This is a genomic window from Nonomuraea endophytica (assembly GCF_014203235.1).
In the GTDB taxonomy this organism is placed as follows: domain Bacteria; phylum Actinomycetota; class Actinomycetes; order Streptosporangiales; family Streptosporangiaceae; genus Nonomuraea; species Nonomuraea endophytica.
In genome coordinates, this window is record NZ_JACHIN010000003.1 from 1 (window position 1) to 56,075 (window position 56,075).

Below are 56,075 nucleotides of genomic sequence, written 5' to 3' on the forward strand. Positions count from 1 at the left end.
TCCACGCGTCGAGCGAGCGGGGCGATGACCCGGCGGCACCTCGGGTGCATCAGCAGCCTCACGGCTACCGACAAGAGGATGGTGCACCAGTGAGCTTTTCCACCCACATCCTGAACGCCGCGACGGGCCGCCCCGCCGCGGGAGTCCCCGTACGGCTGGAGCGGGACGGCGAGGTCGTGGCCGAGGGCCGCACCGACGACGACGGCCGGATCAAGGGCTGGAACCCCGGCCGGGGCGTGCACCGCGTCGTCTTCGACACCGGCGCGCTGACCTCCTTCTACCCCGAGGTGGTCATCACGTTCGCGGTCGACGACCCGGACCAGCACTACCACGTGCCGCTGCTGCTCAGCCCGTTCGCGTACTCCACCTATCGAGGGAGCTAGATGCCTGTCATTCTCGGGCCCAACCGCTACGGAAAGGCGGAGACCAGGGTCGTCCGGGTCGTGCGGGACGGCGGTGTCCATCACATCAAGGACATCAACGTCAGCTCGGCCCTGTCCGGCGACATGGCCGATGTCCACCTGACCGGCAGCAACGAGGCCGTTCTCCCCACTGACACGCAGAAGAACACCGCCTTCGCCTTCGCCAGGAAGCACGGCATCGGCCAGATCGAGGACTTCGCCCTCCTGCTGGCCAGGCACTACGTCGGCAGCCAGCCCACGATCGGCCACGCCCGCGTGGAGATCGAGGAGTACGGCTGGCGGCGCATCCCCGTCTCCGGCGGCCCGTCCGAGCCCCGGCACTCCTTCGTCCGAGACGGTCAGGAGGTGCGCACCTGCGTGGTCCACCACGACGAGGACGGCCGCACCACCGTCGTGTCCGGCCTGAAGGACCTCGTGGTGCTCAACTCGACCGGCTCGGAGTTCCACGGCTACATCGAGGACGAGTACACGACGCTGAAGCCCACCACCGACCGCATCCTCGCGACCGCGGTCTCCGCCCAGTGGCGCCACAGCGGCGAGTCCCACGACTTCGGCGCCTCCTACGACTTCGGCACTTCCTACGACGAGGTACGGCGCTGCCTGCTCGAAGCCTTCGCCGGCACCCACAGCCTCTCCCTCCAGCAGACCCTGTACGCCATGGGCAGGCGGGTGCTCGACACCCGCGAGGAGGTCTGCGAGATCAGGTTCGCGATGCCGAACAAGCACCACTTCCTCGTGGACCTGGCGCCGTTCGGGCTCGACAACGACAACGAGGTCTACTACGCGGCCGACCGGCCCTACGGGCTGATCGAGGGCGCCGTCCTGCGGGACGACGCGCCCGATGCCGCCTTCGCCTGGGAGTGACTGACTGATGGAGTTCTTGCGGCCCACGACGTGGGCGGAGGCGCTGGCCGCCAAGGCGGACCAGCCGGAGGCCGTGCCCATCCAGGGCGGCACCGACGTGATGGTGGAGATCAACTTCGACGTGCACAGGCCGCCGGCGCTGCTCGACCTCAACCAGGTGGGCGAGCTGGCCACCTGGTCGCGGGAGGGCGACACCTACCGGGTTGGGGCGGGCCTGCCGTACGTGACGATCATTGAGGAGCTGGGCGGGGTGCTGCCGGGGCTGGCGCAGGCGTCGCGGACGGTCGGCTCGCCGCAGATCCGCAACCGCGGGACCGTCGGCGGCAACCTCGGCGCGGCCTCGCCCGCGGGCGACAGCCATCCGCCGCTGCTGGCGGCCGGGGCGGTCGTCGAGGTGGAGTCGCGGGCGCGCGGGGTGCGGATGATCCCGGCGCACGAGTTCTACCTGGGCGTCAAGCGCAGCGCGCTGGAGCCGGACGAGCTGATCAGGGCGGTCCGGGTCGAGGCGGCGCGCGGGCCGCAGTACTTCTCCAAGGTCGGCACCCGCAACGCCATGGTCATCGCGGTCTGCTCGTTCTCGGTCGCGCTGCACCCCGGCGAGCGCCGGGTCGGGACCGGGATCGGCTCGGCCGCCCCCACCCCGCGCCGCGCCCTTGAGGCCGAGGAGTTCCTGGCCGGCGAGCTCGACTGGGACGCCCGCCTCGACTCCGCGGTGCTCAAGCGCTTCGGCGAGCTGTGCTCCCGGGCCGCCTCGCCGATCGACGACGTGCGCGGCACCGCCGACTACCGCAGGCACGCCATCGCCGTGATGGCCCGCCGCACGCTCACCTGGGCGTGGAACGACTACCGGAAAGTGAGGGCCGCCTGATGAGGGTCTCCTTCACCGTCAACGGCCGCGACGAGTCCGTCGACGACGTGTGGGCCGGAGAGAGCCTGCTCTACGTGCTGCGCGAGCGGGTCGGGCTGCCCGGCTCCAAGAACGCCTGCGAGCAGGGCGAGTGCGGATCCTGCACCGTCTACCTGGACGGCACGCCGGTCTGCTCCTGCCTGGTCGCCGCTGGCCAGGCCGAGGGCCGCCAGGTCCGCACCGTCGAGGGCCTGGCCGACGGCGACCGTCTCGACCCGGTGCAGGAGGCGTTCGTCGAGTGCGGCGCCGTGCAGTGCGGTTTCTGCACGCCGGGGCTGATCGTGCAGGCGCACGACCTCATCGAACGCGTGCCCGACCCGTCCGACGCGGAGATCCGCGAGGCGCTCGCGGGCAACCTGTGCCGATGCACGGGCTACGAGAAGATCCTCGACGCGGTACGGCTGGCCGCGTCCCGAAAGGCCGTCACCCCATGATCATCGAGAACGTGTACATCGCGCCGGTCGTCGGCACGGAGATCCCGTCCGGATACGTCCGGATCGAGGGGGACCGGATCGCGGAGGTCGGCTCCGGCCCCGCCCCTGCCAACCCCGGCGAGACCCGGATCGACGGCACCGGCTGCCTGGCCACGCCCGGCCTGGTCAACACCCACCACCACCTCTACCAGTGGGCCTCGCAGGGCCTGGCCCAGGACGCCACCCTGTTCGAGTGGCTGGTCGCCAGCTACCAGGTGTGGGCCGCCATGGACGCCGAGGTCGTCAAGGGCGCCGCCGCCGCCGGGCTCGGCTACCTGGCGCTGTCGGGCTGCACGCTCTCCAGCGACCACCACTACGTCTTCCCGAAGGGCCGCGGCGACCTGTTCGCCGCCGAGATCGAGGCCGCCAGGGAGCTCGGCATCCGCTTCCATCCCGCCCGCGGCTCCATGGACCGCGGCCAGTCGCAGGGCGGCCTGCCGCCGGACGTGGTGGTCGAGGACCGCGACACCGTCCTGGCCGCCACCTCCGAGGCCATCGACGCCTACCACGACCCGTCGTTCTCCTCGAAGCTGCGGATCGCGGTCGCGCCCTGCTCGCCGTTCTCGGTCACCGCCGAGCTGATGACCGACGCCGCCGAGCTGGCCAGGGCCAAGGGCGTACGCCTGCACACGCACCTGGCCGAGACGCTCGACGAGGACGAGCACTGCGTCGAGGCGTTCGGCGTGCGCCCGGTCGACTACATGGAGAAGCTCGGCTGGCTCGGCCCCGACGTGTGGTTCGCCCACACCGTGCACCTGAGCGACGCCGACATCGACAAGTTCGCCGCGACCGGCACCGGCGCCGCCCACTGTCCCTCCTCCAACGGCCGCCTCGGCGCCGGGATCGCCCGCGTCTCCGAGATGCTGCGGCGCGGGGCCAACGTGGGACTCGGCGTCGACGGCAACGCCTCATCCGAGCTGACCACGCTGTCCGGCGAGATGCGCCAGGCGCTGCTGTTCCAGCGCGCCGCGCACGGGCCCACCGCGCTCACCGCCCGCCAGGCGCTGGAGATGGCCACCATGGGCGGCGCGCGCAACCTCGGCCGGGCCGGCGAGCTCGGCTCGCTGGAAGCGGGCAAGCTCGCCGACATCGCGCTCTGGCGCGTGGACAGCGCCTTCGCCAGCGCCGTCGAGGACCCCGTCTGCCAGCTCGTGTTCGCCACCCGGCAGCCGCCGCTGGCCCGCCTGCTCGTCGGCGGCGAGATCGTCGTCGAGAACGACGAGCTGAAGACCGTCGACCAGGACGCGTCGGGACGCGCGGGCGCCGAGGCGCACCGGCGGCTGATGCGGCTGGCGCGGGAGCGGGGATTCTCCGTCGCCAAGGAGGTACACACGTGACACTCCCGCTGCGCGCGCCGCACGACATCGCCGCCCCCGGCATCGGGGGAGTGGGCGAGAGCACGTTGCGGCCCGACGGGACGCTCAAGGTCAAGGGCGAGTTCGCCTACGCCTCCGACCTGTGGGCGGAGGGAATGCTGTGGGGCGCGACGCTCCGCAGCCCCCATCCTCGGGCCCGCATCGTCTCGATCGACACCGCCCCGGCCCTCGCCCATCCGGGGGTGCGCGCCGTACTCACGCACGAGGACGTGCCCGGCCGCAAGCACTACGGGCTCGACCTCACCTGGGACCAGCCCGTGCTGGCCATCGGCGAGGTACGCCACCAGGGCGAGGCGATCGCGCTCGTCGCCGCCGACCACCCGGAGACCGCCCGCCGCGCGCTCGACAAGATCGCGATCGAGTGGGAGATCCTGGAGCCGCTGACCGACGCCAGGCGGGCCGCCTTCGACCCTTCCTACCCGCAGGTGCAGGACCGGCCGAACCCGGCGCGCCACCAGCCGGTCAGGGTCGGCGACGTCGAGGCGGTGCGCGCCGGCGCCGAGGTCGTGGTCACCGGCACCTACGAGGTCGGCATCCAGGACCAGGCCTTCCTCGGCCCCGAATCCGGCCTCGCGGTGCCCGCGGAGGACGGCGGCATCGAGCTGTATGTCGCCACCCAGTGGATGCACAACGACCTCAAGCAGATCGGCCCCTGCCTCGGCCTGCCCGAGGAGCGCATCCGCATGACGCTGTCCGGGGTCGGCGGCGCGTTCGGCGGGCGCGAGGACCTGTCCATGCAGATCCACGCCGCCATGCTCGCGCTGCACACCGGCGCGCCGGTCAAGATGATGTACAACCGGCACGAGTCGTTCTTCGGCCACGTGCACCGGCATCCGGCCCAGATGCGCTACGAGTACGGCGCGTCCAGGGACGGCAAGATCCTCTACGCCGACGTGGAGATCGTCCTGGACGGCGGCGCGTACACCTCGGCCACGCTCAACGTCGTGGGCAACGCCGCTTCGCTCGGCGTCGGCCCCTACGAGATCCCGAACGTCAAGATCGACGCTTATGGCGTCTACACCAACAACCCGCCCTGCGGGGCGATGCGGGGGTTCGGCGCGGTTCAGGCGTGTTTCGCCTACGAGTCCATGATGGACAAGCTGGGTGACGCCTGCGGGATCGACCCGGTGACCATCAGGCGAACAAACGCCGCCTCCCAAGGGTCCGCGCTGGCCACCGGGCAGATCATCCACGCGCCGCTGCCCATGAAGGACATGCTCGCCCAGGCCCGCGACCTGCCCATGCCCGCGCCGCTCGACAGCTCCGACATCCGCAACCTGCCCGGCGGCGCCTCCCAGACCACCCACGGAGAAGGAGTACGGCGCGGCGTCGGCTACGGCGTCGGCCTCAAGAACATCTGTTTCTCCGAGGGCTACGACGACTACTCCACCGCCCGGGTGCGCCTGGAGGTCATCGGCGGGGTCGCGACCGCGCTGGTGCACACCGCCGCCGCCGAGGTCGGCCAGGGGCTGGTGACCATCGAGGCCCAGATCGCTCGCACCGAGCTGGGAATCGAGAACGTGGTCATCCATCCGGCCGACAACCAGGTGGGCAGCGCGGGGTCGTCGTCGGCGTCGCGGCAGTCGTACATGACGGGTGGTTCGGTCCAGGCGGCTTGCTGGGCCGTACGCGATCGCCTCTTCACGCTCGTGGACGGGCTGTACGACGATTTGTCGCTCGCCGGGGGAAAAATCATCTCAGCCTCGCGGGGAGTGATCGCGAGCATCGAGGACGTCCTGGGCGACCGGGTCATCGAGGAGACCCGCGAGTACCACCACCACCCCACCACCGGCATGGACCCGGTCACCGGCCAGGGCGACACCCACACCCAGGTCGCGCTCTGCGTCCACCGGGCCGTCGTCGACGTCGACGTCGAGCTCGGCCTGGTGAAGGTGGTCGAACTGGCCGCCGTCCAGGACGTCGGCAAGATCCTCAACCGCCTCTCCCTGGAAGGCCAGATCCACGGCGGCACCGCCCAGGGCCTCGGCCTCGCCGTGATGGAGGAGATCGTGGTCAGCGACGGCAAGGTACGCAACCCGTCCTTCACCGACTACCTCATCCCCACCATCCTCGACATGCCGCCCATGCGGCTGGAAATCCTCGAGAACGCCGACCCGCGCGCCCCATACGGGCTGCGTGGCGCCGGAGAGCCACCCACGCTCTCCTCCACCCCGGCCATCGTCGCGGCCATCCGCGACGCCACGGGGCTCGCACTCCACCGAGTGCCTGTGCGTCCGGAGCACATCACGGGATGAACCACTCCGGGTGAGTTGATCAACAGGGGCAGCCCGCACCCCCCATGTCAGCGGGACAGACTCCACAACCGCACCCAGCGGCAGCGCAGCCGCAGGTCGACCACGCCCGAGGAGGGCCCCGACCATGACCCAACTCCAGACAAAACCCCCAACCGGAGCGCTAGACCGGTTCTTCGACCTGTCGGGCAGGGGGAGCACCGTCGGCAGGGAGGTGCGCGGCGGCATCACCACGTTCGTGGCCGTCGCCTACATCATCCTGCTCATCCCGATCATCCTCAGCGGCGCCAAGGACGTCACCGGAGCCCAGCTCACCATCCCGCAGCTGACCACCGCCGTCGCCCTGTCGGCCGCGCTCACCACGATCCTCATGGGCCTGGTGGGCAACGCCCCGTTCGCGCTGGCCTCCGGGCTCGGGGTGGCGCCGGTGGTGGCCTTCCAGGCGGCGCCGTTCATGACCTGGGACCAGGCCATGGGCCTGGTCGTGCTCGAAGGCGTCGTGATCGTCGTCTTCGCCCTCACCGGCATCAGGCAGCTCATCATGGACGCCATCCCCACCGGCCTGAAACACGCCATCGGGGTCGGCATCGGCATGTTCATCGCGCTCATCGGCCTCGTGGACGCCGGATTCGTCGGCAGGGGAGAGGGCACGCCCATCACCCTCGGCACCGGCGGCCACCTGCAGGGCTGGCCCGTGGTCGTCTTCTGCGCCGGGCTGCTGCTCATGCTCGGCTTGTACGTGCGCCGCGTGCCGGGAGCCATCCTCATCAGCATCGTCGCCGCGACCGTGCTGGCCATCGTCATCAACGCCGCCGTCGACGGCCTCAAGTGGGGCGTCGTCACCCCGGCCATGCCCAAGGACATCGTCGCCACCCCCGACTTCGGGCTGCTCGGCTCCATCGACCTGTTCGGCGGATTCGGGCAGGCCGGCATCCTGACCGCCACCGTGGTGCTGTTCACGCTGGTGCTGTCGGGCTTCTTCGACGCGATGGGCACGATCATCGGCGTCGGCGAGGAGGCCGGGCTGTCCGACGACAAGGGGCAGATCAAGGGCATCGGCAAGATCCTCACCATCGACGGCTTCGGCGCCATCATCGGCGGCGCCACCGGAGCCTCGGCCAACACGGTCGTCGTGGAGTCGGCGGCGGGAGTCGGGGAGGGCGCTCGCACCGGCCTCGCCAGTCTCGTCACCGGCGGGTTGTTCGCGGGGGCCATGTTCCTGACCCCGCTGGCCGCCGTCGTGCCCGCCCAGGCGGCGGCGCCCGCGCTGGTGCTGGTCGGCGCGCTCATGATGACGGCCGCCCGCAAGATCTCCTGGGACGACCTGGAGCTGGCCGTTCCGGCCTTCCTCACGATCTCCCTGATGCCGTTCACCTACTCGATCACCAACGGGGTGGGGGCGGGGATCGTCGCCTACACCGTGATCAAGGCGGCGCGCGGCAGGTTCTCCGAGATCCACTGGCTGCTGTGGCTGATCACGGCCATCTTCGTGGCCTACTTCGGGATCTCGTTCATCGAGGGGCTGTTCGGCTAGGCCCCTTCTGCCCAGGGGGAACGTCTTGGGGCGTTCCCCCGCCTACAGCTCAAGGAGACACCATGCGTGATCTCGTCGACGACCTCCTGGCCTGGAGCGGGGAGGGCCGGCGGTTCGCGGTCGCCTCCGTCGTCGGGGTCAGCGGCAGCGCGCCCCGCGAGCCGGGCGCCGCGCTGGCCGTGGCGGAGGACGGCACCGCCGTCGGCAGCGTCTCCGGCGGCTGCGTGGAAGGCGCGGTGTACGAGCTGTGCCTGCGCTCCCTCGAAGAGGACCGGCCCCTGCTCCAGACGTTCGGCTACAGCGACGACGAGGGGTTCGCTGTCGGGCTGACCTGCGGCGGCATCATCGAGATCCTCGTCTGGCCGAACACCGCCGAGCCAGCCTTCCGCTCTTACCTGGAGGCGCTGGCCGCCGACAAGCCGGTCGCCCTGGCCCGGATCCTGCCTCCGGCCAGTGGCGACCCCTCCTCGCTGACCCTTGAGGCGAGCGGAGAAGCCACCGGCACGTTCGGCGACCCGGGCGTCGACCGCCTGGTGACAGCCGAGGCGGCGGCCATGCTGGACACCGGCGTGACCGGCGTCAGAGAGGTGGGATGTGATGGCCTGCGGATGTTCGTGCAGACCTACGCGCCCCCGCCCCGGTTGCTGGTCTTCGGCGCCATCGACTTCGCCGCCGCCCTCACCCGCGCCGGCCGCTTCCTCGGCTACCACGTGACCGTCTGCGACGCCCGCCCGGTCTTCGCCACCCGCAGGCGCTTCCCCGACGCCCACGAGGTGGTCGTCGACTGGCCGCACCGCTACCTGGAGCGCGCCCCCGTGGACGCCCGCACCGCCATCGCGGTCCTGACCCACGACCCGAAGTTCGACATCCCCCTGCTGGAACGGGCCCTGCGCACCGAAGCAGGGTACGTGGGCGCGATGGGCTCGCGCCGTACCCACGACGAGAGGTCGCGCCGCCTGCGCGAGGCGGGCCTGACGGAGGCGGAACTGTCGCGGCTGCGCTCCCCGATCGGCCTCGACCTCGGCGCCCGCACCCCTGAGGAGGTCGCCGTCTCCATCGCCGCCGAACTCGTGGCCACCCGCCGCGGCGGCACCTGCCACCCGCTGGCCTCCACCTCCGGCCCCATCCACGCCCTCACCCGCTAGGCGCGCCTGCGCTCCCGGTAGGCGCGGACCTTCGCGATGCTCCCGCACCCCCGTGAGTCCGAACCCCCCGGGCTCATCACGCACCAGCGGCGGCTGCCGTTGCGGCTGTGGTCGTAGAAGACCCACGAGCAGTCGGGACAGGCCTTGAGCCGCGCCCACTGACCGGCCCGCACCGCCTCGGCCACCACCGCCAGCACCCGGCCCGCCGCCGTGCCGTCCTCGGGGGTCAGCACGACCGGCGGGCTCTCGGGGTCGGACGAGAGCCCGGCCCGCAGCGGGTGCCGCTCCAGCCACGACGCCAGTACGGCCGGCCGCTCGACTCCCAGAGCCGCCCGCAACGCCGCCCTGAGCTCCGCCATCTCACCGAGGTCGGCCGGATCGGCCAGCGTCTCGGGCAGCCTGTCCTCGGCCACTCGCGTGTCGTTGGGCACCCACCACGTGTTGAGGAACGTCCGCACCTGCTCCAGCGCGCCCGGCGCCACACTGTCCGTCATGTAACCAGTTTACTCGATAGCCGGTAACTGTTACCGTCTATAAGTATGACCGGTAAACAGTATCTGGCCGTACTGCGTTCACCGGGGGTCGGTGTCTGGTTCGCCGTCCTGGTCTGCCAGCGGTTCCCGGTGGCCGCCGCGCCGCTCGCGCTGGTCTTCCTCGGACACGCCGTCACCGGCTCCTACGCCGTCGGCGCCCTCCTGGGCGGCGGCCACGCGCTCGCCGAGGCGGTCGCGGCGGGCCCCCTGGGCAGGCGCTTCGACCGCCGCCCCGCCCGCTCGGAGACCGCCCTGGTCCTGGGCGTGGAGGCCGCCGCCTTCGCCCTGCTGGCCCTGCTCGCCACCGCCTCTCCCCGCGCGGAGTGGTGGACGCCCGCGGGCATGCTCGCCCTGGCCGGGCTCGGCGGCGCGATCTCCGCGGGCGCGCACGGCGGCCTGCGCGCCCTCCTGGTACGGCTGGCGCCACCCGAACGCCGCGTACCAGCGCTCAGCCTCGAATCGGCGGCCAGCACGACCGTCTGGACCGTCGCCCCCGCGGTGGTGGCGCTCCTGGCGGTCGTGGACGCCCGCCTCCCGATCCTGTTGATGGCCGCCGTGGCGGCGGCGGGCGCGCTGGCCGGACGCCGCCTGCTCGACCCGCCCAGGACCGCCACCGCCCACCGCGCCCGCCTGTGGCGGATCAGCTGGCCCGCGATGGCGTACGACGGGGCGATGATGTTCGCCTTCGGCGCCGTCAGCCTGGCCCTGCCGGTCCTCCTGGCCACGCACGGCGCCGGCGCCGCCCTGTCGGGCCCGGTCCTGACCGCGTACACGCTGGCCGGCATCGGCGGCGGCCTCCTGTACGGCGCCCGCCGCTGGCCGGGCACCCCGCTGGCCCAGGCGGCGCTGCTGTCGGCCGGGATCGGCCTGGCGCTGGGCGCGGCCGCGCTGGTCCCGGTGCTCGGCCTGGTCGTGGCCCTGTTCGCGGTCGCCGGCCTCCTGCAGACGCCCGCGCTGACCGCCCGCGCGGTGTCGTTGCAGGACCGGCTGCCGGAGTCGCAGTGGGCCGTGGGCTTCTCCGGCATGTACGCGGCGGGCGGGCTCGGCTACGGCGCCGCCGGCATGACCGTGGCCTGGCTCGTGGAGCGCGTCGGCGCCCAGCCGGCCATCGGCCTGTGCGTGGCCCTGAGCACGCTGGTCGCCCTGGGCTCCTCAGCGGCCGAACGCCGCCAGCTCACCACCGACGCGGCGCTGGCCTGACACGTCACGGCGGAGCGGTCCGCCGTGTCTCACGCCAGGTTGCCGTGCAGGCGGATCCTGGCCAGGCCGCCGTCCGGGTAGATGTCGGCCCGCACGTGGGTGACGGGCCCGGCCTCCTCGACGCGGAAGCGGTGCGGGGTGTCCGGCTGCAGGCGGGTGCGGGGGAGCAGGTCGAACCAGTCGCCGTCGCCGTCCCTGCCCCGCAGCCGGATCGCGCCCGGCGCGTTGAACAGCAGGTTCGTCGTGTCGAGCTCGGCAAGCCTGATGACGCCCCGCCCGGCCAGGCGCACCTCGATCCAGTCGTTGCCCTCGTCGCGCCGCCGCGCCGTCTCCCAGCCCTCCGCCTGGTGCCTGGCCAGGCCGGGGGCGATGGCGTTGTGCGGCGCGGAGTAGAACTCGTTCGAGCACCCGGTCACCACCGCGCCGTTGGCCAGCGCGGCCAGGTCGAGGCTCAGCCCGTCATACAGCGACAGGTCAGGGCGTACCTCGCCGTGCACGCGCAGCCGGGCGATCCCCCCGTCCGGGTACATGTTCAGCCGCACGTGGGTGTAGCGCCCCTCGTCGCGCACCTCGAAGTGATGCTCGGCGTCACCCTTCAGGTCGACGCGCGGCAGGATCTCCACCCACGCGGCCGACGCCAGCTCCTCCGGCGACGGGGAACCGGCCACCTCGCACGCCTCCACCGAGGCGTGCGGCGGGAAGTTCCCCTTGAACCACGCCGTGTCGATCACCACGCCGCGCACCGTGCCGGGCAGCCCCAGCCTGATGATCGCCCAGTCGTGGCCGGGCGTGCGGCGGCGGCGGGTCTCCCAGCCGTCGTACACCTGTCCCTTGTTGCCGAACGTCTCCGCCTGGAAGGCCGGTCTGCCCGGCCGGACGAGCGCCTCCTTCTCGGCGAACGACTCGTCGCTGGCGGCGATGACGGCGCCGCCGTACCCACGCAGGGCGAGGTCCGGAAGTCTGGTGAAGGCGGCCATTCAGTGTGCTCCCAACTGCAGAAAGGCTCCGTACGGCGGCGCCGTCGCCTCGACGCGCCGGCCGCGGAGCCAGGTGGTGCGGACCACGCCCCGCAGGGCGCGCCCGTGGTAAGGGGTGACGGGGTTCTTGTGGTGGAGTGCCCGGGCGTCGACCTGGTGACCGGCCTCGGGGTCGAAGGCGACCAGGTCGGCGTCGTACCCGGCGCGGATGGCGCCCTTGCCGGGGACGCGGGCCAGCCGGGCGGGGTTCGCCGACATCCAGCGGGTGACGTCGGCCAGGCCGTACCCGCGCGCGTAGCCCTCGGTCCAGACGGCGCTCAGCCCGAGCTGCAGCGAGGCGATGCCGCCCCACGCGGCGGCGAAGTCGGGCACCTTCAGGTCGGCGGGCGACGGCGAGTGGTCGGAGACGACGCAGGTCAGCACGCCGTCGGCGAGTCCCTGCCAGAGCAGGTCGCGGTTGGCGGCCGAGCGGATGGGCGGGCAGCACTTGAACGCGGTCGCGCCCTCGGGCACCTGCTCGGCGGCGATGGTCAGGTAGTGCGGGCAGGTCTCGGCGCTGATCGGCAGGCCCTCGGCCTGGGCGGCGCGCAGCGGCTCCAGGCAGTCGGCGCTGGAGACGTGCAGGACGTGCGTGCGGGCGCCGGTCTCGCGGGTCAGCCTGATCACCTGCTCGACGGCGCTGCGCTCGGCCGAGCCGGGGCGCGAGTCCAGGAACTCGGGGTAGCTCGGGCCGACCGGCTCGGCCAGCAGCGCTGGGTCCTCGGCGTGCACGATCATCAGGCCGTCGAAGGCGGCGATCTCGGCCAGCGCGAGGCGTACCTCGTCGGGCGACAGCGGCGGGAACTCCTCCACGCCCGACGGCGACAGGAAGCACTTGAAGCCGAACACGCCCAGCTCGTGCAGCGGCCGCAGCTCCTTGACGTTGCCGGGCACCGCGCCGCCCCAGAATCCGACGTCCACGAAGCACTGCCCGTCGGCGGCGGCCCGCTTGGCGGCGAGCGCGGCCGGCGTCACCGTGGGCGGCAGCGAATTGAGCGGCATGTCCACGATCGTGGTGACGCCGCCCGCCGCGGCCGCCCGCGTCGCCGAGGCGAACCCCTCCCAGTGGGTGCGGCCCGGCTCGTTGACGTGCACGTGGGTGTCGACCAGGCCGGGCAGCAGCGCCACCTCGCCGAGGTCGAGCTCGGCGGCCGCGGGCGTGCGCGCCTCGTGCGGGCGCACCGCCGCGATCTTCCCATCCCGTACGGCCACCGCCGCCGCGCGCACCCCCTCCGGGGTCACCACACGCCGCGACCGGATCACCAGGTCGTCCATCTCACCTCCAGTCGGCGGCGATGCGCGCCGCCAGCCGTTCGAGCAGCGGGCCGGCTTCGGCCATGCAGCGGTCCAGGTCGGGCTCGATGTCGCTGAGCGCGTAGGCGGCGCGGATCCCGGCGGCGTCGAGCTGCTCGTCGGTGAGCGTGCGCCGCCCGCAGACGGCCACGACGGGCACGCCCGCCTTGGCGGCGGCCCTGGCGACGCCCACGGGGGCCTTGCCGCGCAGCGACTGCTCGTCGAGCGAGCCCTCGCCGGTGACGACGAGGCGGGCGCCGCGCACCTGCTCGCCGAAGCCGAGCAGGTCGAGCAGGTACTCGATGCCCGGCTGGATGTCGGCCTTGAGGAAGGCGAGGGCGGCGAACCCGACCCCGCCCGCGGCCCCAGCGCCGGGCGCACCCGCGACGCCGATAGGTCTGGGGATGCCGTCATGCTCGACCGCACCGACGAGCCCATGAGTGGCCGCCGCGCGGGCCGCCAGCCGGGCCAGCCCGGCCTCCAGCACCTGCACGTCCTCGGGCGAGGCGCCCTTCTGCGGCCCGTAGACGGCGGCGGCGCCGTGCGGGCCGAGGAGCGGGTTGTCGACATCACTGGCGACCACCACCTCAACCCCGGAAAGGTCGACAAAAGCGGACACGTCGATCTTCGCCAGGTTCCGCAACGCCGCCCCGCCCTCGGGCAGCTCCGCCCCAGCTTCGTCCAGGAACCGGGCGCCCAGCGCCCGCGCCATCCCGGCCCCGCCGTCGGTGGAGGCGCTGCCGCCGATGCCCAGCACGATGCGCGTCGCGCCCCGCTTGACCGCGTCCGCGATCAGCTCGCCGGTGCCGTAGCTGGTGGCGCCGAGCGCGTCCGGCGCGCCGGGCAGCCTGCGCAGCCCGGACGCCTCGGCCATCTCGACCACGGCGACCGGCGCCTTCCAGGCGTACGCGGCCTGGACGGGCTCGCCCGTGGGGCCGGTGACGGTCAGCGGCACGCGCTCGAAACCGCAGGCCACGGCGGCATCGACGGTCCCGTCGCCGCCGTCGGCCACAGGCAGCTCGACCGTCGCGACACCCAGGCCGGCGCTGACCCGGGAGGCCACTTCGGCCGCCGTGAGCGACCCCTTGAACTTGTCGGGGGCAACAAGCACGTGCTCCACCACTACGAACTCCTCGCGAGCTGTTACAGAATGGCCGGACGCGCCTTCCTGCCCGGTGCGAGCGGGCAGGAAGGCGTGCCTATCATCACACCTGCTCCGGAAGGGGTTCGAACTCCCGCACCGCGTCGATGGACGACAGGCTGTGCGGGGTGTTGGCCTCGCGCTCGATCATGATCTCGACCAGCACGGGCCGCGAGGTCCGCTCGGCCTCCTTCGCCGCCCACTCCAGCGAGGAACGGATCTGGGCCGGGTCGAAGACGCGCGTGCCCGCGCAGCCGTACGCCTCCATGATCTTGACGTTGTCCGAGCCGAACTCGTCGTAGTGGATGTTCACCTCGTAGTTCATGTCGTAGCCGATCGACGCCTGCCGGATCAGCCCCAGGTACTCGTTGTTGAGCATCACCAGCACGAACGGCACGTTGTACTGCGCCGCCACCGCCAGCTCCTCGACCAGGAACTGGAAGCCGTAGTCGCCCACGACGCCCACGACCGTGGCCTCGGGCTGTGTTGATTCGAGTGCCTTCTTGACGCCGATCGCCGCCGGGATCTCCCAGCCGAGCGGCCCCGCCTGCCCGCACACCTGGTAGCGCCGCGGCTTGCCGGCCTTCTGGTGCTGGCCGCCCCAGATCTGGTAGAGGCCGATCGCGGTGACGAAGTAGGTCTCGTCGTCGAAGTACTCGTTGATCTCCTTGTAGACGCGCGGTGCCTTGATCGGCACGTCGTCGAAGTCCTCGCGGCGGGTGAGCGTGCGCTTGAGCTCCCGCACGCGCGCCACCCACGCTCCCGGCGTACGGCTCACGCCGCGCTCACGCGCGAGCGCGATGACCGCCCGCAGGAACAGCCGGGTGTCGGAGACGATGCCCAGGTCGGGACCGAAGACCCGGCCGATCTGGGTGGGCTCGATGTCCACGTGGATGAACGTCCGCGACCCCCGGTAGACGTCGAGGGCGCCGGTGTGCCGGTCGCCGAACCGGGCGCCGAGCGCCAGCACCAGGTCCGACTCCAGGAAGGAGGCGTTGCCGTACCGCTGGGAGGTCTGGATGCCGGTCATGCCGCAGTAGAGCGGGTGGTCCTCGTCGATGGAGCCCTTGCCCATGAGCGTGGCCTGCACCGGGATCTGCAGCAGCTCGGCCAGTTCGGCCAGTTCGGGCGAGGCGTCGGCCAGGATGACGCCGCCGCCGGACAGGATGATCGGCCGCTCGGCGGCCAGCAGCATGTCCAGGGCGCGCTCGACCCGCGGCAGGTGCGGGTGCACCGGGCTGACGGGCAGCGGGGCGTCGATGGCCGGGTCGTACTCGATCTCCTGCTTGGCCACGTCCACCGGGATGTCGATCAGGACCGGCCCCGGACGGCCCGATCGGGCGATGCGGAAGGCCTCGCGGAAGATCCAGGGGACCTGCGCGGCCTCCTTGATCTGCACGGCCCACTTGGTGACGGGTTTGGCGATCTCCACGATGTCGACCGCCTGGAACGCCTCCTGGTGCAGCTTGGTCGAGGCGGCCTGGCCCGTGACGCAGATCATCGGGATCGAGTCGGCGATCGCGGTGTACAGCCCGGTGATCATGTTGGTGCCTGCCGGGCCGGAGGTGCCGATGGCGACGCCGACCCGGCCGTTGGTACGCGCCCAGCCGTCGGCCATGTGCGTGGCGCCCTCCTCGTGCCTGACGATGAGGTGCTCGATGCCGCCGAGCCGTTCCATGGCCTTGTACAGGGGCAGGATCGCCGCGCCCGGACAGCCGAAGGCGACGTCGACGCCCTCCGACCGCAGGACGTGGACGACGGCCTCCATCGCTGGCATCTTCATCGGCTGAGCCCTTCGACGACCTTGAGCAGGGCTGAGTGGTCGAGGCCGCCGTGCCCCTGTGCCCGCGCGGCGGCGATGAGCTGCGCGGTCAGCGCGCCCATCGGGATGGCCACCTCGGCGCCGCGGGCGGCGTCGAGGATGATGCCCATGTCCTTGTGGTGCAGGTCGATGCGGAAACCCGGACGGAAGTCGCGGGCCAGCATCGAGGCGCGCTTGAGCTCCAGGATGCGGCTGCCGGCCAGGCCGCCGGCGAGCACGTCCAGGCCCGCCGTGGCGTCCACGCCCGCCGCCTCCATCAGCACGATCGCCTCGGCGACCAGCGCGAAGGTGCCGCCGACGACGAGCTGGTTGGCGGCCTTCACGTACTGGCCTGCCCCCGGGCCGCCGACCAGCTTGTACGTCTTGCCGACGGCCTCGAAGACCGGTCTTGCGGCCTCGAAGTCGTCCGCCGAGCCGCCCACCATGATCGACAGGACCGCGTCGACCGCGCCCTTCTCGCCGCCGGAGACCGGGGCGTCGAGGCTGCGCTTCCACTGCTGGGCGACCTTTTGCGAGGTCTGCGGGGTGATGGTGGAGAAGTCGATGTACAGGGCGTCCGGCCGGGCGTTCGCCGAAATGTCCGGGAAGACCGCCTCGACCTGCGGGTCGGCGGGCAGCATCGTGATCACCACGTCCGCCCCGCGCACCGCCTCGGCCACGCCGCCCGCGAGGGCGCCCCCGAACTCCACGGGGTTGAGGTCGTAGCCGGTCACCTCGTGTCCCGCCTTGACCAGATGCCCGGCCATGGGCCTGCCCATGATCCCGAGCCCGATGAAACCGATCTTCACTAGCTGAACTCCTTGATCCAGTCGAAGTCGAGGCCGGGGTCCTTGTACTCCAGGCCCACCCAGCCGTCGTAGCCGTCCAGAAGGCGCTTGAGCGGGATCTCCCCGGTCCCCGGACGGCCCCGGCCCGGCGCGTCGGCGATCTGGACGTGGCCGACCAGCGGATGTGCGAGAGCCGCGGTCAGGTCCTCGCCCATGCGGGCCAGGTGGTACAGGTCGCACAGGAAGCGCACGTTCGGCTCCCCGACGTTCTCGATCACGTCGATCGCGCCCTTCACCGACACCAGCGGATAGGACGGCGACTCGTAGCTGTTGAGCGCCTCGACCAGCACCACCGCGCCGATCTTCGCCGCCTTGCGCGCGGCCAGCGCCAGGTTCTCCAGCGCCAGCACGTCCTGCTGCCGCTCCTGGCCGGCGACGCGGTTGCCGTACAGGGCGTTGAGCGCCGTGCACCCCAGCCGCTCCGCGATGCCGATCGCGACGTCGAGGTTGTCGCGCAGCCGCGCCCGGTCCGCGGGCCGGGAGAACAGCCCGCGCCCGCCCTCGGCGATGTCGTCGGCGAAGTTAAGCCCGACCAGCCGCACTCCCGCGTCCTCGACCGCGGCGACGAACGCGTCCACCTCGTGGTCATCAGGTACGGCGGCCGCGAACGGCCACCAGAACTCCACCCCGTCGAACCCGGCGGCCTTGGCCGCGGCCGGCCTCTCCAGCAGCGGGAGGCCGGTGAACAGGATGGAGCAGTTGACGTCGAACCTCACGCTCTCTCCTTGTAGGTCGTCCAGGAACCGAAGTCGGTGATGTCGGCCAGCTCGGCGTGCGAGGTGTTCGGCCGGCGCAGCAACATCGCCAGCGCCGACCTGCCGTCGGCCAGCTCGATCACCCCCAGCTCCAGCTCCGGCGGCTCGGCCGGCAGGACCTGGTCACGCAGCCGGTCCAGGTCCAGGTCGTACAACTCGCCGTCGATCTCGGCGCCGCCGTGCGAGACCGGGTACAGCGCGGGGCAGCGGCCGCCGACGGAGTAGAAGCGGTACTTGGCCGCCGTACGGGTCTCGGCCACGAGCGGCGCGTCGCCGAGCAGGTGGTGCAGCGGTCCGCCCCGCATGGCGCCGCCGTTCAGGAACATCAGGGTCATGCAGGCTCCTTCGCTGTGGACGGGGCCCGTAGGTCTGCCCGGTGGCGGGCAGCGCGGTGCCTGAGTGCCGTTTCAGTACACCCAGCGGCCTCCTGGCTGGTCTAGCCGCCAGACGTCCGAAGCTGGCGGGTGTGGCAGGCGATCAGCTTGTGCGTTGTGCCAAGCCCGGGCGGCTGAAGAGCACGTTGTGTGCGAGGGTGGGCCTCGGCATAGGACGGAGGCGGTCGTGGAGCGGATCACGGCGGAGCAGCGGCGGGCCCGGCTGGGCGCACGGCACGCGCTGGCGCGCAAGGCGGCCGGCGTCGAGGAGGTCGTGGAGTCGGTCGTGGCCCTGCACGCGACCGACCCGGCGACGGTGTTCCTGTCGGCCGGCGCCCGCCTCGGCCTGCCCACGGTCGCCGCGGTGGAGAAGGCCCTCTACACCGACCGGACCCTCGTGCGGATGACCGGCATGCGGCGCACCGTCTTCGTCGTGCCCGAGGCGCTCGTGCCCGTCGTGCACCACTCCTCGGCCGTGGCCATCGCCGCCAGGGAGCGCAGGGTGCTGGTCAAGCACTTCGCCGAGGGCGGGCCGTACGACGAGGAGTGGATCGCCACCACGGAGGCCGCGGTGGTCACGGCGCTGGGCGAGCTCGGCGAGGCCGCCGCCACCGAGCTCGGCGCCGTCGTGCCCGAACTGCGGCGGCAGATCGTGTACGGCCCCGGCACCCCCCAGGAGACCCGCCAGGGCGTGGCCACGCGCCTGCTGACGCTGATGGCCATGGACGGCACGCTGGTCCGGCGCGGCCGCCCGGCGGGCTCCTGGATCAGCGGCCAGCACAGATGGGCACTGGCCGGCCCGATGCCCGACCTGCCGGTGGCCGAGGCCCAGTCCGCGCTCGTGGAGCGGTGGCTGCGGGCCTTCGGGCCGGGCACCGAGGCCGACGTCAAGTGGTGGACCGGCTGGACGCTGGGCGACACCCGCCGCGCGCTGAAGGCGCTGGACGCGGTGCAGGTCGAGCTCGACGAGGGCATCGGCTACGTCCTCCCCGACGACCCCGCAACCCCGTCACCCGAGCCGTGGGCCGCCCTGCTCCCCGCGCTGGACCCGACCCCGATGGGCTGGCAGGGACGCGACTGGTACCTCCCCCAGGAGCACCGCGCCGACCTGTTCGACCGTAGCGGCAACGTGGGCCCGACCGTCTGGTGGAACGGCCGGGTGGTGGGCGGCTGGGCGACCAGGGCGGATGGCGAGGTCGTCTGGCGCCTGCTGTCCGACGTGGGTTCAGAGGCCCGCGCCGCCATCGAGTCGGAGGCGGCCGGCCTGGCCACCTGGCTGGCCGGCGCCAAGGTCACCCCCCGCTTCCGCACCCCGTTGGAACGCGCGCTCACCGCCTAATTTATCGGGACTTAGCACCACTGGCCCTACAAAGATCCTCGGCGTGAGGGACACCTCCACGCGCCGCCGGACGTCGAAGGGATCATTGTGGGGAAACGACTGACCGCGGGACTGGCCGGTGCCGTACTCGCGCTGGGCCTGGCCCAGCCCGCCACCGCCCGGGTCGATCCCGGCACGGGCGACGTACGGCGGGCCGTCGCCCAACTGGCCGGCACGAGCGGGGTGCTGGGGGCGATCGGAGAGCTGTACGTCGACGGCAGGCGCGTGGGCCACGGCAGCGCCGGGTCGCGGCTGCTCGGCGGCAAGGGCGGGAAGATCCCGACGGACGCGCGCTACCGGGTCGGCTCCCAGACCAAGGGCATGACCGCCACCGTGATCCTCCAGCTCGTCAAGGAGGGCAAGCTCGGCCTGGACGACAAGCTCGCCGACGTCCTGCCCGTCGTGGCCGGCAAGGACCTGGTCGAACGGGCCGCCGACATCACCGTCCGGCAGCTGATCAGGCACACCTCCGGCGTACCTGAGTGGTTCAGGCCGGATCTCGTCGACGTCTTCGACTTCACCACCTACTACCGCCCGGCCGACCTGCTCAAGCTCTCGCGTACGCAGCCCCGCACCGGCGAGCCGGGGGAGAAGTTCGCCTACTCCAGCGCCAACTACACGCTGCTCACCATGATCATCGAGCGGATCACGGGCCGGAGCCTGGCCGCCGAGTTCGAGCGGCGGCTGTTCCGGCCGCTGGGGATGAGCGCGACGTACCTGCCGATCCGGCCCCCGCAGGCCATCAAGGGCCCGCACGGCCACGGCTACGCGCCCACCCCCGGCGGCGAACTCCGCGACATGGACCGGCTCAACGCCAGTTGGGGACACGGCGCCGGCGGCGTCATCTCCACGGCCCGCGACATGAGCACCTACCGGCGGGCCTTCCTCCAGGGCAGGCTGCTGCCCGCCGACCTCCAGCGGGTGATCACCGACCCGCCGGAGGGCGCGCCCCCGCCGCCGTCACCGCCGTGCGGCGGGCAGATCGTGCAGACCAACGGCGGCGCCCCCGGCTTCACCTCGGCGACCATCAGCACCCGCGACGGGCGCAAGCACTTCGCGATCTCCACCACGCTGGACGCCGAGCAGAACCTGAACGTGATCAGGGCCATCTCCAAGGCCGCCGAGTCCGTCCTGTGCCCGAACGGCCCGAACGGCCCGGACACCCCGGCGAGCCCGCAGAGCGCGGGAACAGACGGGTAGCGGGGGAGCGGTCTTGGAGCGGTCAGCGCGGGGCGAAGACGGCGATCTCGCCCCGCGCGACCGGCAGCCGCTTCATCCGCAGAGCACCTTCACCCGGCCGCCAGTCCACCACCATCGACGCGTAGTCCGACTCGGCCGGATACACCTTGTCCGTCATCACATAATCGCCGGTCAGCACCAGCCGCCCGTCCGGGGTCCACGCCATGGACGCGGTCTTGATCGAGGCGGGCGCCGGCATCGACGGCAGCCGCGTCCAGCGGAGCGTCCCGACCTCCAGCACCCACACGTCCAGGTACTGCCGAGGCCCGGGAAACGCCGGATCCCCGAACCGGACGGCCAGCAGCCGCCCGGCGGCGTCGGGAACCGCCACCACCGAACGCCCTTCGGTGGCCGGAGACGTCACCGGGGTGGTCCGCCGGGTGGCGGGATCCAGCAAGGCCAGCGACTCCTTCCCTCCGGTCCCGACAGACCGCACCAGCGCCAGCCGCCGTGTGGCCCCCAGCGCCTGCCACCCCGGCTCCCCCCGGGACACGCTCAAGGGCCGCCCGCCGTCGCGGGAGAGCACGGCCATGGTCCCGTCGTTCCGGTTGGCCAGCAGCCCGAGCACCGAGTCGGCGAACGGCGCCTCATCACACCCGACGGGAAACCCCGGCCGCAGCGCCTTGCCCGCGAAGGAGAACTCCCGCAGCTCGCACCGGGACCCGGCGGTCCGCGTCACCCACACCCCGCGCCCGTCGCGCGAGGCGAACGCCCACACCCCGTCCGCCAGCGCCCGTGCCCGCACGCCGTCGAGCACGTAGAACCGCCCCGGATCCCGCCTCCCGGGCTTGACCGCGGCCACGACAGTCCGCCGCCCCGCCACGAACCCCCAGTACTCCCTGCCGGTCGGCAACCCCTCGATGGCCGTGCGCCGCCCGGAGTCCACATCCAGCAGGTACGCCCGCGCTCCGGTCACCAGCAACCGCAGCCCACCGCCGGTCAGCGGCCCGCCGGCCAGCGGCGCCATCGGCCGATCCCCGCGGGCGAAAGGGATGGAAGGGGTGGGAGCGGGCGCGGCCGTACCCGATGACGTGCACCCCGCCACGACCGCCAGCGCGACCAGCACCACAGCGACTCTCATGAACCTCATACCGCGCGAGACGGCAAAAGGTTCACCGCCAGAGATACACCCACGATCCCGGCGGCCGCTCGCTGTTGGGCGTGGGCCGCTGGAAGCGCACGACCTCCCCGCCCATCAGGCTGCGCACCTTGACCTTGAACCCCTGCGCCGACAACTCGCTCCTGGCGTCGTTGACGGTCTTGCCGATCACCTGCGGCACGATCCGGAAGTCGGCGTCGTCGCCGGCCTCGTCGTCGTCACCGCGGAACCAGTCGAAGAAGTCGCGGCAGCGCGAGATCGTGAGCTGCGCGGGCGTGCCCTTGTCCACCTCGGACTTGGCCTTGGGGCTCTGCGCGATGACCGTGCACGGCTCGGCGTCGTCGTCGACCTCGTTGACCTGCACCCCGAACCCGCGCTCGCCCAGGTAGGCGGCGGCCTCGTCCTTGGGCATGCCGTTGACGTCCGGCATGATCAGCCCGGCGCTGACGAACAGCCCGATCTTCGAGCCCTCCTTGACCTGCTCGCCCACGTCGGGCGAGGAGCGGATGACGGTGCTGCGGGGCACCTGGAGGTTCTCGATCCGCCGCACGTTGCCGACCTGCAGCCCCGCCGCGGCGATCGCGGCGCGCGCGTCGGCCTCCGACATGCCCTGGGTCTTGGGTACGGCCACGCGCTTCGGCCCCAGCGACGGCACGATCGTCAGCGTCGAGCCCTCAGCGAGTTCGGACCCGGCGACGGGGTCGGTGCTGAGCACGACCCCCTTGCCGTACTTCTCGTCGTGGCGGCCCTCGGCGGGCTTGACGACGAAGCCCAGCCCCTGGGCGTTCTTGATGGCGACGTCGACGTTCTCCCCGACCAGCACGGGCACCTTGACGTAGCGGGTCTGCGCGAAGTACGCGCCGGTCATCGCGATCGCCGCGACCATCACGGTGACCAGCCCGATCAGGAACCAGCTGGGCTTGAACCCCTTGCCGCCGCGGCGCGACCCGCGCGGCGGCGCGGGCGGCGCGGTGTGGAGGTCGGCGCGCGGCTGGATGAGCGTGTGACTGTGCGGCGGCATCTGATGAGGGCCCGACATGCGGGCGTGCGCCCCGGTGTGCGGCGGCGTGCTCTGCCTCGGCAGCATCCGGTGCGCGTCGACGGCGGCGACCAGCATCGCGGTGGCGTCGGCCGGCCGGTCCTGCGGGTCGCGGGCGGTGGCGTGGGTGACGAGCGTGTCGATGAGCGGCGGCGTCTCGTGCACCAGCGACGACGGCGGCGGCACGCTGTCGTGCACGTGCCGGTAGGCCACCGACATGGGCGTCTCGCCGTCATAGGGCTGCTGCCCGGTGACCAGCTCGAACAGCATGATCCCCGCGGCGTAGACGTCGCTGCGCACGTCGGCGCCGCCGGTCGTCACCTGCTCGGGCGACATGTAGCCGATCGTGCCGATCATCACGCCGGTGCGGGTCTGGTTCGTGGCCTCGATGGCGCGGGCCAGCCCGAAATCCACGACCTTGACCCGGCCGTCGTCGGTGAGCAGGACGTTCTCCGGCTTGACGTCGCGGTGGACCATCCCGCTCTGGTGGGCGGCGCCGAGCGCGGCCAGCACCGGGATCATGATCTCCAGGGCCTCGCGGGCCGGCAGCCTGACCCGCTCGCGCAGGATGTCGCGCAGCGTCTTGCCCGGCACGTACTCCATCGACAGGTAGACGACGTCGCCGTCGGTGCCCTGGTCGAAGACGTGCACGACGTTGGGATGGGAGAGGCTGGCCACGGACTTGGCCTCGCCGATGAACCGGCGCACGAACGCGGGGTCCTCGGCCAGCGAGCGGTGCATGACCTTCAGCGCGACCGTGCGGTCCAGCCTGACGTCGAGCGCCAGGTAGACGGTCGCCATCCCGCCCCGGGCGATCCGGGACTCGATGCGATAGCGCCCGTCGAGCAATCGCCCGACGAGGGGGTCCGCGGTCGTCGTGTCCACGTGGCCGAGTTTACGGTCGTTTTGCGACTGGAGGGGCCTGACCATCCGAAACCGATGCCATTACGTGGCACTCCGTCGTCACTAAGGGTGCATGGGCGAGGACGCTTCAGCATAGCGGCGGCGGGGGATACGCCCGGCCTGACGCGCCATCCGGCCCGCCTGAACGGCCAGCTTCATCGCCGCGGCCATCAGCTCCGGCTTCTGCGCCCTGGTCACGGCGGTGGCCAGGAGCACCGCGTCACAACCCAGCTCCATGGCGAGCGCGGCGTCGCTGGCGGTGCCGATCCCGGCGTCCAGGATGACCGGCACCGAGGCGGCCTCGACGATGAGCTCGATGTTGTGCGGATTGCGGATGCCGAGCCCCGAGCCGATGGGCGCGCCGAGCGGCATGACCGCCGCGCACCCGGCCTGCTCCAGACGCCGGGCCAGCGCGGGGTCGTCGCCGATGTAGGGCAGTACCACGAACCCGTCCGCCACCAGCCGCTCCGCCGCGTCGAACGTCTCGATCGGGTCGGGCAGCAACGTGCGCTCGTCCGCGATGACCTCCAGCTTGACCCAGTTCGTGCCGAGCGCCTCGCGGGCCAGCCGGGCGGTCAGCACGGCCTCGCCCGCGGTGAAGCAGCCCGCGGTGTTGGGCAGCACCTTGATGCGGCGCTCGCGCAGCACGTCGAGCACGGATCCGGGCGCCGACGGGTCGAGCCGCCGCATCGCCACCGTGGTCAGCTCGGTGCCCGAGGCGGCCAGCGCCTGGTCGAGCACCTCCAGCGAGGGGGCGCCGCCGGTGCCCATGATGAGGCGGGAGGCGAACTTCTCCCCGCCGATGATCAGCTCATCCACCCTGCACCGCCGTCAGCACCTCGACCCGGTCGCGGTCGGCCAGCGCGGTGGTCTCCCACGAGCCGCGCGTGACCACCTCGTCGTTCACGGCCACCGCGACGCCCTTGGTGGCTTCCGTCAGCGTCCGTACGGCCTGCGCCACCGTCGTCCCGTGGGGCACCTCATGCGCAGCCCCGTTGATCGTCACATTCATGAAATATCCCCCTTCAGGATGAAATTTCGGGAGCCTTGCTTTCTGAGGCCACACTGCTCAGGGCGCGAACCGGCCGGGCGAGCACAACGACGCCAGCTCGCCCTCCTCGCCCATCAGGACGGCGGCCGTGAGCGGAGCCAGCAGCACCCCGCCCCGGTGATGCCCGGTGGCCACCAGCAACCCCCGCTCACCCCCCGGCCCGACGAGCGGCAGGTTGTCCGGCGTGCCGGGCCGCAGCCCGGCCACCACCTCGGCCAGCTCCAGCTCGGTCACCCCCGGCACCAGCTCACGCGCGTCACGCAGCAGCTCATAAACCCCACCGGCGGTCACCCGGGTGTCGAACCCCAGCTCCTCCTGCGTGGCCCCCACGACCAGCTCACCGTCCCCGCGCGGCACCAGGTAGACGGGCTGGCCGTGCACCGTGCCCCGCACACACCTGCCCAGCAGCGGCTGAGGCGAGCGCAGGCGCAGGATCTGCCCCTTCACCGGCCGCACCGGCACCTGAGCCAGCGCCCCGCTCCACGCCCCCGCCGCCAGCACCACCCGCTCGGCGAGCAACTCCTCCGGGAAAGGCCCGCCATCGGCGGGAGACGGCCCGCCATCGGCGTCACCCGGGCGCAGCCGTACCCCCTGGACGCCCTCATCGCCGCGCAGCAGCTCGCGCACGCGCGCCCGCACGATCGGGACCCCGAGGCGCTCCAAGGCGGCCAGCAGCGCGCTGGCGACCCTGCGCGGGTCCACCCAGGCGTCGTCGGGCGCCAGGAGGCCGCCGCGCACCGACGGCGCGAGCATGGGCTCCAGGCGGCGGCATTCGCGCCCGCTGAGACGTTCCACCCGGAGCCCCAGCTTCTCCATGAAGCCCGCGGTCTCTTCCAGGACGGCCAGGTCGTCGGCGCCGAAGGCCACGTCGAGCGTGCCGTCGGTGCGGTAGTCGAGCGCCCCGGGGCCGAGTCCGGCGTCGGCGGTCAGTTCGGCGGCGAAGGCGGGCCAGCGCGCCAGGGAGGCCGCGCCCAGGCGCAGCAACGGTTCCTCGGTGAAGGTGACCTCGCTGACCGGCGCCAGCATCCCGGCGGCGGCGTGGGTGGCGCCGGAGGCGGGCGCGGGGTCGACGACGGCGACGGGCAGTCCGGAGCGGGCCAGGCGCCAGGCGACACTCAGCCCGACGACGCCGCCGCCCACGATCACGTGCATGTCCGCTCCCTACGCCGGCATGATCCGGATCAGGTGTCTTGCGGTCGAAGGCCCGGTTAAGCCTTCCTCTCAGTCCGGTTAAGGCCGGACTCCCGCGCGTCTTACGGTCCCAGCCTACGGCCTCGACCGGCACTTCCACGAATGACCCCGGTATGGTCGGAACCGTGGATCACGTGGTGGTGGTGGGAGCCGGCCTGGCCGGAGTGCGCAGCGTCGAATCGCTGCGCGGGCGCGGGTACGAGGGAAGGATCACGCTCCTCGGCGAGGAGCGGCACCGGCCCTACGACCGTCCGCCCCTGTCGAAGGCGGTCCTGCTGGGCACCAGCGACGACAGCTTCGTCGACACCGACCTGGCCGCCCTGCGGGCCGACTTCCGGCCGGGCGTGGCCGCGAAGAGCCTGCGTGAGGGCGTGGTGGAGACCACCGAGGGCGACCTGCCCTACGAGGGCCTGGTGATCGCGACGGGTTCCGAGCCGATCCGGCTGCCGGGCGAGGGCCCCCAGCTGGTGCTGCGCACTCTCGACGACGCCCACGTGCTGCGGGCCGCCCTGGTGCCCGGCGCGCGGGTGGTCGTGGTCGGCGCGGGCTGGATCGGCGCCGAGGTGGCGACCGCGGCGCGCAAGGCGGGCTGCGTGGTCACCGTGATCGAGGCGGCCGCCACGCCGCTGTCGCACGCGATCGGCGAGATGGGAGCCCGCACCCTGCCCTGGTACGAGGGCGTCGACCTGCGGCTCGACACGATGGTCAGCGAGGTCGTCGAAGGCGGCGTGGAGCTGGTCGGCGGCGAGTTCGTGCCCGCGCACGTCGTGGTCTCCGGCATCGGCGCCCGCCCGGTCCTCGAATGGCTCGCCGACGCCGACATCGACCTGCACAACGGCGTCGTCACCGACGAGCACCTGCGCACGTCGTTGCCCGGCGTGGTGGCCGTCGGCGACTGCGCCAACTGGTGGTCGCGCCGGTTCCAGACCCGGATGCGGGTCGAACACTGGGACACCGCCCTGAACTCCCCCGATGTCGCCGCCGCCACGCTGCTGGGGGAGAAGGCGGTCTACGACCCGGTGCCGTACTTCTGGTCGGAGCAGTTCGGTCACATGCTGCAATATGCCGGATATCACCCCGCGGGCGGCCGGGTCGTGTATCGCGAGGGGCCGAAGTGGTCGGCGGTGTGGCTGACCTCAGAAGACCGGATCACCGCCGTGCTGGCCGCCGACCGGCCCCGCGACCTCGTCCAGGGCCGCCGTCTCATCGAAGCTGGCGCCCGTCTTGATGTGGAACGCCTGGTAGATCCGGATGTGACCCTACGAGATTGTGTTGTTTGAGCAAGCACTCCATGTGGTAGTTGTGGTTTCGTGACGCTTTCTGTTGCACAGATCGACCGGGAGACCGACCAGCTCGTCAGCGAGTGGCTCACTCTCCCCGAAGTGGCCGCGCGCCTGAATCTCACGATCGGGCGGGCCAAGCAGCTCCTCAAAGACCACAAGCTCCTCGGCGTACGGCGAGGCAGCGGCGGGCCCCAGGTGCCCGCGGTCTTCCTCGACGGAAAGGAAGTGATGAAGGGCCTGCCAGGCACGCTCACCGTGCTGCAGGACGCCGGCTACGACGAAGCCGAAGCCCTGCGCTGGCTCTTCACCCCAGATGACTCACTGCCAGGATCGCCCGTTGACGCGATCAGGGCCGGTCGGCATACAGAGGTCAAGCGGCGTGCCCAAGCCCTCGGTTTCTGAGGCCCGCCTCTACCTCTGCACCGACGGGCGGCGAGGACGCGGCGACCTGGCCGACTTCCTCGACGCCGTGCTGGCCAACGGCGTGGACATCGTCCAGTTGCGGGAGAAGGGACTCGAGGCGCGCGAAGAGCTCGCGCTGCTCGAGGTCTTCCGCGACGCCTGCGACCGGCACGGCAAACTGCTCGCCGTCAACGACCGGGCCGACATCGCCTACGCGGCCCGACCAGACGTGCTCCACCTGGGGCAGGACGACCTCCCGGTGACGGTCGCACGAGAGATCCTCGGCGACGACATCGTCATCGGACGGTCCACCCACTCCGCCGCGGAGGCTTCCGCCGCCGCGGTGGAGCCGGGCGTCGACTACTTCTGCTGCGGCCCGATCTGGCCGACGCCGACCAAGCCCGGACGCCACGCGCCCGGACCCGCGCTGCTGCGGCACGCGGCGGCGCTCGGCACGGACCGGCCGTGGTTCGGCATCGGCGGCATCGACCTGGACAACCTCGACGAGGTGCTCTCCTACGGGGTAAACCGCGCCGTGGTCGTCCGTGCCATCACCGAGGCGGCCGATCCCGGCGCCGCGGCGGCCGAGTTCGCCAAGCGCCTGGCCGCCGCCTGACGCGGTAGCCGTTGCGGCCGAGGCCGTGCGTCGGGCAGACGTACGGCCTCGCCGTCCCTCGCGCCGCCGTCAGGACTGGCGGGAGGTGGCGGCGACGGCCAGGTCGTCCAGCGCCGCCCGCGCCTCCTCCGTGATCGGCGCCCTGGCCAGCGCCGCGAGCGCCTCGTCCAGGTAGGACGCGATCAGGTCCTCGCACTCCTGCAGCGCCCCGGTGTCGTTGATGATGCCGCGCAGCGTCGCCACGCCCTGCTCGTCCAGCGCCGGATCGCCCAGCAGGCGGCGCACGATCTGGGCGTCGTCCGAAGTGGCGGCCGCCAGCGTCTTGGCCACGAGCATCGTCCGCTTGCCCTCGCGCAGGTCGTCCCCGGCCGGCTTGCCCGTCTGCGCCGGGTCGCCGAACACGCCCAGGATGTCGTCGCGCAGCTGGAAGGCGATGCCGACGCGCCGGCCGTACTCCACGCAGAGCTCGTCGATCCACGGCTCCGTGCCGCGGGCCGCGAGCACGAGCCCGAGCCGCAGCGGCTGCTCCACCGAATACTTGCCGCTCTTGTACAGCGCCACCCGCAGCGCCGAGTCGAAGGAGTTCTCGCCGTGGGCCTGCTCCAGCAGGTCCAGGTACTGGCCGCACATCAGCTCGGTGCGCATGTGGTCGTGCAACGGCTGCGCGGCCGCCAGCGACTCCGGCGGCAGCGCGCTGGTGCGCCACATCTCGCCCGACCAGATGAGCAGCAGGTTGCCCAGCAGGATCGCGGCGCCCTCGCCGAACTGCTCGGCCGCGCCGTGCCAGCCCGCCTTCTCGTGCAGCGCCTGGAAACGGCGGTGCGCGGACGGCATGCCGCGGCGCAGATCGCTCTTGTCCATGACGTCGTCGTGGACCAGCGCGCTGGCCTGCAGCAGCTCCAGCGAGGCAGCCGCGGCGAAGATGCCGGGCCCGTCCTCGCCGCCCGCGCCGCGCCAGCCCCAGTAGCAGAACGCCGGACGCAGCCGCTTGCCCCCCGACAGCAGGTCGTTCGCCGCCGCCAGCAGCGGCTCCAGGTCGGGGTCGCCGAGGGCAGGCTCCTGCCGGCCGACGAACTGCCTGAGCGAACGGTCCACCTGCTGGCGCAGGGCGTCAGTGGTCATGCTCATGAGACTAACGGGCGGTGGACCAGGCTTCGATCTCCGCTCGATCCGTGGGCGGTAACCTTGGTGCATGGCGCTTGGTCGACCCTCCATCCTGCCCGATCGTGTTCCCACCGTGCGCGAGCTGCTCGCCTCCGGTGGACGGTCGTTCTCCTTCGAATTCTTCCCGCCGAAGACCGACGAAGGCGAGCGGCAGCTGTGGCGAGCCATCCGCGAGCTGGAGTCGCTCCGTCCCACCTTCGTCTCCGTGACGTACGGCGCGGGCGGCACCACCCGCGACCGCACCGTCGACATCGTCGAACGCGTCGCTCACGAGACCACGCTCACCCCGGTGGCGCACTTCACCGCCGTCAACCACTCCATCCGCGAGCTGCGCCACCTGGTGGGCCGCTTCGCCGACGCCGGGGTGCGCAACATCCTGGCCGTGCGCGGCGACCCTCCCGGCGACCCGACGGCCGAGTGGGTCCAGCACCCGGAAGGCGTCCTCTACGCCGAGGAACTGGTCAGGCTGATCCGCCAGGCCGGTGACTTCTGCGTGGGCGTGGCCGCCTTCCCCTACAAGCACCCCCGCTCGCCGTCCATCGAGTCCGACACCGACTACTTCGTGCAGAAGTGCCGTGCGGGCGCCGACTACGCGATCACCCAGATGTTCTTCCAGGCCGAGGACTACCTGCGGCTGCGCGACCGGGTGGCGGCCAAGGGCTGCACCACTCCGATCATCCCGTGCATCATGCCCGTCACCCAGATGAGCACGATCGCCCGTTCCGAGCAGTTGTCCGGGGCGCCGTTCCCGCCGGACGTGGCCGCGCGCTTCGAGGCGGTGGCCGACGACCCGGTGGCGGTGCGGCGGCTGGGCATCGACCACGGGGCCGAGCTGTGCCAGCGGCTGCTCGACGAGGGCGCGCCGGGCATCCACTTCATCACGTTCAACCGCTCCAGCGCCTCGGCCGAGGTGTTCCAGCGGCTCAACCACTCGGCGGTGGCGGTCTGACCTGAGGCCCGCCGTACCCACTCAAAAGCCGCACAGTGTGCGGATGTCGCGGCAGGCGCCCACCACGCGGTCCACGTCCTGGTCGGACAGGGCCGCGTGCAGGGCCAGCCGCACCAGGCCGCGCTCGTGCGAGCCGGACGGCGGGAAGCAGGCCGAGCCGTAGACGCCGCGCTGTTCCAGCAGGTCGCGGGCGAGCAGGACGTCGGTCCTGCTGCGCGCGCCCAGCGCGAGGATGTGGGCGTGGCCGGGCTCGGGGTCGTAGCCGAGCGTGGTGATCTCCTGGCGCAGGCGGCGGGTGATCTCGCGCAGGCGGGTGCGCCGCCAGTCCTCCTCGCGCACCAGCGCCAGCGCCGCGGCCAGCCCCGCGACATCGTGCGGCTGCAGCGGCGAGCTGTACACCGCGGGGAAGGCCTCCGCGCGGAAGTAGGGCACGAACTCCGGGCGGTCGCAGACGATCAGCCCCGCCCGCCCCGGTATCGCCTTGGCCAGGCTGGCCGTCCTGAAGTCGGCGCCCACCCGCGCGGCCAGCCCCTCGCCGTGCGGGCCGTGCGTGCCGAGCGCGTGCGACTCGTCCACCACCAGCAGGCACTCGTACTCGCGCGCCGTCGCGGCCACCTCCGCCAGCGGGCAGACCGCGCCGTCGACGCCGTAGACCGCGTCCACGGCGATCACCCCCGAGCCGTGCCTGCTCAGGCGGCCGCGCAGGTGGTCGGGATCGTTGTGGCGGAACCACACCACGGGCGCGCGCGCCGCGTGCGCGCCCTCCCGCAGCGAGTGATGCGCGCGTTCGTCCAGGTAGACCGGCAGGCGCGGGTCGGCGATCAGCTGCATCAGCCCCGTGTTCGCCGCCCACCCCGACGGGCACAGCACCGCCGCCGACGCGCCGAGGAAGGTCGCGAACTCCGCCTCCAGACGATCCTGCTTCTCCGGTACGGCTGCCGCCTCCATCGCCCGCGCCATGGCCGAGACGATGCGCGGATGCCGCGCGATGGCCAGGCAGTCGCTGCCGGTCAGGATGATCGCGTCGGGATCCGGCGGGCGGCTGGCGAGCATGAGCGGCCCGGCCCAGGTGCCCGAGATCCGCGCCAGGTGGAAGGCGTTGAGCCGCTCGTCGAGGCGGTCCCGGGCGCTGGGCATGGCAACCTTTTCATGGAGTCAAGAATCGGTCACGCTCTGTGATCGAATGGATGCCCGGCCGATCGGCGGTCAAACACCGCCGCGGGTCAAGAAAGGGGGAGAGGGCGGCCGACGATCGCGTACTCCTCGTAGCCGCCCGGGAAGACGAAGTGCGTCAGCAGGTCGGTGAAGCCGAGCGCGGCGTACAGGTGACGGGCGGCCGTCGGGCGGTCGTGCGTGGACAGCACGCCGGAACGCTCCTTCCTGCCCGCGCACAGCGTGTTGATCATCGCCCGGCCGATGCCCTTGCCCTGGAAGTCCGGGTGCACGTGGATCTCGGCCAGCTCGAACGCGTCGCCGAGCCACGCGTCGGCGGCCTCGCCGCCCGACTTCTCGGCCAGGGCCCGGGTGACCACGTCGTGCCACCACTGGCCGATCGCGCCGTGAAAACCGTAGGCGAAACCGACCACCTGGTGCTCGTCCTGCCTCTCGCCGGCGGGACCCAGGTCCACGGCGCCCGCTCGGACCGCGGGCACCTGCCGGAGCTCGGCGAAATAGCACTGGAACAGCGGGTACGTGCTGTGGTTGTGCATGATGCCCTTGCGACCGGTGACCTGCTCCACCGGCGGGCGCATGGCGGCGGAGTAGACGTCGATCACGGTGTCCAGCCGCTCGACGAACTCCGCCGGGCCCGCGCCGCGAAACTCGATCACCCGGTGCACGCTACTCCACGTCCGCGGGGGTGCCGCCGGTCATCCGGACCAGCTCGTCGAACGAGGTGGGGAAGACCGTGTGCGGATGGCCGCCGGCCGCCCACACCACCTCGTGCTTGCCGAGCCAGGTGTCGACCAGCGTACGGACCGGGGCCGGATGGCCGACCGGGGCGACGCCGCCGATGGGCTGTCCGGTCGCGTCCCTGACGAACTCGGGCGAGGCTCTGCGTACCTTCCGGGCTCCCACGATGCCCGCGATCAGCTCCACGTTGACGCGGTGGGCGCCGCTCGTCAGCACCAGCAGCGGGGCGCCGTCGGCGTCGAAGATGAGGCTGTTGGCGATGGCGCCCACCTCGCAGCCGAGCTGGGCCGCGGCGGTGGCGGCCGTCGGCGCCATCTCCGGCAATATCACGATCTCACCCGTCGCTCCGAGTCCGCGCAGGACATCGGCCACATGGACGGCGTTGGCAGGCAACTTCTCCGGCATGCCGACACTCTAAACAGATTGACCCGCGGATTACCTCGACATGGTGGTGGTGTAGGGTCCCTTGATTCGATTGTTAGTGATATGAGGGGTGATGTACGTGGGGGGACCTCGTCGGCGCGGGGCGCTCGGCTTTGCCGCTCTTGTGACGGTGGGGGCCGTCGCGTTCACCGGTGTGGGCACGGCCGGGGCGGAAGCCGTACCGGCCGCAAGCCAGATGGCAGCCGCCGCACAGACACAGGCGGCCGCCAGCACCAGCACCAGCACGAGCGGCGCGGCCGCATTCGCCGCACCGAAGAAGAAGCTGAAGCTCGGCGCCAAGGGCAAGACGGTCGTCCTGCTCCAGAAGCGGCTCGCGGAGCTCGGCTACCGCCCGGGCAAGGCCGACGGCCGCTACGGCGGCTCGACGCTGACCGCCATCTGGGCCTTCCAGAAAGTCAACGGCATCAGGCCGACCAGCACCATCAGCAGCAGGACCTGGAACGCCCTGGAGACCCCGAAGCTCCCCAAGGTCCTCGTCAAGAACGGCAAGCCGACCCGGGCCGAGGTGAACCTCAGCACCCAGATCATGGTCATGTACGTCAAGGGCGAGCCCAAACTGATCACCCACATCTCGTCGGGCAGCGGCATCCCGTACTGCGAGACGACGACGTGGCAGGGCAAGAGCCAGCGCTTCTGCGGCTCAGCCCGCACCCCGACCGGCAACTTCCGGACCACGTGGCGTCGGAGCGGCTGGCACAAGAGCTACCTCGGCCAGTTGTACAACCCGATCTTCTTCAACGGCGGGATCGCGTTCCACGGAGCGCTGTCCGTGCCGTTGTCCCCGGCGTCACACGGTTGCGTACGTCTGCCGATGAACGTGGCCCAGACGTTGCCCGGCATGCTCGGCAAGGGCGTCCCCGTCCACGTCCGAGGCGCCTTCAGACGCTGACCCCCAAAGGCACGGTCCTCCCCAAGGGCGCGCTTCGCGCGTCCGGGGGAGGGCTGGCCTGACGGGGGAGCCCAACTCCCCCGAACCCCCTCGCCGGTGGCCTGCCGGCCCCCGGTCCCCCGGACGTGACCCCGGGCACGGCGGAAAGACCTTCTGACTGCAGATCAGAAGATCAAGGGCTTCGAGCGCCCGGCGTAGTCCAGTTGGACAGACGGGCGCCTGCGGCGTCGGAACTGGTGGTCTTGGACGTCGGCTGCGCATTTCAGGCTTGGTCGAGCCCTTCCCGCAAGCGCCGAACCCAGTCCGCCGGGAAGACTTGCTCAAGCCGCTCCTTGCTGGTCTCCAGCAGCCCTTCTTGCGCCAGAGGAAGCAGGGCGCCGTCCCGGACGGCCTTGTGATTCTCAGGCGCCGGGCAGATCAGGACGGAGAGGATCCGGCATGTCCGTTGCAGCTCTTTGACTCCGGTCGTGTGGATCATGTTCTTGATAGGCTCCCACGCTGTCCGCGCGGCAAGGCCCACCAGTCCATTGACGAAAGGGCTGCGCCGCTCGGCAGCTCGGGAGCGCATGATGACCGCGGTCATATACTCCGGTACTTGATCCAGGGCTTTCGAGAATTCCTCGATGGCTTCGGCCGCGGCGACGAGAAGATCACACCAGAAATGTTCAGTGAGTTTTCTCCTGGCCGACCTAGGCTCGCTGCCGCCGAACTTCTCGTCGAGTTGCCGAACTACAGGGCCGGCGAGAATGTTGCCGACTGTCTGGATTTGCTCGATTGTCTCGGGGTTCTCCGATAGCCAGTCGACGAGATCGACTGTTGCGCTGTCCGTGGCGGCCGCCTTTCTCCGTCTGGATGGCTCTTGTCGCTTCTGCGGTGGCCGAGCCGCCGCCCACTCGGAGTCGTTGCGGTCTCTCGCAACTTGACGAGCGACGGGAGAGGGGTCGCGGGCCAACCGGAGACCATCGGTCCAGCCGTGCTGCGTCCCGCCGCATGCGGAACATCCACAGGCATGTCTTCTTGCGCGCTCACAGTTCACAGGGTGCGTCATCCGTCCTCCGCTACGTTCGGCACCACACTGGACCGGCAGCCCGCAGAAGAGGCCCTATTCCGTTGAATCACAAACAGCAAGAAGTGAAATGGTTGCCAGGGTTAGTGCGGCGTATCGCTTCGGATAGAAGGAGAGACCGGGTTCGGATAATGGCCGTCTGGGATGATCCAAAGGGCCGCTATCGGCCCCGCTTCTTCGGAACGGTCGATGCCCTGATTAAGGCGGCCTAGCTTCTTGTGGGATTCCGGACTGGGAATATGTTCATCGGGTCCCGTGAACGGCGCAGGACGCTCAACTGAGGTGGCCGGCCGGGTGCCGGAGGAGTTGCTTCCTCCGGCACCGGTGTCATCGGCGTAGGCCGAGTCGTTGGATGAGGCGTCGATAGCGGTCGATGTCGGTGTTGCGGAGGTACTTCAGCAGTCGTCGCCGACGGCCGTTGAGCATCTGCAGGCCGCGACGGCTGTGATGGTCCAGCTGGTGGTCGCGCAGGTGCGCGGTGATGTCGGCGATTCGGTAGGTCAGCAGGGCGATCTGCACTTCGGGTGAACCGGTGTCACCTTCGAAGGTCGCGTGCTCCGCGATGATCGCCTTCTTGCGCGCGTTGTCGAGCGCCATGATCTCCCTTGTTCTCAGGAGGTCGGTCAGCGCGTCACGCGGTCAGGGCCGCAGGGGCCGGGCGGGCATGTTCACGCTGACCAGGGATCGTTTTGATCAGGGCTGGTAAACATGCTGGTTCTCCTCCCGTGCCGCGAAGCAATGGCGGCCGACGGTTCTGCCCGCCGTACCGATCGTTGGCTGGTCGATGTGCGAAGCGCAACTGATTTGGCCGCCCTGGACCGCGCCACAGCCGGGATCAACGACGCGAAGTCTTTCCAGCGCGGCCGCGACCTGCTCCGGTTCCCGGGCGCACCAATCGGAGACACCGGTGAACCACCTGTTCCAGATGGTGCCGACGACGTCAGGGGTGATCCCGCAGGGAGCGATGACCGAGTCGTAAGCCCGCCAGACTCCCCTGCTCGCGGCGCCGTTCAACGAGCCTTTCGTGCTCGCCGAACGCCACGCGCCCGGCCGCCGAATCTGAGCGGAGAAGGGCGAGGTCACCACTCCCAGTCGCAGATCGCGGCGTTCTTGGAATAGAGCCACTGTTTGTCGAGGAAATGCTCGTTGAGGAGCGCGGCAGCGGCAGCGTTCTGGATGATGAACCCGTGATCCTGGGTAGTGTCGGGATAAACGTTCCTGGATCCGACGTAGAACGCCGTGTCGTCCACGCAGACCACTTTGCTGTGCAGCCGGTATTTGTAGCCGCCCTGCCAGGTCTGCTCGTTCGACACGCGCAACGGCGCCAGTTGCAGGTGGTGTCTCAGCAGCCGGTGCGCTTCCGCGTCATAAGTGGTCCTGAGCCTGACCCGCTGGTAAAGCGATTTGTAGGCCACGTCCACGCTGCTGATGTTGGAGTAGTCCGGGCTGCCGGGATTGCTGATGACGATCCGGACCTTGACGCCGTCCATCATCTTCCTGGCCAGGACGTCCAGCAGCCTGACGTCGAACAGCGCGTGCATCAACGGCAGGCCGGCGAATCCGTTGATGTCCTGCTGGGACATCACGATGGTGGTTTTCGCGTGGGCGACCAGCGCGCGGATGGCGTTCGCGTCGGGGTTGACCGTCATGAACGAGCTGTCGAGGTTGGTCTCGTTGTTCAGATAGCTGGCGGCCTGATCTTCTCGTTCGGCGTAGGGCCGTTCGTAGGTGGAGTCCTTGTCCCGGTCGAGAATGCCGTATCCGAGGCTGCCGACGGAGATCACCTGAAGGTCGCCCGGGGCATAGGGTTCGCTGTCGTCCTCCTCGTCCTCGACGTACAAGGACCATCCCTCGGCCGGTGGGCTGGGCTTTTCGACGGCGATCCAGGCCGGATACTGTTTGCGGTTCTTGATCCAGCCGGACTTGACCCAGCCCGCGTGGGTGCGGGCCCACTCCCACAGCATGTCCAGGAACTTGCCGGCCGACAGGGCCGCCGGGCCGCGCAGGGCGATGTCGAGGTCGGTCACCGGCGCCGTGTCGCCGAAGCCCCGGCTGAACAGCGGGCCTTCCTCGATGTAGTAGTTCGTCATCCAGTTGATGCCGCCGTGGATGACGGACTGGCCGTCCACGATCACGAACTTGGTGTGGTTGTACGACGAGACGCCGCGCGTCGTCATCGAGCAGACCCGCAGGTCGATCGCCCGTGCCAGCGTGCCGAACCGCTTGATCAGCGCGTCGCGGAACACCCACGGATCGGCCGTGCGGTCCACGCCCACCACCCCGGTCATGAATCGCACGATCAACCGTGGATCGCCTTCCTCCCGGCGTCCGACGGCCTCCCGGATTCCGTCGAACATGGCGTCGAGGAAATCACCGTCCGGAAATGGTCCGGCGGGGGAACCAATCATGTCCGGCGGGCCGAAACCGGTGATGTCGACGGTTGTGCTCGCCTGGGCGAGATTGTGCCGGAGGCGGGCCAGGAGCTTCTTGATGCCGGGCTTTTCCGCGCCTATCGGGATGCCTTTCGAGGCGGTCCATCCCCAGCAGTCAGGCACCTGCAATATCCAGGACGCGGCGTCATCGCCAATCGTGTCGAATTTGTTGCCGGCCGTGCGACTCCACAGCTTTCCTTCCATCCCCGGAGAGACGGACTTCAATTCGGCTTCGACCGCGTTCAGATATTCCATTTCCGCATCGTCTCACCGGATTCGCGGACCGCCCAGACCCACGGCCGGACCTGAATTCCGGGTGATCAGGCCGCGCCGGCCACTTCGCCCTGCTCACGGGCCGGGCTCCATGGCCGTTACGCCTGCCGCGTGTCCGCATCAGGCCGATAAAGCGCCCCCGCCGGGTGACGTCAGGGGTTCCTGGGTTTGAAGTAGTGCTTGACCATGTAGGCGGTCACCTGCTTGCCGATCTTGGCGCCTTCGATGTCGGCGGTGCGGGTGTGGATTCCGCCCCAGATGCGGGCGTTGATGACCTCTTCCAGGGCCTGGGAGAAGCTGCGGAAGTGGCGGGTCGTGCCCGAGTCGTTGCTGTAGCCGCTGAAGGAGATGTCGTCGCGGCCGAAGAAGTGCGCCAGCGCGGACATGCTCGCCCCGGTGAAGCAGGTGTGGCCGGAGGTGTAGTCGGGGTGCGGCGGGGTGACCAGGAGCGGGGTCCAGCCGGGGTCGGCCTTGGTCCTCGGGTTGCCGTCCGTGTCGGCCAGGCGGATGGCGGTGATGGGGCGCCAGAAGTTCCAGGCGGCCTTCTCGTTGTAGCAGGCGGTCGTGGCGTCGGCCTCGGCCAGGTCGACCATGGCGAACATGCGGGCCGTCTGCAGCGGGTTCAGCCGCTGCGTGGTGGCGAGCTGGCGCTTGATCTCCCATTCGGCCAGGTGCCGGTCGTGCCACCAGATGGCCGCCTGGGTCTGGTCGAGGGTCCTGACCGTGCTGGTGGCCGAGCCGACGGTCTTGACCTCGTTGAAGTCGCGGGCGTACCTGTGGCTGGTCAGGGACGGCGGGCCGGCGGTGCGGAACATCGACGCCCGCGCCAGCATGAACGGCTTCAGGTACGCGACCCAGGCGCCCTCCGTCGTCGGCACGGGCGGGGTCGGCCGCCATTGACCCGGTTTGGTGCCGACGGGCCAGGTCTGGTCGCCGAACGCGCCGTCGTTCTCCCGGGCGGCGATCATCGTGGCGGCAGCCTGGCCGCCGACGGTGATACCCCGCTGTTTCGCGGTGCTGTCGGGGATCGTGGCGAGCGACTCGTCGTACTGTGTCTGCAGCCTTTCCCGCTGCGCCGGGAAAAGCGAGCGCAGAACGTGGAAAGCCGCGGTCGCGACGGCAGCCTCCGTCGATTCGCTCCCGTCGGCGCGGGGCGCGCGCAGATAGGGCTGGTACGGCCGGCCGGCGATCGCGTTGACCGCGTCGTAAACGGCGCCGTGCACCATGGCGAAACTACGAGCCTGGACCTGCGGCTGCTGCCGCGCGATTTCCCAGATCGCCGTTTCGGCGTTCTTGTCCCAGACGATGATGGCATTCGGCGGTGAATCCGCGGCGGACGCGGGCGGCGAGCCGAGCGCGACAACTCCCGCGATCACGGCCAACACAACGGGCTTACGCCGGAGTAATGCAGGTGATCTAGGCATGCCTGCAAACTACTATGCGATTCCTTTTCAGGGACGCCAGGAATCAATGATGTCGCGTGGCGTCCACATGAGATCCACGGAATGCGGGTCGATATCCGGGCCCATACCCGTGAGCGAGGCGACGACGAGCGCGGTGGCCGCCGGATCGTAGCCGGGAACCTGGACGACGGAGCGGCGTACCGTGGCGAGGTCGTGGGCGTCGAAAGGGGAGGCCAGCCATTTGATCGAGCCGGCGAAAAGAACACGTCCGGCGACGGGCGAGCGGTCCGCTCCGACCAGATCGACCTCGGGATCGAACCGGCGATTCCACCAGCCCCCCACCGCCTCCACCTCGGGCCAGGGCAGCCGCCCCGACAGCGCGGCGAGTTCGAGCGACTGCCTGATGAGAGGTTCGACGGCCCGCCCCCGCCAGGCACTCCACCGACGCTCGACCAGCCGGAACCCCGCGTCGGGACGCCCCCGGCGAGCCTGCTCCTGGACCGCGCGCAGCATGCCGAGGTAGAGCCGCAGATTGCTGTCGGCGACCCGGTACAGCCCCGGCTTCCCCGGCCTGGCCGACAACGGCTCGTCGAGCGCGAGCACCCGCTTCTCCGCCGTCAGTTTCCGCAGAAGCGGCGACAACGTCCCGGAAGGCAACGCCCCATCGCGGCTGCCCGCCGTCGCGGCGATGTTGGCGTGGGTACGGTCCCCGGCGCCGATGGCCTCCAGCACCCTGCGCGAGACATCCGGATTCGGAAACCCAGCCATCAACACCGCCTCAGGAACGCTGAAAACGGCCGCACCGGGATCCTCGGCCTCCTGCCGCAGAAACTCCAGCGCGGACATACCACCGGGCCAGGTCCTGATGATGCCCGGCAGGCCACCGGTGATCAGATGGGCGTCGATCGCATCCTGCGCGTCCAGCCCGAGGGCGTCGGCGACGTCACCGGGATGAAGCGGACCGAGGACCAGATTGTCCGCACGCCCGAAGAACGGCCGGTCGTAGGCGGTCAGCCGCTCCATCATGTGGAGATCGCTGCCGAGGAGAAGCAGCAACACGGGCCGGGTGGCGAGCAGGCGGTCCCACGCCGTCTGCAGGGCGCCCTCGAACAACCCGTCCTGCTCCGACAACCACGGCACCTCATCCAGGACGACCACGCAGGGCCGCGACGGCAGCGCCGTGGTCAGCGCCCGGAACGCGTCCGGCCAGTTCCCCCCGACAGCGGTCGGTACCAGAGCGGGATCCTCGGGCAGATCGGACTCCCGCAGATCCGCGAGAAAGGCCCCGACGGCCTCGACAGGAGAGGCCCCCTTGGTAGCGGTGGTGAACAGATAGGGCACCCCCGCCCGGTCGCAGAACTCCTGGACCAGCCTGGACTTGCCCACCTGCCGGCGGCCGCGCAGGGTCACGGCGACGCCCGCCCCCGTCTCACGCACCCGCCGCAGCCGCTTCGTCAGCAACGACAGCTCTGCGGTCCGGCCGATGAAGCCGCTCAACCTGCCCTCCGATTCATGTAGATGGCATCTACGTAGATTGAGTCTACAGAAGATGGTCGAGCGCGGCTGGTAGTGTGGGTGATCCAGATCGAGTGATGGGGAGGTGAGTTGATGACCGCGCTGGGGGCCACTGTCGTGCACAGCGTCCGGAGCATCCTCACGTCCCGGACGACGGCCTGATCCGCGCCATTCTGACCGGCCGGGTGCGTGAGCCCGCCGGAGGACATCGTCAACTCATCACGAAACGGATCTTCATCCATCATGTCTTCACACTCTGAGTGGATCACGCGCGCCGAGACCACCGCCGACGTCCCCGCTGTCCGGGAGATCGTTCTGGCGGCGTTCGAGACCCCGCTGGAAGCGGATCTCGTCGACGCGCTGCGCAAGGACCCGGCCTGGATCGACGGGCTGTCCGTCGTCGCGGTCGACGACGACGACCGGCCGGTCGGGCACGCGCTGCTCACCCGGTGCCACATCGGGGACACTCCGGCGCTGTGCCTGGCTCCGGTCTCGGTGCGGCCGGGCCGGCAGAAGACCGGCGCCGGGTCGGCCGCCACCCGGGCCGTGCTCCGGGCCGCGGCCGCCATGGGCGAGCGGTTCGTCGTCGTCCTCGGGCATCCGGGGTACTACCCGAGGTTCGGGTTCGGGCGCGCGTCCGAGCACGGGATCGGGGTCACGTTCGAGGTGCCCGACGAGGCGCTGATGGCGCTGTCGCTCGTGCCCGGTGAGCCGCTGCCGTCCGGAACCATCCGGTACGCGGCGCCGTTCGGGATCTAGCACCATCCGTTCGGGCTGAGCATCAGCCGTTCGGGGTCTAGCACCACCGTTCGGGCTGAGCAGCGCTGACGCCCCGTCCAGAGACTCTGGGCGGGGCGTTCTCATGCAGGCTGGTACGGCTCGGCTCGGCCAGCAGGGCGGTGGTCGCCTCGTCGGCCGGGACGTAGACGATCATGCGCTGGTCGTCGGCGCCGGCCAGGGTGAGGGTCTCGTAGGCGAGCAGGAGTTCGCCTTCCGGGTGCGCCCACCTTTCGGTGCCGACGCGGGCGGGGAGCATCGCCTTCGCGTAGTGCTGGGTGAAGGCGGTTCCGACCGTCAGGGACAGTTCGTCGGCCAGGTGCGCCGCGTGCTGATCGCCCAGTGCGGCGCTGGCACGCAGGTCGGCGGCGTGTTCGGCGGCCACCTCCGGCCAGCCGGGGAAGGCGTCGCGGGCGCGGGGGTCGGTGAACAGGTAGCGGGTCAGATTCGGCGGGTCGTCGTCGAGCAGGCCGAAGGGGCCGGCCAGGCGGGCGTACGCGGGAGTGTGGGCCAGGATCTCGGTGAGCTGGTTGACGACCAGGGCGGGGGTGTGGGCCAGGCGGGCCAGCATCGCCTCCACCGTGGGGCGCAGCGTGCGGGACAGCGGCGGGGCGCTCGGGCAGATGCCGCCGGCTTCCGCTTTGTGCAGGCGGTGCAGGTGGATGCGTTCGTCGGGCGAGAGTGACAGGGCGTCGGCCAGCGCGGTGAGGATCTCGGTGGACGGGTGCCGGTCGCGGCCCTGCTCAAGCCGTGTGAGGTAGTCGACGCTGACGCCCGCGACCGTGGCCAGCTCGGCGCGGCGCAGGCCCGGGGTGCGGCGGCGGGCTCCCGACGGGAATCCGACCGCCTCGGGTGGCACCGCCTCGCGCCGGGCGCGCAGGAACGCCCCCAGCTCGTTGTTACCCATGGCCCGAGTGTAGAGGGTGGCCCTGCGGGAGCCAGGCTTGCGGCGGTCTCCCTCTCTGCGGTACGGCCCGGCAGTCTCGTCCCCATGAGCGCATTCACACCAGGCGAGATCGCCTACCTGACCAGCCAGCACCTCGGCCGCCTGGCCACGACCGGAGCCGACGGCAGGCCGTCGGTGCGCCCCGTCGGGGTGATCTACGATCCCGGCTCCGGCGGGCTGATCGTGGGCGGCGTCGTGGGCTCCGGCATGGCGGCCAGCAAGAAGTTCCGTGATGCCCGGCGGCACCCGGACGTCGCGTTCGTGGTGGACGATCTGGCCTCGGTCGAGCCGTGGTCGCCGCGGGGGATCGAGATCAGGGGTGTCGCGGAGACGTTCGACGAGGGCGGCGTGGAGGTGGGGGAGCGGCTGGCGGCGCCGTTCCCGTTCGAGGAGGCGTGGATCCTGATCCGGCCGCGGCGAATCCTCACCTGGGGCATCGAGGGCGACTTCGCCGCCAGGGAGGTGGCGGCGTGAGGTACCGGCTGCTGGGGCGTACCGGGCTGAGGGTGTCGGAGCTGTTCTTCGGCGCGATGGGCTTCTACGAGGGCGGCGCCGGCAAGGAGCACCGCGCGATGCTCGACGCCTACGAGGGCGCGGGCGGCAACGTGATCGACACGGCCTCGGCCTACGGCGAGAGCGAGAGCGTCCTCGGCGAACTGCTGGCCGGGCGGCGCGAGCGGCTCGTTCTGGCCACCAAATACTCGATCTCCCGTGACCAGACGGATCCGAACGCGGCGGGCAACCACCGCAAGAACCTCGTGCACTCGCTGGAGCAGAGCCTCAGGCGGCTGCGCACCGACTACGTGGACCTGCTCTGGGTGCATCTGTGGGACCGGCGCACCCCGCTGGAGGAGACGATGCGGGCGCTGGACGACGCGGTACGCGCCGGGAAGGTGCTGTATGTGGGGATCTCGGATGCGCCCGCATGGGTGGTGAGCCGGGCCAACACGCTGGCGGAGTGGCGCGGGTGGACGCCGTTCGCGGGGGTGCAGGTGCCGTACAGCCTGCTCAAGAGGGACGTCGAGCGGGAGCTGCTGCCGATGGCCGGCGAGCTCGGACTCAGCGTGGCGGCGTGGGGGCCGCTGGCCGGGGGCGTGCTGTCGGGCAAGTTCAGCGGCGGCGACGGGGCGGAGGGTCCCACCCGGGTGGATCCCGGGACGCTCGGGGAGCGGGATCACGCGGTGGCGCGGGCCGTGCGGGAGGTCGCGGGGGAGGTGGGCGCGAGCCCGTCGCAGGTGGCGATCGCGTGGACGCGGGCGCGGCACCCGTTCGTGCACCCGATCGTCGGCGCCCGTGACGGCAGGCAGTTGGCCGACAATCTGGGCGCGGCCGAGGTCGTGCTGGCGGAGGAGGCGCTCAGCAAACTGGAGGCGGCTGCCGTCTTCGAGGTCGGCTTCCCCGGGGACTTCCTGGCCGAGTGCGAGGCCGATCCCTGGGTGTTCGGCGAGGGCTACCGCCGCCTGGACGCGTCGTAGGCGGCGACGGCGGCCTTGCCGGCGATCATGCGCCAGGCCTGCTCCAGCAGGGACGCCACCGTGGTGGTCGACCAGCACCCAGGCCAGCCGCTTGGTGCCCAGCCGGCAGGCGACATGGCCGAACGACTCCTCGACCACCACCCCCGGCAGCCCGGCGGCCAGTGCCGCCACCCGCTCGCTCACCCGTCCGACGTCGGCGTCGGTCCAGCTCCGCGTCACGCCGCCACCCTAGGACACTAGGATCCGGGTCCATGCGTTTCGTGATCTTAGGCGGCGTCGCCGCCATGGTGCTGTCGGCCGCGCCCGCGCTGGCCAAGCCGCCGTCCCCGGCCCAGCTCGCCGAGGCCGTCCTCACCCCCGAGGACCTGGGTGACGGCTACTCCGAGAACTCCAACCGCCCGCGTGCGGCGCTCGACAAGGACTCCGCGCACACCAAGGCCTGCCGGAGCGCGATGAGCGGGCTGAAGCCGCTGCTCAGGAGCAAGGCGGCCGCCTGGATCGACAAGCAGGGCAAGCCGTCCGGGGTGTGGCAGTTCGCGCTCGGAGCCACCCCGGCCGGGCTGGCCTCCTGGCAGGCGGCGGGCAAGGCGATGGTGCGCGACTGCGCCGGCGTGGACAAGAGCACCAAGAAGCGCAAGGAAGGCATCAAGCGGCTGTCCGTCGGGCGCGTCGGCACCTGGGTGTACGCGATCCGCTACTCCGACCACCCCCAGGAGTTCGCCCGCCCGATCCACGCCCAGGACGTCGTGCTCATGCGGGTCGGCCAGGCCGTCACGCTGGTCGTGAGCGACGGCTACTTCGGCACCTTCGATCCGGTGCTGAGCCGGCGCGCCGCCCGCCTGGCCGCGGCCAAGCTCAAGGAGGCTCAGGGCTGATGTACGGCGCGGCGAGACGGATACCAGCTCTCGCCGACCGGCTCACCGGCCAGGTTCCAGCTCCACGACATCGTGGGCGTGATGCGCAGGTACACGCCTGGGCCGACCATGCCGGTGCGTTCGAAGGGCTGCTCGGCCACGCCGTACACGCGGATTCCGCGCGCGACGAACGGGTCGGGTGACGGCAGGTCGTCGACCACCAGCGCGACCTTGGCGCGTCCGGCGGCGACGTTGCGGAACTTGCGGGTGGCCACCACGGTCTGGCCGCCGCCGACCCAGAAGTGCGTGCCGTCGAACTCGTAGGCGACCGGCATCACGTCGGGCTGGTCGTCCGCGTCGAGCGTGGCGAGGCGGGCGAGGGACTGGGAGCGCAGGTAGGCGCTCTCCTCGTCGGTGAAGGTCATGCCGGGTTTCCCTTTCTGTGGCGGTCCTCTCCCTTTACACGATCGGGCGGCCCGCGTATCGACGGACACGGGTAAATCGCGTTGCGGGGTGGTCGCCGCTTTCGCCACGCTGGGCGGATGAACGTGCCCTATCGGCAGATCCGTGCCGTCTACACCGAGGAGACGATCACCGTCTACCAGGCCTACGACCCGGCCATCGCCGTTCCGGCGGTCGCGGCGCAGCGGTTCGTGGCGCCGTTCAAGCGCGAGCGGATGACGTGGATCAAGCCGTCGTTCCTCTGGATGATGTACCGCTGCGGCTACGCCACCAAGCCCGGCCAGGCCCACGTGCTGGCCGTCGACATCAGCCGCGACGGCTTCGCGTGGGCGCTGGCCAACGCGTCGCTGAGCCATCACGGCGGTGAGGAGGTGCGCGGCAAGCCGGTACGGGTGCAGTGGGACCCGGAGCGCGACCTCCACCACAACCCGCTGCCGCATCGCTCGATCCAGATAGGGCTGTCCGGCGAGGCGGTCACCCGCTACGCCGACGAGTGGATCACCGCCATCCGCGACGTCACCCCACAGGTCAAGGCCGTGCACGCGGCGTTGCGGGCCAAGCGGGACGTCGCCGCGCTGCTGCCCGACGAGCGTCCCTACCCGCTCGGCGCCGAGCTGGCCGCCGTCGTCCGGGCCTCCTAGAGAGCGGCCCACAACCCCTCGGGGACCGGGGTACGGAAGTCCGCCACGTTGGCCAGCACCTGGGCCGGAGTGTGGGCCCCGATGAGGATCGAGCGCACGGCCGGATGGCGCAGCGGGAAACGCATCGCGGCCCCCGCCACCGGCACCCCGAACGCCGCGCAGGCGTCCAGGATCGGCCGGACCTCCGGCGGCGGATCGGCGGGCGGCCCGGCCAGCAGCCCCCGGTGGAACAGGCTGGCCGCCACCACCGGGATGCCGCGCTCGGCGCACAGCGGCAGAAGCTCATCGAAGGCGGTACGGCGCAGCAGCGTGCACTGGTTGGCGGCCAGCAGCACGTCGGGATCGGCGTTCCTGACGAAGTCGGCGAGCATCGCGGGCTGGTTCATGCCGACGCCGATCGCCTTCACCACCCCCTGCGCCCGCAGGTCGGCCAGGGTCGCGAACGCCTCGTCGAGTGCCTGGGGCCAGTGGCGGTCGGGGTCGTGGACGAGCAGGATGTCGACGTGGCCGGTGCCGAGCCGTTCCAGCGACTCCTCCAGGCTGCGCAGGACGCCGTCGCGGGAGAAGTCCCAGACGGCGTGCCGGTCGTCGGCCACGGCGAAGATCCCCGGCCCGCCGGGTCCCGGCCTGATCAGCCGGCCCACCTTGGTCGACAGCACGTACTCCGAGCGGGGCCGTTCGCGCAGCGCCGCACCGAGACGGCGCTCGGCCAGGCCGAGCCCGTAGTAGGGGGCGGTGTCGAAGTAGCGGATGCCCGACTCCCAGGCGGCGTCCACGACCTCGCGGGCCTGCCGGTCGCTGATGGGACGCAGGTAGTTGCCGAGCGGGCCGCCGCCCAGCCCCAGCTCGGGCAGGTGGGGCAGGGTCACGGGGCGGGTTCCAGGTGGAGCCAGGTGGTGACGACCTCGGTGACGGCCTCCAGGTGGTGGTCCTCGCCGGCCTCGACGATGAGCACGTCTCCGGCGGCGAAGCCGGACACCTCGCCGTCGAGGTGGATCCGGCCGGTGCCGGACAGGATGAGGAAGATCTCGGGATCGGGATGGGTGTGCGGGCCCCGGTTGTGGCTGATCTGACCGGGGGGCAGGGTGGAGACGCCGCCGGACTCGACCCGGTAGCCGGGTAACGAGATCCCGTCGCCGTGCTCGGCCAGCGTGCTCCTGCGCATCGTGGCTCCTTTCCGAAGGCTCAGAAGACCCGGAGTCTCTGAAGCCCCCGGAGTTTCTGGAGAAGAAGGGGTGCGTGCGCGCCCCTGGCACCGGGCGCGCACGCGGTCTGTGGCGACAGAACGCCGGTCGCTGAGACGACGTCAGTTGAGACGCCGTCAGCGGAGACGGCGTCAGGCGAGGACGCCGCTCTCCTTGGCCGCCCGCTCGATCGCGGTCAGTTCGTCGGCGGTGAAGCCGAGGCGGTCCACGGCGGCGGCGTTGGCCGCGAGCTGCTCGGGGCTGGAGGCGCCGACGAGCACCGAGGTGATCCGCTGGTCGCGCAGCGCCCAGGCGAGGGCGAGCTGCGCCACCGATTGCCCGCGATCAGCCGAAATTTCCGACAGTTGCCGTACGAAAGCCAGCACCTCCTCCGTCACCCGGTCAGCCGTCAGGAACCGCCCCTCGGCCGCCCGCGAGTCCGCCGGGATGCCCGCCAGATACCGGTCCGTCAGCAACCCCTGGGCCAGCGGCGAATACACCACGCAGCCCACGCCCTCCCGCTCCAGCACTCCCAGCAGTTCGTCCTCGATGTCGCGCCGCAGCAGCGAGTAAACAGGCTGGTGCACCAGCAGCGGCGTGCCCAGGGAGCGCAGCAGCCCGGCGATGGCCGCCGTGCGGTCCGGCGCGAAGTTCGACACACCCACGTACAGAGCCCGGCCGGTGCGGACCATGTGGTCCAGCGCCGCGGCCTGCTCCTCCAGCGGCGTGTCCTTGTCGTCGCGGTGCAGATAGTAGATGTCGACGTGGTCCAGGCCGAGGCGGCCGAGCGACTGGTCCAGGGTGGCCAGCAGGTGCTTGCGGGAGTTGCCCTTGCCGTAGGGGCCGTCCCACATGGGGTTGCCGCCCTTGGTGGTGACCACGATCTCGTCCCGCATGCCGCGCAGGTCGAGCCGGAAGATCGAGCCGAACGTGCGCTCGGCGGCGCCGAGCGGCGGGCCGTACCGGTCGGCGAGGTCGAAATGGGTGATGCCGAGGTCGAGGGCCGCGCGCACGATCGCGCGCTGACTCTCCGGCGTACGGCCGTCGCCGAAGTTGTGCCAGAGCCCGAGGGAGACAGCGGGCAGCAGCAGCCCGCTGCGCCCGCACCGTCGATAGTCCACGTACTACCTTCCTGCGATTCCGGTCAGAGTGACGCCCCTGATGAAGGTCTTCTGGGCGATGAAGAAGATGATCACAATGGGCATCATGGCGATCAAGGCCACGGCCATCATCTGGTTGTACTGCGTGGCGAACTGGTCGGTGAACAGCCCGAGCCCCATGGGCAGCGTGAACTTCTCGGTCGTCCTGATGTAGATGACCGATTCCAGGTACTGGTTCCAGTTGCCCACGAAGGAGAACAGGCAGATGGCGGCCAGCGCCGGCTTCGACAGCGGCAGCATGACCCGCCACAGGATCCGCAGTTCGGAGGCGCCGTCGATGCGGGCGGCGTCGATGAGCTCCTGCGGGATCGTGGTGAAGAACTGCCGCAGCAGGAAGATGTAGAGCGCCACCCCGAAGAACTCCGGCACGATCAGCGGCAGGTACGTGTCCACCCAGCCGATCTTGGAGAACAGGATGAACTTCGGCACCAGCGTGATCTCCCGCGGGATCATCATGGTGGCCAGCAGCGCGCCGAACATCAGCGTGGCCGCCCGCGCCCGCATCCGCGCGAACGCGTAGGCGGGCAGGACGCACGAGATCAGGTTGCCCAGCATGGACAGCGCGGTGATCAGCACGGTGTTGAGCATGAACCGCGTGTAGTCCAGCGACCCGAACCAGCCGCGCGAGTAGTTCTCCCAGTGGAAGGAGTCGGGCAGCCACTGCGGCGGGAAGGCGAGGTTCTCCGCGTCGGACTTCAGCGACGTCGTGATCATCCACAGGAACGGCAGCACGAACACGACGGTGCTCGCGATGAGCAGCACGTACGCGCCCGCCCGCTGCGCCCGCCGGATCCGCTCGGTCTGCGCCGGGGTGAGGGTCCTCGGCTCCGCTCTCTTCAGCAGCATCGGGACCTCACTTGAACTCGTAGTGCACCCAGCGCCTGGCCAGGGCGAACTGGATGGCGGTGACAGCGATGATGATGGCGAACATGGCCCACGAGAGCGCCGCGGCGTACCCCATGTCGAAGTAGACGAAGGCGTGCCGGTAGATGTAGAGGCCGAGCACCATCGTGGCGTTGCCGGGCCCGCCCTCGGTCATGGCCAGGATGAGCACGTAGCCCTGCAGGGCGCCGATGAAGCCGGTGACCACGTTGAAGAAGATGACCGGCGACATCATCGGCACGGTGACGCTCCAGAAGCGCCGCCACCAGCCGGCGCCGTCGATCTCGGCCGCCTCGTAGAGCGACTTCGGGATGCCCTGGAGCCCGGCGAGGTAGATGACGATGGTGTTGCCGGCACCCCACACGGCCATGAGCACCAGCGCCGGGATGGCCCACTCCTGGGAGGCGAGCCAGCCGGGCCCGGTGATGCCGACCGTGGCCAGGACCTTGTTGATCAGGCCGTAGTCGGGGTGCAGGATGTTCAGCCACAGCAGCGCCGTCGCCAGCCCGGAGACCACCGACGGCATGTACATGACGGTGCGGAACAGGCCCTGGAAGCGCAGCGGCTGGTTGAGCAGCAGCGCCATCACGAACGTGAACGTGACGCCGAGCGCGACGTAGCCGACCCCGTACTGGACGGTGTTCTCGATCGACTCCCAGAACTCGGGGTCGCCGAACATGCGCTCGTAGTTGGCCAGGCCCACCCACTGAGGCGCCTTCAGCAGGTTCCACTCCATGAAGCTGATGACGATGGCCGCGATGATCGGGCCGGCCGTGAACAGGATGAACCCCAGCAGCCACGGCGAGACGAACAGGTGGAAGCGCCGCGCCTCGCGCTGGGCGAGCGTGGCCATCACGCGATCTTGTTCTCGGCGAGCAGCGGGCCGACCTTGGCGGCGATCTCGTCCAGGGCCGCCTTGACGTCGATCTTGCCGAGCATCGCGCGTTCCCAGATGGGCTTGGCCGTGTCGACCGCCTTCTTGGTGGCCGGCAGGCGCAGCACGCCGTCACTGGTGGCGTAGTCGGCGAGGATCTCCTTGACCAGTTCGGCCGTCTCCGCCGGGATGCCGAGCGCCTCGGCGTTGGGCAGCCACGCCGACTGGCGCGCCGGGGCGCTGATACGGCGGAACTGGTAGCCGGATGACGACAGGTACTCGTAGATGTAGAGCCACGCCGCCTCCTTCTGCTGGGAGGCCTCGGTGATGACCAGGGCGCTGCCGACGGCGGGGGAGAAGCGGCCCTGCGGGCCCTTCGGCACGTGCGTGGCGCCCCACTTGAACGCCTTCTGCTTGGCCAGTTCCGTCATGATCCAGGCGCCGTTGATGTGCATGGCGGCGTGGCCGGACTTCCACGGGTCGACCTTCTCCAGCAGGAGCTCCTCGGCCAGGCTCGGCGTGACACCGTCCTTGAGCAGCAGGTCGAGCCACATGCCGAGGGTCTTGACCGCCTCGGGGGAGTTGATCTGGACCTGGGTCTCGTCGGGGGAGAGGAACCGCCCGCCGTACGGCATGAGGAAGACGGTGGACAGGTCGGGGGCGGGCTTCGGGGTCGGCGAGAAGCCGAAGATCTTCGTGGCGCCGGAGCCGCTCTTGAGCTTCTTGGCGGTCTCGATCATCTTCTCGAAGGTCCAGGTCTCGTCCGGGTACTTCAGTCCGGCCTTGTCGAAGATGTCCTTGTTGAAGAACAGCAGCTTGGGGGCCATGTCGGTGGGCAGGCCGTAGAGCTTGCCGCCGCGCTCGAAGTAGGCGAGCCCGGCCTTGGGCAGGTCGTCCCTGGCGAAGTCGGGGGACCTGGCGATGAAGTCCTCCAGCGGGGCGACGATGTTGTTGGAGATGAAGTTCTGGGTCCAGGAGTAGTGGTTGTACATGACGTCGGGCAGGGAGCCGCCCGCGGCCTGGGCCATGTACTTGGTGAGGAAGCCGTCGAAGGTCGAGGTCTCGCGCTTGATCTCGATGTTCGGGTGGCGCTTCTTGAAGAAGTAGTCGAACTGCATGTTGCGCACCTCGGCGATCACGTCCGAGGTGGAGGCGATGGTGATCGTCACCTTGGCCGCGGGGTCGGCCACGTCCGACTTGGGCCACTGCAGCGAGTTGTAGAGCTTCTCGGCCTCCTCGAACGGCCAGGTGTCGTTGCCGGGCCGGTTGGGGTCGATGGTCTGGATGCCCGTCTTGACCGGCGCGGCGGCCTGCTTCTGCTGGCGGGTGTCGCCCCCGCAGGCGGCGATGACGGGCATGGACGCGGCGGCTACGGCGAGGGCCAGCATCCGGCGGCGGTTCATGTCCATGGATGACCTCTTTCAGAGGAAGATCTCGATGGCCGGCACCGCCACGTCGGGACGCCGCACCGGCGGTTGGGGGATGAAAGGTGCCGGGCGCACACAGGCCTCACGGTCAGTCTCGCCGTAAAGGTCCGATGACTCAGGGGCATGGCCGTACCGTAGACCTGGTAATTAACTTCGTCAAGAATTGAATTGCAATCGCTTGCAACCTAGGCTCGGGCGCACTGTGAGCTAGCCATGGAGGCTTCCGTGCCCAAATGGACCTGTGCTGCCGACGATCTGGAAGCAGTGATCGAGCTCTCGCCTGACGGCGAGCTTTCATGGGAGGTGCGGCACGCCGGCCGGGTGGTCGTCAGCCCTTCCCGGCTGGGCCTGAAGGCGGCCCACGCCGACCTCACCCGTGGCCTGGCGTTCGAGGGGATCACCAGCCGGGCCGTCGACGAGACCTACGAGACCGTGACCGGCAAAAGCCGCGCGCACCGCTACACCGCCACCGAATGGACCCTCGCCTTCAGCCAGGGTTTGGAGCTCCAGGTGCGGGTGGGGTCGGGCGGGGTGGCGTACCGGTATCGGGTCAGCTGGACCGGCCCCGTCACGATTTGCGATGAAATTTCGGAGTATGTGGTGCCGGCGGCGGCCCGCGCCATCCTCCTGCCTTACGAGAACGGCCGCTGCGACTACGAGGAGATCCACCACCACACCACCGTCGAGCGGGCCGAGCCGATCCTGTACGGCTACCCGTCGCTGTTCCAGATCGGCGAGAGCTGGATGCTGGTCACCGAGTCGAACCTGGACAGCGGCTACGCCGGCACCCGCCTCGCCTTCGACGGCGCCGCCTTCCGTCTCGACCTGCCCGACCCGTACGTCACCGCGGCCTCTCCGCTGGTCACGCCCTGGCGCACGGCGATCGTCGGCGACCTCGCCGCCATCGTGGCCAGCGACCTGGTGACCAGCCTGGCGGAGCCGTCCCGGGTGGCCGACGCCTCCTGGGTCAAGCCGGGCGCCGCCGCCTGGTCCTGGTGGTCGGACGGCCCCTCGACCCGCGACCTGGAGGCCCAGAAGGTCTGGGTGGACTTCGCCGCCGGGATGGGCTGGCCGTACGTGCTGGCCGACGCCGGATGGAACAAGGAGTGGATGCCCGAGCTCATCGCCTACGCCCGCGAGCGCGGCGTCGGCATCTGGCTCTGGTCGCACTGGCAGCACGTCGACACCCCGCTGGAGCACCGCGAGAAGCTCACCCTCTGGAAGGAGTGGGGCGCGGTCGGCGTGAAGATCGACTTCACCGAGTCCGACGGCCAGGACCGCATGCGCTGGTTCGACTCCATCCTGGAGGCCACCGCGCGGCTGGAGCTCATGGTCGTCTTCCACGGCGGCACGATCCCGCGCGGCACCGAGCGCACCTGGCCGCACTTCATGACCGCCGAGGCGGTCAAGGGCGCCGAGTGGATCAAGCCGAAACCCGGCAAGGAACCGCTCTACCCGCCCGCGCACTACCTGTCGCTGGCCTGCACCCGCAACGTGCAGGGCCCGATGGACTTCACCCCCGTCACCTTCACCGCCGTGCGCAGCATCTCGGCCGGGTTCGAGCTCGCGCTCGCCGTCCTGTTCGAGTCCGGCGTGCAGCACTTCGCCGACAGCATCGAGGCGTACGGCGCGCGTCCCGAAGCCCGGCGCCTGCTCTCCCGGGTCCCGATCGCCTGGGACGAGACCCGCCTGCTGTCCGGCGACCCGGCCGACCACCTCGTTCTGGCCCGTCGCGACGGCGAGGTCTGGTACGTGGCCTGCGGCACCGCGGGCGAACCCCGCGTGATCACGGTCGCGCTCGACTTCCTCGATGAAGGGGAGTGGACGGCGGAGATCTACCAGGACGCCCCAGACGACGGCGTCGCGGCCGAGGAGGCCGAGGTCGCCCCGGGCGCCAAGCTCGACATCCCCGTGGCCGCCAACGGCGGTTTCACCTTACGGCTGGCCCGGCGCCAGCCGTAATGACCGGAAAGAGGACCCGTGCATCCCACCCGGATCGGCGCCGCCACGGCGGCGACCGCCCTCGCCCTCGGTGTCTTCACCAACGCGCAGGCCGAGCCCCTGCACGACAGGGGCGGCACGCTCGTCGCGCAGACCACCGCCACCCACGCCCGCGTCCACAGCGACCGCCGCCCGATGGGCGCGGGCCTGTACGACCGGAAGGCGGACCGGACCTACGTCTCCTGGATGGGCAAGGACTCCGACGCCTACTTCCAGGACTACGACCACAAGGGCGGCCGCTGGAGCACGCCGGTCAAGATCGGCTCCTCCTTCAAGGACAAGCACAACTACCCGGTCATGGTCCAGGCCGACGACGGCAAGCTGCTGGTCTTCCACGGCGCGCACAACTCGCCGCTGCGCCTGGCCACGCGGGCGGCCGACGGCACGTGGAGCGATCGCAGCCTCGGTGACGTCGCGCCCTACTACGCCTCCTACCCGATGGCGCTGAAGGCCCGCAACGGCGACGTCTACGTCTTCTTCCGCGACACGCTCAAGGAGGACGACAAGACGGCCTTCGTCGACGACCGGCCGATGCAGTACCTCATGTCCACCGACGACGGCGTGACCTGGAAGAGCTCGGGCGAGCTGACCGGCCACCCGTACGTCCTCGGCTCCGAGCGCGAGGACAACATGGACGAGGTCTACGTCGCCGAGATGACCGAGTACGGCGGCCGCTTCCACATGCTCTGGACCATGGCGGGCGGCGGCAAGCCGGACGTCCACGGCCACGGCACCCAGATCCACGACGTGTTCTACGCCGTCTTCGACCCGGCCACCCGGCACTTCTCCACGGTCGCCGGCGAGGACCTCGGCACCCAGCTCGACCAGGCCGAGATGCTGGACAAGGCGATCGTCTGGCGCAGCAACAGGGAACTGCTGCACGGCACCGGCTTCACCCACTCGGTCCAGGTCATGGCCGACGGCAGGCCGGTGATCGTCTTCTACGACAACCAGACCGGCGGCCAGCGCGCCTGGCTGACCGCGGGCCGCTGGAACGGCCGCTCGTGGGACTTCACCCGCCTCACCGAGGAGTACGGCCTGCTCGACAGCGAGAAGACCGGCCCCCACACGCTCCGGGTCTACACCACCAGGGGCAGTGAATCGGGCATCACCGCCTTCACCCTCGACCGCGGCCGGAACTGGCGGCAGGGGCAGTACATCTGGACCGACACCAAGCTGCAGAAGGGCAACGTGATCGAGGGCGGCAAGGACCCGGTCCGCATGCTCGCCGAGACCAACACCGGCACTCAGGACCAGACCGTGCAGACCGGCAACGTCTACGCCGTGGGAGAGATTCGATGATCAGGCAGATCGCTGCGGCGCTCGTACTGGTGGCCGCCTTCACACCGTCCGCAGCAGCGCAGGCCGCGGGCGACCGCTGGGACCTGCGCTGGAACCCCAGCCCGTCGCGCGACGGCGTCGACGCCTTCGAGGCGCTGGAGGACGACCGGCGCGGCTCGCACGCCGACGGCATGCCGCACGTCTACACCGACAGGAACGCCTGGCGCTTCGACATGCACAACGTGGACCGCGACGGCTCCGACCGCCAGCGCAACGAGGTACGCGGCATGCGCGACGGCCGGGGCCGCGCCCTGGAGATGCGCAAGGACGAGACCTGGCGGATCAGCTGGCAGATGTACATCCCCGACACCCTGGACGCCACCTCCAGCTTCAGCCACATCTGGCAGCTCAAGACCTCCGACATCGGCACCCCGGTCGCCCAGCTCTCCCTGCCGATCAAGAGCGGCGTGCAGAAGATCGAGGCCCGCTACTGGACGCTGGCCGACAACGCCACGCACGGCTTCGCCTCCTACGACCTGGAGGCGATCCAGAACAAGTGGGTCACCACCACGATCGAGATCAAGTCCAGCGACAAGGGCTACATGCGCTGGGTGCTGAAGGACGGCCACCGCACGCTGGTGGACCAGCGGATCGACGACATCGACTTCTACTGGACCGAAGAGCAGTACAACCGTCCGAAGTGGGGCATCTACCGCAGCATCCGCAGCACCGGGCTCCAGGACACGCACATGCTGGTCAGGGATCTCAAGGCGTGGACACTGGGGCCGGTCAACCCGCCGGTCCGGCTGCCGGCGCCCGACCCGGCCGCGTACGAGGCCGAGCGCAAGGGCACGCTCTTCGAGGGCGCGGCCGAACCCGTCTACTGCCGGATCTGCTCCGGCGGGCTCAAGACCATCCTCATCGGCGGCAACACCTACGACTACACCACGGTCAAGGGCATCCTCTCCGAGACCACCGCGACCAAGGAGATGACCGTCCACGCCGTCGTCAACGGCACCCAGTCCTTCCGCATCAGCGTCAACGGCGCAGACTCGGTCGAGGTGCCCATGACCGGCACCCCCGACACGATCACCACGACGACCGTCCAGGTGCCGCTCATCGCGGGCGTCAACAACATCCGCTTCTTCAACCTCACCGCCAGGACGCCCGAGCTCGACAAGATCGTCATCAGGTAGGAGCGGAGCATGGATCTCACCAGACGCGGGTTACTGGCCGCCGGCGGCGCGCTGGCGTTCACCGCCGCCGCGGGCGCGGCGCCCGCGCGGGCGGGCACCCTCTGGCAGTCTGACCTCGTGCGTTACGACCGCCGCGGCCGCCTCGTCTACACCGCCGACGCCGAGGGCAACCGCGTACCGGACTTCAGCCACGCGGGCTACCGGGGCGGCGAGCGGCCCATCCCGCACGTGCGCGTGGTCAAGGTGATCAGGCCCGTCGAGGGCGACAACACCGCGCACGTCCAGGCCGCGCTGGACGAGGTGGCTGCGCTGCCCCGGCAGCGCCGCGGCGCGCTGCTGCTGTCACCCGGCCTCTATCCGGTCGCGGGCACCCTGTACGTGCGCGCCGACGGCCTCGTGCTGCGCGGCGCGGGCGACGGGGCCGACCCGGCGGCGAACACGATCATCAAGGCCACCGGCAACACGCCCAAGGACCGCAACGTCATCGTGGTCGGCGGCGTCTCGGGCGGCGGCTGGCGCGGTGAGGTTCCGGGCACGCGTACCGACATCATGAGCGACTTCGTGCAGGTGGGCGCGCGCCAGTTCCAGGTCGCCGATCCGGGCGCGCTGCGGGCCGGGCACAACGTCGTCATCACCCATCCCTGCACCGAGGAGTGGCTGAAGGCGATCGACCACGGCGGGCACGACGTCGGCCCGCCGTGGAAGGTGGGGGAGCACCCCCTCTCCTTCAACCG

The 56,075-nt window shown here is 70.8% G+C and carries 57 protein-coding genes and 1 riboswitch (1 of these 58 running past the window's edge); of the genes, 25 read left to right on the top strand and 32 right to left on the bottom strand.

Annotated elements, in window-relative coordinates; translation table 11 throughout:
* Positions 1-89 precede the first annotated feature (89 nt).
* The 8 genes from uraH (at position 90) to HNR40_RS11990 (ending at position 8,973) form a co-directional block, all read left to right on the top strand.
* Positions 90-383, top strand: a complete 294-nt coding sequence (gene uraH, locus HNR40_RS11955) for a hydroxyisourate hydrolase (protein ID WP_184960560.1) — start codon at positions 90-92, stop codon at positions 381-383.
* Complete coding sequence (gene pucL / locus HNR40_RS11960; protein WP_184960561.1) at positions 384-1,286, top strand: factor-independent urate hydroxylase; 903 nt, start codon at positions 384-386, stop codon at positions 1,284-1,286.
* Between the two features lie 7 nt (positions 1,287-1,293).
* Complete coding sequence (locus HNR40_RS11965) at positions 1,294-2,154, top strand: FAD binding domain-containing protein (protein ID WP_184960562.1); 861 nt, start codon at positions 1,294-1,296, stop codon at positions 2,152-2,154.
* A complete protein-coding gene (locus tag HNR40_RS11970) occupies positions 2,154-2,627 on the top strand; it encodes a (2Fe-2S)-binding protein (RefSeq protein ID WP_184960563.1) in 474 nt (157 codons plus the stop codon). The genes HNR40_RS11965 and HNR40_RS11970 overlap by 1 nt, the downstream gene beginning before the upstream one ends.
* A complete protein-coding gene (locus HNR40_RS11975; protein ID WP_184960564.1) occupies positions 2,624-4,003 on the top strand; it encodes an 8-oxoguanine deaminase in 1,380 nt (459 codons plus the stop codon). Before HNR40_RS11970 ends, HNR40_RS11975 begins: the two co-directional genes overlap by 4 nt.
* Positions 4,000-6,297: a xanthine dehydrogenase family protein molybdopterin-binding subunit gene (locus tag HNR40_RS11980; RefSeq protein WP_312896298.1), complete on the top strand. Its 2,298-nt coding sequence runs from the start codon at positions 4,000-4,002 to the stop codon at positions 6,295-6,297. Before HNR40_RS11975 ends, HNR40_RS11980 begins: the two co-directional genes overlap by 4 nt.
* A 124-nt stretch (positions 6,298-6,421) precedes the next feature.
* Positions 6,422-7,828: an NCS2 family permease gene (locus HNR40_RS11985; RefSeq protein ID WP_184960565.1), complete on the top strand. Its 1,407-nt coding sequence runs from the start codon at positions 6,422-6,424 to the stop codon at positions 7,826-7,828.
* Positions 7,829-7,890: 62 nt separating this feature from the next.
* Entirely contained in the window at positions 7,891-8,973 is a 1,083-nt protein-coding gene (locus tag HNR40_RS11990; RefSeq protein WP_184960566.1) for an XdhC family protein, read from the top strand.
* On the opposite strand, the gene HNR40_RS11995 is transcribed toward HNR40_RS11990, so the two are convergent.
* Positions 8,970-9,467 (bottom strand): CGNR zinc finger domain-containing protein, encoded by a 498-nt coding sequence (locus HNR40_RS11995; RefSeq protein ID WP_184960567.1) that lies wholly within the window; start codon positions 9,465-9,467, stop codon positions 8,970-8,972. The two genes, HNR40_RS11990 and HNR40_RS11995, sit on opposite strands and share 4 nt — an antisense overlap.
* 45 nt (positions 9,468-9,512) lie before the next feature.
* Here HNR40_RS11995 and HNR40_RS12000 point away from each other — a divergent pair, with 45 nt between their 5' ends.
* Positions 9,513-10,706 (top strand): MFS transporter, encoded by a 1,194-nt coding sequence (locus HNR40_RS12000; RefSeq protein ID WP_184960568.1) that lies wholly within the window; start codon positions 9,513-9,515, stop codon positions 10,704-10,706.
* Between the two features lie 29 nt (positions 10,707-10,735).
* On the opposite strand, the gene alc is transcribed toward HNR40_RS12000, so the two are convergent.
* The 7 genes from alc to HNR40_RS12035 form a co-directional block, all read right to left on the bottom strand.
* Positions 10,736-11,683, bottom strand: coding sequence for an allantoicase (alc, locus tag HNR40_RS12005; protein ID WP_184960569.1), 948 nt, complete (start codon positions 11,681-11,683; stop codon positions 10,736-10,738).
* The gene (allB, locus tag HNR40_RS12010) at positions 11,684-12,997 is read right to left on the bottom strand and encodes an allantoinase AllB (protein WP_184960570.1); all 1,314 of its coding nucleotides are present in this window, start codon (positions 12,995-12,997) and stop codon (positions 11,684-11,686) included.
* A gap of 1 nt (position 12,998) precedes the next feature.
* Complete coding sequence (locus HNR40_RS12015) at positions 12,999-14,135, bottom strand: glycerate kinase (protein ID WP_312896360.1); 1,137 nt, start codon at positions 14,133-14,135, stop codon at positions 12,999-13,001.
* Positions 14,136-14,220: 85 nt separating this feature from the next.
* On the bottom strand, positions 14,221-15,933 hold the full coding sequence (gene gcl / locus HNR40_RS12020) for a glyoxylate carboligase (protein WP_221340326.1): 1,713 nt from the start codon (positions 15,931-15,933) through the stop codon (positions 14,221-14,223).
* Positions 15,934-15,935: 2 nt separating this feature from the next.
* Positions 15,936-16,766 carry an NAD(P)-dependent oxidoreductase gene (locus HNR40_RS12025; protein WP_184960571.1) on the bottom strand — a complete coding sequence of 277 codons (831 nt, stop codon included), beginning with the start codon at positions 16,764-16,766 and terminating at the stop codon, positions 15,936-15,938.
* Entirely contained in the window at positions 16,766-17,521 is a 756-nt protein-coding gene (locus HNR40_RS12030) for a hydroxypyruvate isomerase family protein (RefSeq protein WP_312896299.1), read from the bottom strand. Before HNR40_RS12030 ends, HNR40_RS12025 begins: the two co-directional genes overlap by 1 nt.
* On the bottom strand, positions 17,518-17,895 hold the full coding sequence (locus HNR40_RS12035; protein WP_184960572.1) for an allophanate hydrolase-related protein: 378 nt from the start codon (positions 17,893-17,895) through the stop codon (positions 17,518-17,520). The genes HNR40_RS12030 and HNR40_RS12035 overlap by 4 nt, the downstream gene beginning before the upstream one ends.
* A 226-nt stretch (positions 17,896-18,121) precedes the next feature.
* Here HNR40_RS12035 and HNR40_RS12040 point away from each other — a divergent pair, with 226 nt between their 5' ends.
* Entirely contained in the window at positions 18,122-19,273 is a 1,152-nt protein-coding gene (locus HNR40_RS12040) for a winged helix DNA-binding domain-containing protein (protein WP_184960573.1), read from the top strand.
* Positions 19,274-19,360: 87 nt separating this feature from the next.
* Positions 19,361-20,512 carry a serine hydrolase domain-containing protein gene (locus tag HNR40_RS12045; RefSeq protein ID WP_184960574.1) on the top strand — a complete coding sequence of 384 codons (1,152 nt, stop codon included), beginning with the start codon at positions 19,361-19,363 and terminating at the stop codon, positions 20,510-20,512.
* 22 nt (positions 20,513-20,534) lie between these two features.
* Here HNR40_RS12045 and HNR40_RS12050 read toward each other — a convergent pair whose 3' ends face one another.
* The 5 genes from HNR40_RS12050 to thiO all read right to left on the bottom strand — a co-directional run bounded on the left by HNR40_RS12050 (position 20,535) and on the right by thiO (position 25,795).
* Entirely contained in the window at positions 20,535-21,632 is a 1,098-nt protein-coding gene (locus tag HNR40_RS12050; RefSeq protein WP_184960575.1) for a Kelch repeat-containing protein, read from the bottom strand.
* 31 nt (positions 21,633-21,663) lie between these two features.
* Positions 21,664-23,574, bottom strand: coding sequence for a Stk1 family PASTA domain-containing Ser/Thr kinase (gene pknB / locus HNR40_RS12055; RefSeq protein ID WP_312896300.1), 1,911 nt, complete (start codon positions 23,572-23,574; stop codon positions 21,664-21,666).
* Positions 23,575-23,655: 81 nt separating this feature from the next.
* On the bottom strand, positions 23,656-24,411 hold the full coding sequence (locus tag HNR40_RS12060) for a thiazole synthase (protein ID WP_184960577.1): 756 nt from the start codon (positions 24,409-24,411) through the stop codon (positions 23,656-23,658).
* Positions 24,404-24,604, bottom strand: a complete 201-nt coding sequence (gene thiS / locus HNR40_RS12065) for a sulfur carrier protein ThiS (protein WP_184960578.1) — start codon at positions 24,602-24,604, stop codon at positions 24,404-24,406. Before thiS ends, HNR40_RS12060 begins: the two co-directional genes overlap by 8 nt.
* Before the next feature lie 57 nt (positions 24,605-24,661).
* The gene (gene thiO, locus HNR40_RS12070; protein ID WP_184960579.1) at positions 24,662-25,795 is read right to left on the bottom strand and encodes a glycine oxidase ThiO; all 1,134 of its coding nucleotides are present in this window, start codon (positions 25,793-25,795) and stop codon (positions 24,662-24,664) included.
* A riboswitch (TPP riboswitch) is annotated at positions 25,785-25,901 on the bottom strand. It overlaps the preceding gene by 11 nt.
* Positions 25,902-25,959: 58 nt before the next feature.
* Between thiO and HNR40_RS12075 the strand changes: the two genes are divergently transcribed.
* Genes HNR40_RS12075 through thiE form a run of 3 tightly spaced genes read left to right on the top strand, consistent with a single transcriptional unit; the run spans position 25,960 to position 28,135 of the window.
* Entirely contained in the window at positions 25,960-27,114 is a 1,155-nt protein-coding gene (locus HNR40_RS12075; RefSeq protein WP_312896301.1) for an NAD(P)/FAD-dependent oxidoreductase, read from the top strand.
* A gap of 30 nt (positions 27,115-27,144) precedes the next feature.
* A complete protein-coding gene (locus tag HNR40_RS12080) occupies positions 27,145-27,519 on the top strand; it encodes an Rv2175c family DNA-binding protein (protein ID WP_184960581.1) in 375 nt (124 codons plus the stop codon).
* The gene (thiE, locus tag HNR40_RS12085) at positions 27,497-28,135 is read left to right on the top strand and encodes a thiamine phosphate synthase (protein ID WP_184960582.1); all 639 of its coding nucleotides are present in this window, start codon (positions 27,497-27,499) and stop codon (positions 28,133-28,135) included. Before HNR40_RS12080 ends, thiE begins: the two co-directional genes overlap by 23 nt.
* 69 nt (positions 28,136-28,204) lie before the next feature.
* Here the strand turns inward: thiE and HNR40_RS12090 are convergent, their stop codons facing one another.
* Positions 28,205-29,257 carry a polyprenyl synthetase family protein gene (locus HNR40_RS12090; protein ID WP_184960583.1) on the bottom strand — a complete coding sequence of 351 codons (1,053 nt, stop codon included), beginning with the start codon at positions 29,255-29,257 and terminating at the stop codon, positions 28,205-28,207.
* Positions 29,258-29,327: 70 nt separating this feature from the next.
* Between HNR40_RS12090 and metF the strand changes: the two genes are divergently transcribed.
* On the top strand, positions 29,328-30,248 hold the full coding sequence (gene metF / locus HNR40_RS12095; protein ID WP_184960584.1) for a methylenetetrahydrofolate reductase [NAD(P)H]: 921 nt from the start codon (positions 29,328-29,330) through the stop codon (positions 30,246-30,248).
* Positions 30,249-30,269: 21 nt separating this feature from the next.
* On the opposite strand, the gene HNR40_RS12100 is transcribed toward metF, so the two are convergent.
* From HNR40_RS12100 to HNR40_RS12110, 3 genes are all read right to left on the bottom strand, one after another.
* Complete coding sequence (locus tag HNR40_RS12100) at positions 30,270-31,385, bottom strand: aminotransferase class I/II-fold pyridoxal phosphate-dependent enzyme (protein WP_184960585.1); 1,116 nt, start codon at positions 31,383-31,385, stop codon at positions 30,270-30,272.
* 86 nt (positions 31,386-31,471) lie between these two features.
* Positions 31,472-32,077, bottom strand: coding sequence for a GNAT family N-acetyltransferase (locus HNR40_RS12105; RefSeq protein ID WP_312896302.1), 606 nt, complete (start codon positions 32,075-32,077; stop codon positions 31,472-31,474).
* Positions 32,078-32,087: 10 nt separating this feature from the next.
* On the bottom strand, positions 32,088-32,564 hold the full coding sequence (locus HNR40_RS12110; RefSeq protein WP_184960586.1) for a YbaK/EbsC family protein: 477 nt from the start codon (positions 32,562-32,564) through the stop codon (positions 32,088-32,090).
* A gap of 148 nt (positions 32,565-32,712) precedes the next feature.
* Here HNR40_RS12110 and HNR40_RS12115 point away from each other — a divergent pair, with 148 nt between their 5' ends.
* A complete protein-coding gene (locus HNR40_RS12115; protein WP_312896303.1) occupies positions 32,713-33,492 on the top strand; it encodes a L,D-transpeptidase family protein in 780 nt (259 codons plus the stop codon).
* Between the two features lie 262 nt (positions 33,493-33,754).
* Here HNR40_RS12115 and HNR40_RS12120 read toward each other — a convergent pair whose 3' ends face one another.
* The 6 genes from HNR40_RS12120 to HNR40_RS12145 form a co-directional block, all read right to left on the bottom strand.
* Positions 33,755-34,444, bottom strand: coding sequence for a hypothetical protein (locus HNR40_RS12120; protein ID WP_184960588.1), 690 nt, complete (start codon positions 34,442-34,444; stop codon positions 33,755-33,757).
* A gap of 441 nt (positions 34,445-34,885) precedes the next feature.
* A complete protein-coding gene (rpsO, locus tag HNR40_RS12125; protein WP_184960589.1) occupies positions 34,886-35,155 on the bottom strand; it encodes a 30S ribosomal protein S15 in 270 nt (89 codons plus the stop codon).
* Positions 35,156-35,251: 96 nt separating this feature from the next.
* Positions 35,252-35,641: a hypothetical protein gene (locus HNR40_RS12130; RefSeq protein ID WP_184960590.1), complete on the bottom strand. Its 390-nt coding sequence runs from the start codon at positions 35,639-35,641 to the stop codon at positions 35,252-35,254.
* Positions 35,638-37,245, bottom strand: a complete 1,608-nt coding sequence (locus HNR40_RS12135) for a phospholipase D-like domain-containing protein (RefSeq protein WP_184960591.1) — start codon at positions 37,243-37,245, stop codon at positions 35,638-35,640. Before HNR40_RS12135 ends, HNR40_RS12130 begins: the two co-directional genes overlap by 4 nt.
* A gap of 170 nt (positions 37,246-37,415) precedes the next feature.
* Positions 37,416-38,639: a vanadium-dependent haloperoxidase gene (locus HNR40_RS57155; protein WP_221340287.1), complete on the bottom strand. Its 1,224-nt coding sequence runs from the start codon at positions 38,637-38,639 to the stop codon at positions 37,416-37,418.
* A 75-nt stretch (positions 38,640-38,714) separates the two neighbouring features.
* Positions 38,715-40,163 (bottom strand): AAA family ATPase, encoded by a 1,449-nt coding sequence (locus HNR40_RS12145; protein ID WP_184960593.1) that lies wholly within the window; start codon positions 40,161-40,163, stop codon positions 38,715-38,717.
* 261 nt (positions 40,164-40,424) lie between these two features.
* Between HNR40_RS12145 and HNR40_RS12150 the strand changes: the two genes are divergently transcribed.
* A complete protein-coding gene (locus HNR40_RS12150; RefSeq protein WP_184960594.1) occupies positions 40,425-40,940 on the top strand; it encodes a GNAT family N-acetyltransferase in 516 nt (171 codons plus the stop codon).
* A gap of 37 nt (positions 40,941-40,977) precedes the next feature.
* Here the strand turns inward: HNR40_RS12150 and HNR40_RS12155 are convergent, their stop codons facing one another.
* Complete coding sequence (locus tag HNR40_RS12155; RefSeq protein WP_184960595.1) at positions 40,978-41,865, bottom strand: helix-turn-helix transcriptional regulator; 888 nt, start codon at positions 41,863-41,865, stop codon at positions 40,978-40,980.
* Between the two features lie 84 nt (positions 41,866-41,949).
* Here HNR40_RS12155 and HNR40_RS12160 point away from each other — a divergent pair, with 84 nt between their 5' ends.
* Positions 41,950-42,378, top strand: coding sequence for a PPOX class F420-dependent oxidoreductase (locus HNR40_RS12160; RefSeq protein ID WP_184960596.1), 429 nt, complete (start codon positions 41,950-41,952; stop codon positions 42,376-42,378).
* Positions 42,375-43,379, top strand: a complete 1,005-nt coding sequence (locus HNR40_RS12165) for an aldo/keto reductase (protein WP_184960597.1) — start codon at positions 42,375-42,377, stop codon at positions 43,377-43,379. Before HNR40_RS12160 ends, HNR40_RS12165 begins: the two co-directional genes overlap by 4 nt.
* Here HNR40_RS12165 and HNR40_RS12170 read toward each other — a convergent pair.
* A complete protein-coding gene (locus HNR40_RS12170) occupies positions 43,355-43,495 on the bottom strand; it encodes a hypothetical protein (RefSeq protein WP_184960598.1) in 141 nt (46 codons plus the stop codon). The genes HNR40_RS12165 and HNR40_RS12170 overlap by 25 nt on opposite strands.
* A gap of 135 nt (positions 43,496-43,630) precedes the next feature.
* On the opposite strand from HNR40_RS12170, the gene HNR40_RS12175 reads away from it, so the two are divergent.
* Positions 43,631-44,254 (top strand): hypothetical protein, encoded by a 624-nt coding sequence (locus tag HNR40_RS12175; protein WP_184960599.1) that lies wholly within the window; start codon positions 43,631-43,633, stop codon positions 44,252-44,254.
* Here HNR40_RS12175 and HNR40_RS12180 read toward each other — a convergent pair.
* Positions 44,245-44,658: a PPOX class F420-dependent oxidoreductase gene (locus HNR40_RS12180; RefSeq protein ID WP_184960600.1), complete on the bottom strand. Its 414-nt coding sequence runs from the start codon at positions 44,656-44,658 to the stop codon at positions 44,245-44,247. The two genes, HNR40_RS12175 and HNR40_RS12180, sit on opposite strands and share 10 nt — an antisense overlap.
* A 117-nt stretch (positions 44,659-44,775) precedes the next feature.
* Here HNR40_RS12180 and HNR40_RS12185 point away from each other — a divergent pair, with 117 nt between their 5' ends.
* Positions 44,776-45,336: a DUF4291 domain-containing protein gene (locus HNR40_RS12185; protein ID WP_184960601.1), complete on the top strand. Its 561-nt coding sequence runs from the start codon at positions 44,776-44,778 to the stop codon at positions 45,334-45,336.
* On the opposite strand, the gene HNR40_RS12190 is transcribed toward HNR40_RS12185, so the two are convergent.
* The 6 genes from HNR40_RS12190 to HNR40_RS12215 all read right to left on the bottom strand — a co-directional run bounded on the left by HNR40_RS12190 (position 45,333) and on the right by HNR40_RS12215 (position 50,845).
* Positions 45,333-46,205, bottom strand: coding sequence for an aldo/keto reductase (locus HNR40_RS12190; RefSeq protein ID WP_184960602.1), 873 nt, complete (start codon positions 46,203-46,205; stop codon positions 45,333-45,335). The two genes, HNR40_RS12185 and HNR40_RS12190, sit on opposite strands and share 4 nt — an antisense overlap.
* A complete protein-coding gene (locus HNR40_RS12195; RefSeq protein ID WP_184960603.1) occupies positions 46,202-46,501 on the bottom strand; it encodes a cupin domain-containing protein in 300 nt (99 codons plus the stop codon). The genes HNR40_RS12190 and HNR40_RS12195 overlap by 4 nt, the downstream gene beginning before the upstream one ends.
* 171 nt (positions 46,502-46,672) lie before the next feature.
* The gene (locus tag HNR40_RS12200) at positions 46,673-47,641 is read right to left on the bottom strand and encodes an aldo/keto reductase (protein WP_184960604.1); all 969 of its coding nucleotides are present in this window, start codon (positions 47,639-47,641) and stop codon (positions 46,673-46,675) included.
* A 3-nt stretch (positions 47,642-47,644) separates the two neighbouring features.
* A complete protein-coding gene (locus HNR40_RS12205; protein WP_184960605.1) occupies positions 47,645-48,526 on the bottom strand; it encodes a carbohydrate ABC transporter permease in 882 nt (293 codons plus the stop codon).
* 7 nt (positions 48,527-48,533) lie between these two features.
* On the bottom strand, positions 48,534-49,415 hold the full coding sequence (locus HNR40_RS12210) for a carbohydrate ABC transporter permease (protein ID WP_184960606.1): 882 nt from the start codon (positions 49,413-49,415) through the stop codon (positions 48,534-48,536).
* The gene (locus HNR40_RS12215) at positions 49,415-50,845 is read right to left on the bottom strand and encodes an ABC transporter substrate-binding protein (RefSeq protein ID WP_184960607.1); all 1,431 of its coding nucleotides are present in this window, start codon (positions 50,843-50,845) and stop codon (positions 49,415-49,417) included. The genes HNR40_RS12210 and HNR40_RS12215 overlap by 1 nt, the downstream gene beginning before the upstream one ends.
* A 243-nt stretch (positions 50,846-51,088) precedes the next feature.
* Between HNR40_RS12215 and HNR40_RS12220 the strand changes: the two genes are divergently transcribed.
* The 4 genes in view from HNR40_RS12220 to HNR40_RS12235 are tightly spaced (at most 18 nt apart) and all read left to right on the top strand, a layout consistent with a single transcriptional unit that may run on beyond the window.
* Positions 51,089-52,825, top strand: a complete 1,737-nt coding sequence (locus HNR40_RS12220) for a glycoside hydrolase family 97 protein (RefSeq protein ID WP_184960608.1) — start codon at positions 51,089-51,091, stop codon at positions 52,823-52,825.
* Positions 52,826-52,843: 18 nt separating this feature from the next.
* Positions 52,844-54,166, top strand: a complete 1,323-nt coding sequence (locus tag HNR40_RS12225) for a BNR-4 repeat-containing protein (protein WP_184960609.1) — start codon at positions 52,844-52,846, stop codon at positions 54,164-54,166.
* Positions 54,163-55,341, top strand: coding sequence for a carbohydrate-binding protein (locus HNR40_RS12230; protein WP_184960610.1), 1,179 nt, complete (start codon positions 54,163-54,165; stop codon positions 55,339-55,341). Before HNR40_RS12225 ends, HNR40_RS12230 begins: the two co-directional genes overlap by 4 nt.
* Before the next feature lie 9 nt (positions 55,342-55,350).
* Positions 55,351-56,075: the 5' end (the start) of a right-handed parallel beta-helix repeat-containing protein gene (locus tag HNR40_RS12235; protein WP_184960611.1), read on the top strand. Its footprint extends 844 nt past the window's final position; the window shows 725 of its 1,569 coding nt (coding positions 1-725); its start codon is at positions 55,351-55,353; its stop codon lies off the right edge, out of view.

Excerpts from the sequence above, each read along its gene's own strand:
- pucL (WP_184960561.1), top strand. The coding sequence starts at position 384 with ATGCCTGTCATTCTCGGGCCCAACCGCTACGGAAAGGCGGAGACCAGG.
- HNR40_RS11965 (WP_184960562.1), top strand. The coding sequence starts at position 1,294 with ATGGAGTTCTTGCGGCCCACGACGTGGGCGGAGGCGCTGGCCGCCAAG.
- HNR40_RS11970 (WP_184960563.1), top strand. The coding sequence starts at position 2,154 with ATGAGGGTCTCCTTCACCGTCAACGGCCGCGACGAGTCCGTCGACGAC.
- HNR40_RS11975 (WP_184960564.1), top strand. The coding sequence starts at position 2,624 with ATGATCATCGAGAACGTGTACATCGCGCCGGTCGTCGGCACGGAGATC.
- HNR40_RS11985 (WP_184960565.1), top strand. The coding sequence starts at position 6,422 with ATGACCCAACTCCAGACAAAACCCCCAACCGGAGCGCTAGACCGGTTC.
- HNR40_RS11990 (WP_184960566.1), top strand. The coding sequence starts at position 7,891 with ATGCGTGATCTCGTCGACGACCTCCTGGCCTGGAGCGGGGAGGGCCGG.
- HNR40_RS11995 (WP_184960567.1), bottom strand. The coding sequence starts at position 9,467 with ATGACGGACAGTGTGGCGCCGGGCGCGCTGGAGCAGGTGCGGACGTTC.
- HNR40_RS12000 (WP_184960568.1), top strand. The coding sequence starts at position 9,513 with ATGACCGGTAAACAGTATCTGGCCGTACTGCGTTCACCGGGGGTCGGT.
- alc (WP_184960569.1), bottom strand. The coding sequence starts at position 11,683 with ATGGCCGCCTTCACCAGACTTCCGGACCTCGCCCTGCGTGGGTACGGC.
- allB (WP_184960570.1), bottom strand. The coding sequence starts at position 12,997 with ATGGACGACCTGGTGATCCGGTCGCGGCGTGTGGTGACCCCGGAGGGG.
- gcl (WP_221340326.1), bottom strand. The coding sequence starts at position 15,933 with ATGCCAGCGATGGAGGCCGTCGTCCACGTCCTGCGGTCGGAGGGCGTC.
- HNR40_RS12035 (WP_184960572.1), bottom strand. The coding sequence starts at position 17,895 with ATGACCCTGATGTTCCTGAACGGCGGCGCCATGCGGGGCGGACCGCTG.
- HNR40_RS12050 (WP_184960575.1), bottom strand. The coding sequence starts at position 21,632 with ATGAGAGTCGCTGTGGTGCTGGTCGCGCTGGCGGTCGTGGCGGGGTGC.
- thiS (WP_184960578.1), bottom strand. The coding sequence starts at position 24,604 with ATGAATGTGACGATCAACGGGGCTGCGCATGAGGTGCCCCACGGGACG.
- thiO (WP_184960579.1), bottom strand. The coding sequence starts at position 25,795 with ATGCACGTGATCGTGGGCGGCGGCGTCGTCGGGCTGAGTGTCGCCTGG.
- HNR40_RS12090 (WP_184960583.1), bottom strand. The coding sequence starts at position 29,257 with ATGACCACTGACGCCCTGCGCCAGCAGGTGGACCGTTCGCTCAGGCAG.
- metF (WP_184960584.1), top strand. The coding sequence starts at position 29,328 with ATGGCGCTTGGTCGACCCTCCATCCTGCCCGATCGTGTTCCCACCGTG.
- HNR40_RS12100 (WP_184960585.1), bottom strand. The coding sequence starts at position 31,385 with ATGCCCAGCGCCCGGGACCGCCTCGACGAGCGGCTCAACGCCTTCCAC.
- HNR40_RS12110 (WP_184960586.1), bottom strand. The coding sequence starts at position 32,564 with ATGCCGGAGAAGTTGCCTGCCAACGCCGTCCATGTGGCCGATGTCCTG.
- rpsO (WP_184960589.1), bottom strand. The coding sequence starts at position 35,155 with ATGGCGCTCGACAACGCGCGCAAGAAGGCGATCATCGCGGAGCACGCG.
- HNR40_RS12135 (WP_184960591.1), bottom strand. The coding sequence starts at position 37,245 with ATGGAATATCTGAACGCGGTCGAAGCCGAATTGAAGTCCGTCTCTCCG.
- HNR40_RS12150 (WP_184960594.1), top strand. The coding sequence starts at position 40,425 with ATGTCTTCACACTCTGAGTGGATCACGCGCGCCGAGACCACCGCCGAC.
- HNR40_RS12155 (WP_184960595.1), bottom strand. The coding sequence starts at position 41,865 with ATGGGTAACAACGAGCTGGGGGCGTTCCTGCGCGCCCGGCGCGAGGCG.
- HNR40_RS12160 (WP_184960596.1), top strand. The coding sequence starts at position 41,950 with ATGAGCGCATTCACACCAGGCGAGATCGCCTACCTGACCAGCCAGCAC.
- HNR40_RS12170 (WP_184960598.1), bottom strand. The coding sequence starts at position 43,495 with ATGTCGCCTGCCGGCTGGGCACCAAGCGGCTGGCCTGGGTGCTGGTCG.
- HNR40_RS12175 (WP_184960599.1), top strand. The coding sequence starts at position 43,631 with ATGCGTTTCGTGATCTTAGGCGGCGTCGCCGCCATGGTGCTGTCGGCC.
- HNR40_RS12180 (WP_184960600.1), bottom strand. The coding sequence starts at position 44,658 with ATGACCTTCACCGACGAGGAGAGCGCCTACCTGCGCTCCCAGTCCCTC.
- HNR40_RS12185 (WP_184960601.1), top strand. The coding sequence starts at position 44,776 with ATGAACGTGCCCTATCGGCAGATCCGTGCCGTCTACACCGAGGAGACG.
- HNR40_RS12195 (WP_184960603.1), bottom strand. The coding sequence starts at position 46,501 with ATGCGCAGGAGCACGCTGGCCGAGCACGGCGACGGGATCTCGTTACCC.
- HNR40_RS12205 (WP_184960605.1), bottom strand. The coding sequence starts at position 48,526 with ATGCTGCTGAAGAGAGCGGAGCCGAGGACCCTCACCCCGGCGCAGACC.
- HNR40_RS12210 (WP_184960606.1), bottom strand. The coding sequence starts at position 49,415 with ATGGCCACGCTCGCCCAGCGCGAGGCGCGGCGCTTCCACCTGTTCGTC.
- HNR40_RS12215 (WP_184960607.1), bottom strand. The coding sequence starts at position 50,845 with ATGGACATGAACCGCCGCCGGATGCTGGCCCTCGCCGTAGCCGCCGCG.
- HNR40_RS12230 (WP_184960610.1), top strand. The coding sequence starts at position 54,163 with ATGATCAGGCAGATCGCTGCGGCGCTCGTACTGGTGGCCGCCTTCACA.